At 41.5% G+C, this 57671-nt stretch carries 56 protein-coding genes (1 of these 56 running past the window's edge); 35 read left to right on the top strand and 21 right to left on the bottom strand.

Annotated features, from left to right (window positions below):
- The 4 genes from H9Y05_RS01995 to H9Y05_RS01980 all read right to left on the bottom strand — a co-directional run.
- Positions 1–381 carry the 5' portion of an RNA polymerase sigma factor gene (locus H9Y05_RS01995; RefSeq protein ID WP_163490431.1) on the bottom strand. Its footprint begins 120 nt before the window's first position, so only the first 381 of its 501 coding nucleotides appear in the window; its start codon is at positions 379–381; the stop codon falls past the left edge of the window.
- Between the two features lie 158 nt (positions 382–539).
- On the bottom strand, positions 540–1208 hold the full coding sequence (locus tag H9Y05_RS01990; protein ID WP_216713355.1) for a hypothetical protein: 669 nt from the start codon (positions 1206–1208) through the stop codon (positions 540–542).
- Between the two features lie 81 nt (positions 1209–1289).
- The gene (locus H9Y05_RS01985) at positions 1290–2264 is read right to left on the bottom strand and encodes a PorP/SprF family type IX secretion system membrane protein (RefSeq protein WP_216713354.1); all 975 of its coding nucleotides are present in this window, start codon (positions 2262–2264) and stop codon (positions 1290–1292) included.
- A 4-nt stretch (positions 2265–2268) separates the two neighbouring features.
- Positions 2269–3498 carry a gliding motility-associated C-terminal domain-containing protein gene (locus tag H9Y05_RS01980; protein WP_216713353.1) on the bottom strand — a complete coding sequence of 410 codons (1230 nt, stop codon included), beginning with the start codon at positions 3496–3498 and terminating at the stop codon, positions 2269–2271.
- A 227-nt stretch (positions 3499–3725) separates the two neighbouring features.
- Here H9Y05_RS01980 and H9Y05_RS01975 point away from each other — a divergent pair, with 227 nt between their 5' ends.
- The 9 genes from H9Y05_RS01975 (at position 3726) to H9Y05_RS01935 (ending at position 12280) form a co-directional block, all read left to right on the top strand.
- Positions 3726–5921, top strand: a complete 2196-nt coding sequence (locus H9Y05_RS01975) for an NADP-dependent isocitrate dehydrogenase (protein ID WP_216713352.1) — start codon at positions 3726–3728, stop codon at positions 5919–5921.
- A gap of 231 nt (positions 5922–6152) precedes the next feature.
- Positions 6153–6593, top strand: coding sequence for an RrF2 family transcriptional regulator (locus tag H9Y05_RS01970; protein WP_163490426.1), 441 nt, complete (start codon positions 6153–6155; stop codon positions 6591–6593).
- 69 nt (positions 6594–6662) lie between these two features.
- A complete protein-coding gene (locus H9Y05_RS01965) occupies positions 6663–6947 on the top strand; it encodes a hypothetical protein (RefSeq protein WP_163490425.1) in 285 nt (94 codons plus the stop codon).
- On the top strand, positions 6947–7327 hold the full coding sequence (locus H9Y05_RS01960; RefSeq protein WP_163490664.1) for a group III truncated hemoglobin: 381 nt from the start codon (positions 6947–6949) through the stop codon (positions 7325–7327). Before H9Y05_RS01965 ends, H9Y05_RS01960 begins: the two co-directional genes overlap by 1 nt.
- 3 nt (positions 7328–7330) lie before the next feature.
- Positions 7331–7750, top strand: coding sequence for a hypothetical protein (locus tag H9Y05_RS01955; RefSeq protein ID WP_163490424.1), 420 nt, complete (start codon positions 7331–7333; stop codon positions 7748–7750).
- Positions 7751–8334: 584 nt separating this feature from the next.
- Positions 8335–9789 (top strand): RNA polymerase factor sigma-54, encoded by a 1455-nt coding sequence (gene rpoN / locus H9Y05_RS01950; protein ID WP_163490423.1) that lies wholly within the window; start codon positions 8335–8337, stop codon positions 9787–9789.
- Position 9790: 1 nt separating this feature from the next.
- Positions 9791–10447, top strand: coding sequence for a hypothetical protein (locus H9Y05_RS01945; RefSeq protein ID WP_163490422.1), 657 nt, complete (start codon positions 9791–9793; stop codon positions 10445–10447).
- Positions 10448–10457: 10 nt separating this feature from the next.
- Positions 10458–11258 (top strand): M48 family metallopeptidase, encoded by an 801-nt coding sequence (locus tag H9Y05_RS01940; RefSeq protein WP_163490421.1) that lies wholly within the window; start codon positions 10458–10460, stop codon positions 11256–11258.
- A 29-nt stretch (positions 11259–11287) separates the two neighbouring features.
- Positions 11288–12280, top strand: coding sequence for a LacI family DNA-binding transcriptional regulator (locus H9Y05_RS01935; RefSeq protein WP_163490420.1), 993 nt, complete (start codon positions 11288–11290; stop codon positions 12278–12280).
- Here the strand turns inward: H9Y05_RS01935 and H9Y05_RS01930 are convergent.
- Entirely contained in the window at positions 12277–12894 is a 618-nt protein-coding gene (locus H9Y05_RS01930) for an HAD family hydrolase (protein WP_163490419.1), read from the bottom strand. The two genes, H9Y05_RS01935 and H9Y05_RS01930, sit on opposite strands and share 4 nt — an antisense overlap.
- Positions 12895–12954: 60 nt before the next feature.
- Positions 12955–13548: a YceI family protein gene (locus tag H9Y05_RS01925; RefSeq protein WP_163490418.1), complete on the bottom strand. Its 594-nt coding sequence runs from the start codon at positions 13546–13548 to the stop codon at positions 12955–12957.
- A gap of 208 nt (positions 13549–13756) precedes the next feature.
- Between H9Y05_RS01925 and H9Y05_RS01920 the strand changes: the two genes are divergently transcribed.
- Both H9Y05_RS01920 and H9Y05_RS01915 read left to right on the top strand, forming a co-directional pair.
- Positions 13757–15640, top strand: coding sequence for a DUF4836 family protein (locus H9Y05_RS01920; RefSeq protein ID WP_163490417.1), 1884 nt, complete (start codon positions 13757–13759; stop codon positions 15638–15640).
- Between the two features lie 9 nt (positions 15641–15649).
- Complete coding sequence (locus tag H9Y05_RS01915; RefSeq protein WP_216713351.1) at positions 15650–16990, top strand: hypothetical protein; 1341 nt, start codon at positions 15650–15652, stop codon at positions 16988–16990.
- Here H9Y05_RS01915 and H9Y05_RS01910 read toward each other — a convergent pair.
- From H9Y05_RS01910 to H9Y05_RS01900, 3 genes are all read right to left on the bottom strand, one after another.
- Positions 16987–17613, bottom strand: a complete 627-nt coding sequence (locus H9Y05_RS01910; RefSeq protein ID WP_216713475.1) for a formylglycine-generating enzyme family protein — start codon at positions 17611–17613, stop codon at positions 16987–16989. The genes H9Y05_RS01915 and H9Y05_RS01910 overlap by 4 nt on opposite strands.
- Complete coding sequence (locus H9Y05_RS01905; protein WP_216713350.1) at positions 17592–17903, bottom strand: hypothetical protein; 312 nt, start codon at positions 17901–17903, stop codon at positions 17592–17594. Before H9Y05_RS01905 ends, H9Y05_RS01910 begins: the two co-directional genes overlap by 22 nt.
- A 67-nt stretch (positions 17904–17970) precedes the next feature.
- On the bottom strand, positions 17971–18501 hold the full coding sequence (locus H9Y05_RS01900) for a hypothetical protein (protein ID WP_163490414.1): 531 nt from the start codon (positions 18499–18501) through the stop codon (positions 17971–17973).
- Between the two features lie 173 nt (positions 18502–18674).
- On the opposite strand from H9Y05_RS01900, the gene pheT reads away from it, so the two are divergent.
- From pheT to H9Y05_RS01880, 4 genes are all read left to right on the top strand, one after another.
- Positions 18675–21200, top strand: a complete 2526-nt coding sequence (pheT, locus tag H9Y05_RS01895) for a phenylalanine--tRNA ligase subunit beta (RefSeq protein ID WP_394366337.1) — start codon at positions 18675–18677, stop codon at positions 21198–21200.
- Between the two features lie 15 nt (positions 21201–21215).
- Entirely contained in the window at positions 21216–22352 is a 1137-nt protein-coding gene (locus H9Y05_RS01890; RefSeq protein WP_163490412.1) for an aminotransferase class I/II-fold pyridoxal phosphate-dependent enzyme, read from the top strand.
- A gap of 79 nt (positions 22353–22431) precedes the next feature.
- Positions 22432–24372: a KUP/HAK/KT family potassium transporter gene (locus tag H9Y05_RS01885; RefSeq protein ID WP_216713348.1), complete on the top strand. Its 1941-nt coding sequence runs from the start codon at positions 22432–22434 to the stop codon at positions 24370–24372.
- 61 nt (positions 24373–24433) lie between these two features.
- Complete coding sequence (locus tag H9Y05_RS01880; RefSeq protein WP_216713347.1) at positions 24434–25120, top strand: pseudouridine synthase; 687 nt, start codon at positions 24434–24436, stop codon at positions 25118–25120.
- Positions 25121–25292: 172 nt separating this feature from the next.
- On the opposite strand, the gene trmD is transcribed toward H9Y05_RS01880, so the two are convergent.
- Genes trmD through H9Y05_RS01855 form a run of 5 tightly spaced genes read right to left on the bottom strand, consistent with a single transcriptional unit; the run spans position 25293 to position 28504 of the window.
- Positions 25293–25970 (bottom strand): tRNA (guanosine(37)-N1)-methyltransferase TrmD, encoded by a 678-nt coding sequence (gene trmD, locus H9Y05_RS01875; protein WP_216713346.1) that lies wholly within the window; start codon positions 25968–25970, stop codon positions 25293–25295.
- A 30-nt stretch (positions 25971–26000) separates the two neighbouring features.
- Positions 26001–26852, bottom strand: coding sequence for a class I SAM-dependent methyltransferase (locus H9Y05_RS01870; RefSeq protein ID WP_216713345.1), 852 nt, complete (start codon positions 26850–26852; stop codon positions 26001–26003).
- 6 nt (positions 26853–26858) lie between these two features.
- A complete protein-coding gene (locus tag H9Y05_RS01865) occupies positions 26859–27437 on the bottom strand; it encodes a tetratricopeptide repeat protein (RefSeq protein WP_216713344.1) in 579 nt (192 codons plus the stop codon).
- A gap of 17 nt (positions 27438–27454) precedes the next feature.
- Entirely contained in the window at positions 27455–28066 is a 612-nt protein-coding gene (locus H9Y05_RS01860; RefSeq protein ID WP_216713343.1) for a hypothetical protein, read from the bottom strand.
- A 6-nt stretch (positions 28067–28072) separates the two neighbouring features.
- Entirely contained in the window at positions 28073–28504 is a 432-nt protein-coding gene (locus H9Y05_RS01855; protein WP_216713342.1) for a RidA family protein, read from the bottom strand.
- Between the two features lie 143 nt (positions 28505–28647).
- Here H9Y05_RS01855 and H9Y05_RS01850 point away from each other — a divergent pair, with 143 nt between their 5' ends.
- The 3 genes from H9Y05_RS01850 to H9Y05_RS01840 are packed head-to-tail and all read left to right on the top strand — an operon-like array spanning position 28648 to position 32243.
- Positions 28648–30885 (top strand): tetratricopeptide repeat-containing sensor histidine kinase, encoded by a 2238-nt coding sequence (locus H9Y05_RS01850; RefSeq protein WP_163490405.1) that lies wholly within the window; start codon positions 28648–28650, stop codon positions 30883–30885.
- Complete coding sequence (locus H9Y05_RS01845; RefSeq protein WP_163490404.1) at positions 30882–31625, top strand: LytR/AlgR family response regulator transcription factor; 744 nt, start codon at positions 30882–30884, stop codon at positions 31623–31625. The genes H9Y05_RS01850 and H9Y05_RS01845 overlap by 4 nt, the downstream gene beginning before the upstream one ends.
- Before the next feature lie 48 nt (positions 31626–31673).
- Positions 31674–32243, top strand: coding sequence for an RDD family protein (locus tag H9Y05_RS01840; protein ID WP_216713341.1), 570 nt, complete (start codon positions 31674–31676; stop codon positions 32241–32243).
- A gap of 82 nt (positions 32244–32325) precedes the next feature.
- Here the strand turns inward: H9Y05_RS01840 and H9Y05_RS01835 are convergent, their stop codons facing one another.
- The 3 genes from H9Y05_RS01835 to H9Y05_RS01825 all read right to left on the bottom strand — a co-directional run bounded on the left by H9Y05_RS01835 (position 32326) and on the right by H9Y05_RS01825 (position 35794).
- A complete protein-coding gene (locus H9Y05_RS01835) occupies positions 32326–33390 on the bottom strand; it encodes a hypothetical protein (protein WP_216713340.1) in 1065 nt (354 codons plus the stop codon).
- A 55-nt stretch (positions 33391–33445) separates the two neighbouring features.
- Complete coding sequence (locus tag H9Y05_RS01830; RefSeq protein WP_216713339.1) at positions 33446–34246, bottom strand: hypothetical protein; 801 nt, start codon at positions 34244–34246, stop codon at positions 33446–33448.
- Between the two features lie 357 nt (positions 34247–34603).
- Positions 34604–35794, bottom strand: a complete 1191-nt coding sequence (locus tag H9Y05_RS01825) for an aspartate aminotransferase family protein (protein WP_216713338.1) — start codon at positions 35792–35794, stop codon at positions 34604–34606.
- Between the two features lie 126 nt (positions 35795–35920).
- Here H9Y05_RS01825 and H9Y05_RS01820 point away from each other — a divergent pair, with 126 nt between their 5' ends.
- The 3 genes from H9Y05_RS01820 to H9Y05_RS01810 are packed head-to-tail and all read left to right on the top strand — an operon-like array spanning position 35921 to position 38519.
- Positions 35921–36751, top strand: coding sequence for a mechanosensitive ion channel family protein (locus H9Y05_RS01820; protein ID WP_163490400.1), 831 nt, complete (start codon positions 35921–35923; stop codon positions 36749–36751).
- Entirely contained in the window at positions 36744–37172 is a 429-nt protein-coding gene (locus tag H9Y05_RS01815; protein WP_163490399.1) for a PaaI family thioesterase, read from the top strand. The genes H9Y05_RS01820 and H9Y05_RS01815 overlap by 8 nt, the downstream gene beginning before the upstream one ends.
- A 3-nt stretch (positions 37173–37175) precedes the next feature.
- Positions 37176–38519, top strand: a complete 1344-nt coding sequence (locus tag H9Y05_RS01810; protein ID WP_216713337.1) for a methyltransferase RsmF C-terminal domain-like protein — start codon at positions 37176–37178, stop codon at positions 38517–38519.
- On the opposite strand, the gene lepA is transcribed toward H9Y05_RS01810, so the two are convergent.
- On the bottom strand, positions 38516–40312 hold the full coding sequence (gene lepA / locus H9Y05_RS01805; RefSeq protein ID WP_216713336.1) for a translation elongation factor 4: 1797 nt from the start codon (positions 40310–40312) through the stop codon (positions 38516–38518). The two genes, H9Y05_RS01810 and lepA, sit on opposite strands and share 4 nt — an antisense overlap.
- 135 nt (positions 40313–40447) lie before the next feature.
- Between lepA and H9Y05_RS01800 the strand changes: the two genes are divergently transcribed.
- A complete protein-coding gene (locus tag H9Y05_RS01800; RefSeq protein ID WP_216713335.1) occupies positions 40448–41935 on the top strand; it encodes a PKD domain-containing protein in 1488 nt (495 codons plus the stop codon).
- A gap of 163 nt (positions 41936–42098) precedes the next feature.
- Positions 42099–42470 (top strand): energy transducer TonB, encoded by a 372-nt coding sequence (locus H9Y05_RS01795; protein WP_216713334.1) that lies wholly within the window; start codon positions 42099–42101, stop codon positions 42468–42470.
- Positions 42471–42473: 3 nt separating this feature from the next.
- Here H9Y05_RS01795 and H9Y05_RS01790 read toward each other — a convergent pair whose 3' ends face one another.
- The gene (locus H9Y05_RS01790) at positions 42474–43763 is read right to left on the bottom strand and encodes a dicarboxylate/amino acid:cation symporter (protein ID WP_163490394.1); all 1290 of its coding nucleotides are present in this window, start codon (positions 43761–43763) and stop codon (positions 42474–42476) included.
- 110 nt (positions 43764–43873) lie between these two features.
- Positions 43874–45106, bottom strand: coding sequence for a cation:proton antiporter (locus H9Y05_RS01785; RefSeq protein WP_163490393.1), 1233 nt, complete (start codon positions 45104–45106; stop codon positions 43874–43876).
- A gap of 165 nt (positions 45107–45271) precedes the next feature.
- On the opposite strand from H9Y05_RS01785, the gene H9Y05_RS01780 reads away from it, so the two are divergent.
- A complete protein-coding gene (locus H9Y05_RS01780) occupies positions 45272–46192 on the top strand; it encodes an alpha/beta hydrolase (protein WP_163490392.1) in 921 nt (306 codons plus the stop codon).
- Here the strand turns inward: H9Y05_RS01780 and H9Y05_RS01775 are convergent.
- Positions 46182–47720, bottom strand: coding sequence for an NAD(P)H-hydrate dehydratase (locus H9Y05_RS01775; protein WP_216713333.1), 1539 nt, complete (start codon positions 47718–47720; stop codon positions 46182–46184). The two genes, H9Y05_RS01780 and H9Y05_RS01775, sit on opposite strands and share 11 nt — an antisense overlap.
- Before the next feature lie 80 nt (positions 47721–47800).
- Between H9Y05_RS01775 and H9Y05_RS01770 the strand changes: the two genes are divergently transcribed.
- The 11 genes from H9Y05_RS01770 to H9Y05_RS01725 all read left to right on the top strand — a co-directional run bounded on the left by H9Y05_RS01770 (position 47801) and on the right by H9Y05_RS01725 (position 57627).
- Positions 47801–48229: a PH domain-containing protein gene (locus tag H9Y05_RS01770; RefSeq protein WP_216713332.1), complete on the top strand. Its 429-nt coding sequence runs from the start codon at positions 47801–47803 to the stop codon at positions 48227–48229.
- 119 nt (positions 48230–48348) lie between these two features.
- The gene (uvrA, locus tag H9Y05_RS01765; RefSeq protein WP_216713331.1) at positions 48349–51138 is read left to right on the top strand and encodes an excinuclease ABC subunit UvrA; all 2790 of its coding nucleotides are present in this window, start codon (positions 48349–48351) and stop codon (positions 51136–51138) included.
- Positions 51139–51259: 121 nt separating this feature from the next.
- Positions 51260–52393 carry an extracellular catalytic domain type 1 short-chain-length polyhydroxyalkanoate depolymerase gene (locus H9Y05_RS01760; protein ID WP_216713330.1) on the top strand — a complete coding sequence of 378 codons (1134 nt, stop codon included), beginning with the start codon at positions 51260–51262 and terminating at the stop codon, positions 52391–52393.
- A gap of 183 nt (positions 52394–52576) precedes the next feature.
- Positions 52577–52912 carry a 30S ribosomal protein S6 gene (rpsF, locus tag H9Y05_RS01755; RefSeq protein ID WP_163490387.1) on the top strand — a complete coding sequence of 112 codons (336 nt, stop codon included), beginning with the start codon at positions 52577–52579 and terminating at the stop codon, positions 52910–52912.
- Between the two features lie 25 nt (positions 52913–52937).
- Positions 52938–53201, top strand: coding sequence for a 30S ribosomal protein S18 (rpsR, locus tag H9Y05_RS01750; RefSeq protein WP_163490386.1), 264 nt, complete (start codon positions 52938–52940; stop codon positions 53199–53201).
- A gap of 39 nt (positions 53202–53240) precedes the next feature.
- A complete protein-coding gene (gene rplI / locus H9Y05_RS01745; protein ID WP_163490385.1) occupies positions 53241–53687 on the top strand; it encodes a 50S ribosomal protein L9 in 447 nt (148 codons plus the stop codon).
- A 283-nt stretch (positions 53688–53970) separates the two neighbouring features.
- Positions 53971–54096 (top strand): hypothetical protein, encoded by a 126-nt coding sequence (locus H9Y05_RS16445; protein ID WP_262890157.1) that lies wholly within the window; start codon positions 53971–53973, stop codon positions 54094–54096.
- A gap of 179 nt (positions 54097–54275) precedes the next feature.
- A complete protein-coding gene (locus H9Y05_RS01740) occupies positions 54276–55331 on the top strand; it encodes an ABC transporter substrate-binding protein (protein ID WP_216713329.1) in 1056 nt (351 codons plus the stop codon).
- 317 nt (positions 55332–55648) lie between these two features.
- Positions 55649–56188: a CopD family protein gene (locus tag H9Y05_RS01735; RefSeq protein ID WP_163490383.1), complete on the top strand. Its 540-nt coding sequence runs from the start codon at positions 55649–55651 to the stop codon at positions 56186–56188.
- A gap of 34 nt (positions 56189–56222) precedes the next feature.
- Positions 56223–56618, top strand: coding sequence for a hypothetical protein (locus H9Y05_RS01730; RefSeq protein ID WP_163490382.1), 396 nt, complete (start codon positions 56223–56225; stop codon positions 56616–56618).
- Between the two features lies 1 nt (position 56619).
- On the top strand, positions 56620–57627 hold the full coding sequence (locus H9Y05_RS01725) for a BtrH N-terminal domain-containing protein (RefSeq protein ID WP_216713328.1): 1008 nt from the start codon (positions 56620–56622) through the stop codon (positions 57625–57627).
- Positions 57628–57671 lie beyond the last annotated feature (44 nt).

Genomic DNA, 57671 nt, shown 5'->3' with positions numbered 1-57671 from the left:
TCCCGAAATTTCAAAGAGAATCAATGCTTCCCGTTGCAGTTCAGGGAGCTTCCCCAATGCTTTGTACAAGTCTTCTATTTCCAGTTGTCGTTCTGCTTCCGAATAACCGTGTGAGCGATTCTCAAAACTATCAGACCATTTCTCTTCCCGGATCTTCTTAGTGGAATTGGACAATATCCGAATACTGATTCCAAATAGAAAGTGAAGAAAAGCATCTTTGTTGTTGATCCCCTCGAATTTTTCAAAGGCAACGACTACTGTTTCCTGCATTAAGTCTTTAAAATCCATTTCCCCGTATACGCGCGCTTTACAAAACCTTTCAAAACGAGCATGAATAGGTTTGTACAGGGACATGAATTCTTTTTTCTTCTTATTACTCATAAAAGTCTGCTCACAAAGGTAAGTGTATTGAAAAGAGGAAAAGTGACATGGAAATGCATATTTTTTTAAATAAAAATCAGTAGGAGTTGTTTTTGAGTGTGTTATAAATGAAAAAAGTCGCCCTTTTGAGGCGACCTAACAGTATAATGACTGATTCCTTACTGATCTTTACGTGTCCCTCCGATCCCGAATTTAAACCCGAATGCACCTGTAAAGAATACGCGCGAACGTGTATTCGAGTCCCAGAAATACTCATTCATTCCGGTATCCTGATTGTAAACGACATTTCCGTAATGACTGGTCAGACTTGTGTTACCAACTCCTACAGCAGTAAACACGTCCATGGAGAATTTATTTCCCAACCAGAATTGGAAACCGGTGTAGAACTTAAATGAGAGTTGTGTTGTAGCTCCAATCCGTTCCCCCAATCCATACATCTGATCGACATACTTGGTATTGTACAATCTATATTTTAATTCCGGACCAATGTACAATCCTCGCGGAGCTGTTGCCAATCCTGAAATCGGATAGTAACGGAATGCCAATGACCCGAAAAATCCAAGACCACTTTCCTTTCCCCACCCCATATAGGATCCAAACATGTTTTCAAAAATTACAGGAGTCAACCCAATTTCAGACACAGTAGGTCCCAGACCAATCTCAATACTTGACTGCCGGGCGATCCGCTGTTCATACGCAAAATGTAATTCCCCCATGATTAATTGCGTGGGAGAATATTTGATCGCAAATTTCGAATGATTATCTTTTTGGGCAATTCCCTGGAATGCAAGTAACGCACAAGTAAAAGAGAAGAATAGTCTACGCATAGTTTTATATTTTTGACTTACAACGAATAAAAATAGAAAAAATTATTTCATTCGATTAAAATTAAAGTGGTGATCAGCTACCTACCTTCTCTTGTTTAGCTTACGTGCTCTTTTTTTGTAATCGTTGGAGAAACTTTGCTTCTTGTTTGTGTACTGTCGTTTACCGAATCGATTGGTCTCATAATAGAACGGTAATCCCATTCCCAGGTAGACTTCGTGGGAAGTTGCCATGAATTGTGAATAACGACCAAGGTTGTAATTGAAATTGTATCCGATCCGCGCAACGTTGGAGATCATGATGTCAAACCCTGCGGCAAGCGCATTTTCAGACCGGTAACCGACTGTGAATGCCATTCTTCCGTGAAAGATATTGCGAAGCATCAAATCTCCTTGTAGCGGAGAGTTGGGAACGAATTTAACCTGGATACACGGATTGAAAATATAACTTCCGCTGCTGTTCGACAGGTAGAATCCGGTTGCCAGGTAATGATGCCACCTATTTACTTTGAATCCGTTATTTGGTCCTGTGTGAATATTGTTCATCAACGATGGAATCGAATAACCGATGTACATTTTCGGTCCGTTGTAATACACACCAAACCCGGCATTGAATCGCCATTGATTGAAACTCTGCATAAAAGCAGGATCGTTTTGATTGATCAGGAACAAACGGGAATAATCATTGTTGACATTCTGTACACCGACACTTGCGCCCAACGCGAAATATTGCTCGTCATTGATATAAATCCGATAGGCGTACCCGGCATTGATTCCTGTTGATTTGGCGATCCCCACACGGTCATTGATTGCTGAAATTCCCACAGCATGCGATGAATTAATTTCATAGGCACCGATAAACCCAACGGTGGAAGGGGCACCTTCCTGTCCGGTCCATTGCGTCCGGTAGATTAATTCCGCAGAAATTCGTGCTTCTACACCGATTGCTCCCGGGTTTAGCAATCCTTTTGCAACATTGAATTGAGAAAAGCGCGCATTGGTCTGACCAAACGCTACAGATCCGGAGATACAGATGATTGCGAGTAAAAATCGTCTCATTTTCTTATTGTTTTAGCGTAAGGTAGCCGTCAAATCGGTGTCCGTCTATTGTTAATGTATAAAAATAAGTTCCTTCCGGTAATGTATCGCCTCCCATGCACAAGCTGGTTCTGCACGTACCGTCCCAGTTGTTCAGGTACCTGTCCGATTCAAACACGACGTCACCCCATCGGTTCCAGACTTTCAGCTCCGCTGTGAATTCATATATTTCAGGTATTTCAAATACATCGTTAATACCGTCTCCGTTGGGAGAAAATCCCTGTGGAATGGTTAAGTCAATTAATTTGAAATGGGTGGTGTGTGTCATCGAACACCCCAATGTGTTGCTGGTAGCGACCAACGTAACATTGCCGGATGTAGTTCCCGTGTACCCGGTGCTTGATCCCGTTGTAGCGGTAATGTTTTCCGCAGGTGACCATAAATAAGTATCAAAATTTGCAGGTCCGTAGGCATATTCGGTTTGTCCCGGAAGTACAAAGATCGTATCGGGCATTGAAAATTCAGGTAGTTCTGCAATATCAATTGCCAGGGACAATGTTTGAAAGCATGCACCTTTATAGATCGTGACGGAATACGTGGAAGGTTGCTGTGGTGCAACGACAATTGCCTCAGAAAATTCACCTGTTGACCAGGCATACACATCACCGCCACCAGCTTCCAATAGCAAATAAGAACCGGAGCAAACGGTTGTGCCTCCAATGGCTTCCAGACTGAATTCAACAAAATTGATGGTTGCTTCGGCCGAGTCTTTACATCCGTTGGCATCTGTTACAACAACTTCATATGATCCGGATTCGGTGATGAATAAAGTAGGACTGGTTGATCCGTCATTCCATGTATAATTTGTGAACGACTGATTCAGACTCAATGTTGAACCGCTAATGGCAGGGCAGATGTTCAGACCTTCACTCGAAGAGATGACAGGATTCGGATCGGGATAGAGGGAAACAAGAATGGAATCCCTGGAAATGCAGCCAACATTGTCTTCTGCATCTATATACACCCATCCATTACCTGTTGCAGTTGCTGTATTTCCTGTTCCCGCAGCGACTCCGCTCCAGGTATAATTGACATATCCGACAGTGGCTGTCAATCCGTCCGGAGTTCCGGGACAAAGTGAAACGGAATTTCCTTGATTGATAACGACATCAATGGTGCAGGAAAACGAATCGAAGAGAAAAAGAAAGAGAGTGAATAATAGTAATATCCAGTGATTGATCTTTTTTAGAATCATAGATACAAGTTTAATGAACGGCAAAGGTAAAAGATTTAAATTTAACGGAGGAAATCGAATTGTTAAAACACAGGCGTTTTCAGTGTTATGGGAACGCATTTTTTTTCAAATTTTAGCACACTTTTGACTAAAAATACCTTGTATATCTGTTTTGTTCCATTAAATTTGTCGCGCGTACAATTTTATAGATACTGCAAAATCACAGTTTTACTAAAACACATTCAAAAATGAGCAAATCGACGATTTTTTACACAAAGACAGATGAAGCACCGTTATTGGCAACCTATTCATTCTTACCAATAGTGCAGGCATTTGCAAATAAAGCAAATATTGATGTTGAATTGAGAGATATCTCGTTGGCAGGAAGAATTCTATCAAGTTTTACAGACTATCCCGATGCCCTGTCAGAATTAGGAAAACTGACGCTGAGTCCTGAAGCAAACATTATCAAATTACCAAATATTTCTGCATCTGTCCCACAGTTGAAAGGTGCAATTGCTGAATTGCAAAAAGCAGGTTACGCTATTCCCAACTATCCGGATGAGGCAACAACAGATGAAGAAAAAGCAATCAAAGCGACATATGCCAAAATACTCGGTTCGGCTGTGAATCCTGTGTTGCGCGAAGGAAATTCAGACCGCCGTGCTCCGAAAGCAGTTAAGAATTATGCAAAAGCGAACCCGCATTCAATGGGAGCGTGGTCGGCAGATTCCAAAACGAAAGTGGCGCACATGACAAACGGTGATTTTTATGGAACGGAGCAGTCACTAACGGTTGACCATGATACACAGTTCAAAATTGAATTTGTAGGAAAAGACGGAGCAGTAAAAGAATTAAAGGGATTGTCTCCATTGAAAGCAGGAGAAGTAATTGATTCTTCTGTGATGAATATCAATGCATTGAAAGCATTTGTTGCTCAGACAATTGAAGAGGCGAAGGTAGCAGGTGTTTTACTTTCAGCCCACCTGAAGGCAACAATGATGAAAGTTTCCGACCCGATTATTTTCGGAGCGATTGTAGAAGTATATTTCAAGGACGTATTTACCAAATATGCCGACCTGTTCAAAGAGTTGGGAATTAACAAAAACAATGGATTAGGAGAGGTGTATGCTAAAATTGCAGGGAATGCAAAAGAAGCAGAAGTAAAAGCGGCGATCGATGCTGCAATTGCCAACGGACCTGCGCTGGCAATGGTGAATTCAGATAAAGGTATCACCAACCTGCACGTCCCTTCGGATGTGATTGTAGACGCTTCTATGCCTGCAATGATCCGTACTTCCGGACAGATGTGGGATGCAGCAGGAAAGCAGCAGGATACATTTGCGATTATCCCGGATCGTTCTTACGCCGGTGTGTACGTTGCAACAATTGAAGACTGTAAAAAACACGGGGCATTGGATCCAAAAACAATCGGTTCAGTTCCGAATGTCGGATTAATGGCGCAAAAAGCAGAAGAGTACGGATCACACGACAAAACATTCCAGGCAGAAGCAGATGGAACAATCCGTGTGGTGGATGCTGCAGGAAATGTATTCTTTAACCAGGCTGTAGAATCCGGGGATATTTTCAGAATGTGCCAGACAAAAGACGCACCGATCCAGGATTGGGTAAAGTTGGCTGTTAACAGAGCGCGTTTATCTGCTACTCCGGCTGTATTCTGGTTGGATGAAAACAGAGCACACGATAGAGAAATCATTAAAAAAGTCAATAAATACTTACCGAATTTTGATACAACAGGACTGGATATCCGTATCATGAATCCGGTAGATGCAACGAAATTCTCATTGGAACGCATCCGAAAAGGAGAGGACACGATTTCCGTGACCGGAAATGTATTGCGTGATTACCTGACGGATCTGTTTCCGATTCTGGAGTTGGGAACATCTGCCAAAATGTTGTCCATCGTTCCGTTGATGAACGGAGGAGGGCTGTTTGAAACAGGAGCGGGAGGTTCTGCACCGAAGCACGTAGAGCAATTTTTGGAAGAAGGATACCTGCGTTGGGATTCGCTGGGTGAATTCCTTGCTCTGGGAGCTTCTTTTGAGCATTTGTCGCAAACACAAAACAACCCGAAAGCATTGGTGCTGGCGGAAACATTGGATGAAGCAACGGAGAAATTCCTGGCGAATGATAAATCTCCTGCACGTAAAGTGGGACAAATCGATAACCGTGGATCCCATTTTTACCTGGCACTGTACTGGGCACAGGCATTGGCAAACCAGACGAAAGATGCGGAACTGGCAAACCAGTTTGCTGTTTTGGCAAAAACACTGACGGACAATGAAGCAACAATCAATGACGAACTGATCAGCGCGCAAGGGAAGGCAGAAAACATCGGCGGGTATTATTTCCCAAATGATGAGTTGGCTGCAAAAGCAATGCGACCAAGTGCGACTCTGAACGCAGCGATTGCAGGATTGTAATCTCACAATAAAATAACAGGAGAAAGGATGGCGAAAGCTGTCCTTTTTTCGTTTAAATCCTTTGACGGTAGTGTGTGTGCTTTTTTTTCCCGGTGCAATGTCTCTTTCAGGTGACACAGTCGGTATAAAAGCGATTACACACATTTTTGAGGCAATACCGGTTTTTATTTAAGATGTTTTTGTCTTAAATAAAAAATATGTTTATTTTTGTTTCATAAAACAGAAAGTAGGATGTTCTCAAAAGCATGTGAGTATGGGATTAAAGCGATTATCTATATTGCGACCCAATCATTGAATGACAACCGTGTAAAAATCGGAGATATTGCAAAAAACACAGATTCTCCGGTAGCATTTACAGCTAAAGTCTTGGGAGCGTTGGTAAAACGGAACATCGTACAGTCTCAGACAGGCCCAAATGGTGGATTCTATATAGAAAAGCACCGGATGGACGCAATTCGCGTAAGCGATATTGTTACAGCGATTGACGGGGACGAATTGTTTGAGGGGTGTGCACTTGGCTTAAAGTCATGCAGTCACCTGGAACCTTGCCCGTTGCATGATAAGTTTGTCGAGATTCGGTCGAATCTGAAAAAAGTACTGCAGGAAACAAGTGTTTATGATCTTACAGTTGGTTTGCAGGAAGGAGTTACGCGATTGATCAGACAGGCATAAAATGAAAGAAATGAGAAATTACTAAGTGATATACTTATTTACGACTTTTTTATCTTAAATTCAATAAATATGGAAAATGTAAGTTGGTTTGAACGGCAGGCAAGTTGGTTTGAAGTGTCTCGTTTTGGTGCAATGACATTGATGATGACATTTTTAAGTTGCTTTGGTTCCATTGGGGCAATGTATTCGATAGAGAACCATTTTTACCTGGGGTTGGTTGTATGCGCAATTGTTACAATGGCTTCTAATGCGGCGTTTATCGCCCAGATTCCTGCAAAACTGTGCCTGATCTTTTTTTATGTTGGCCTGGTTTTAAACGCTGCAGTAATTGTAGCCAATATTTTCATGGAATGATGAAACAGGATATTGAAAAAATAGAAGACATCCGGCTATTGGTTGATGAATTTTACGGAAATGTGCGGAGAGATGGTCTTTTAAGTCCCGTTTTTGAAGGGATTATTCAAGACCGGTGGGAAGAACACCTGGAAAAAATGTATCGGTTCTGGCAAACGATCTTGTTGGATGAGCATACCTATTATGGGGCTCCGTTTCCTCCACATGCTCAGATGCCTGTTGATACAACACACTTTTCCAGATGGATCGGGATTTTTCATCGTACAGTAGACTCGCTGTTTGAGGGGGAGCGTGCAGAGAAGGCGAAAAAACAGGGAGAACGGATGGCTTCTATCTTTCAATCTAAAATTGCTTACCTGAAAGCACATCAATTAATTTAAAGTATGGTATCCGGGTCATTAATTGTTGCTTTACTGACAGGTATCTGGTTGGGGTTTGTCGGTGCAATCAGTTTCATGGAATCGTGGTTGAAATTTAAGGCGCCCGGGATCAACCGATCATTGGGAGTGGGAATCGGACGGTTGGTGTTCAAAGCATTAAACCGGGTGGAATGGTGTTGCTTTCTGTTGATAACGCTACTTTTTATTGTCAATGTCAATTTGCTTGAACAACAGGGGATGACCGCAATGACGGGGTTATTGATTGTGCTGGTTGTACAGACTTTTTGGATGCTTCCTGCAATGGACAGGCGTGCGGCCATGTTGCTCAATAATATTCCGATAGAGCCGTCCCGTTACCATATTGGTTACGTGTTGCTGGAGTTGCTGAAAGTAGGTTTACTTGTTCTGCTGTTTCTCGCATAATCATCAACGGAAGTCCGGATTTAAACACCAATCAAAAGAATTGTTCCCCGGAAAATAATTCAACAATAACTTATTGATAATTAGATTTTTGATTTTTTTTAATGGATATTACTAAACGGATGGGTCTCATGATTAACAGAAAATCATTATTTTTGCATAATTAAATAAAGGAGTTAAACAATAAACATAAATTTGTTTCGTTTCTTTCAATAGGAACCAAAATAAATGAACGCCTATGTTAAATAGTTTACCCTCAATTGCTCCTGTAAAAAAGGAGAAAAAAAACGGACCAAGTCAATCAGTTTTGAATACCATTTTTAACTACAGTAAATCACTGGATGTAAAAACGGTCAAAAAACAGAAAATATTAATTCACCTGAATTAATTTCTTACCAAAGGAAAACATAAAAGCCATCTGAGCACACAGATGGCTTTTTTTGCGCCGTGTTTTTTGTATTCGAAACCATAGAAACAAGAGACTTGCGAAAATTAAATCCCGTTTTCCCAGCTAACTTGTCCAACAAAACATGAAAATAAAAGTTTTGCCGTATCTTTGAACAAAGATTTATCTACTTTTAAAAAGCATGGCATTAAAACAACATCTGTCACAAAAGCTGGAGCAACGGTTGTCTCCGCAGCAAATTCAGCTAATGAAGTTGCTACAGGTACCCACTATGGAGTTAGACCAGCGCATTAAACAGGAAATTGAAGAAAATCCGGCATTGGAAGAAGGGAATGATGAATCAGAGGATGATTTTGATGCACAGGACGATTTCGAAGGAGAGGACGAATTTGGCAACGATGATGTTGACTTTGATATTTCGGACTATTTTGATGACGATACACCGGATTATAAAACACAGGTTAACAACCATTCCAGGGATGACGAGGAGCGGGTGATACCGTTGTCCGGAGAACAATCGTTCCAGGAACGGATGATGGATCAGCTGACATTGGTCGATTTGGACGATACACAGTTCCTGATCGCAGATGTACTGATCGGAAACCTGGATGATTCGGGGTACCTGAACCGGGAAGTGGAAGCCATTGTGGATGACCTGGCGTTTTCCATGAATGTGATGGTGACGGAAGAAGAAGTAGAAGCAGTGTTGAAAGTAATCCAGGAGTTGGATCCGGCCGGAGTCGGTGCTCGTGATTTACAGGAGTGCCTGATCCTTCAGATCAACCGGAAGCAGGATGGTGATATTACTAAATTTACCGCCAAAAAAATCCTGGAAGACCACTTCGAAGAATTTACAAAAAAACACTATACACAGATTCAGAAAAAACTGGAGATTGAAGAAGAAGACCTCAAAGAAGCAATTGACGAGATCATTAAACTCAATCCAAAACCGGGCGGATCAATGAAAGAAGCTGCTAAAAATATGCAGCAGATCATCCCCGATTTTATGGTGACAGAATTTGAAGGGAAGCTGGAACTGACAATTAACGGGCGAAATGCTCCAGAACTGCGGTTGAGCAAAGGATATGAGAATATGCTCAGAAGCTACTCGGAAGGTGCAAAAACGAGTAAATCCGATAAAGAGGCATTGCAGTTTGTAAAACAAAAACTGGAAGGAGCCAAGTGGTTTATTGATGCAATCAAGCAGCGGCAAAATACACTTTTACTCACAATGACTGCCATCATGGAGTACCAGCGCGAATTTTTCCTGACGGGAGATGAAACGCAATTGCGCCCCATGATTCTAAAAGATATTGCCGATACGGTAGGATTGGATATTTCAACGATTTCACGTGTTGCCAACAGTAAATACGTACAAACCAATTATGGAATTTTCCCGCTCAAGTATTTCTTTTCAGAATCATTGTCAACAGATTCGGGAGAGGAAGTGTCGACCCGGGAAGTAAAGAAAATCCTGTCGGATGCGATCGAAGGAGAAGAAAAAAGAAAACCGCTTACAGATGAGAAACTGGCGGATTTGCTGAATGAAAAAGGGTACAATATTGCCCGTAGAACAATCGCAAAATACCGGGAACAACTCAATATACCTGTAGCCCGATTGAGAAAAGAACTGTAAAATGGAAAAATTCTTCCGTGTTATTTCATGGATTTTTATGCCGTTGTCAATGCCGTTGGTTGCATTGACAATTGTTCTGTACACACCTACCGAACTTGATTTTTATACACAGGTCAACGCACTTTACTACCTGGATCCATCGGTTAAGCGATTTTTCTTTAATTCATTTGCATTGTTCGGATGGATGTTTCCCGTTGTTTCTATTTTGATTTTACGACTTACCAAACAAATTGATTCAATTGAACTGGACAACCAGAAACAGCGATTTACACCCTTGTTGTTGTCGGGTGTTTATGCAGCAATGCTCCTGACCTTACTGTTCAAATTCAACAGCCAGGTAACATTATCCGTACATCTTTTTTCATTGGCATTTTCAGGTGTCTTTATCGCTGTTATCTTTTTGATTATCAATTTGAAATTCAAGATTAGTTTGCATGCTGCCGGGGTCGGAATTTTGCTGGGATTCTTATTTTCGTATTACTTGGAACAATCTTTGATAGGAATTTGGCAGGTATGTAGTGCGTGTGTTTTGGGGGGATTTGTAATCGCTTCAAGAATCGCATTGAAGAAACATACAAATAGTGAATTAATAATTGGATTTATTTCAGGTTTTTTTATTACATTCATTACGGATTTTATGATTACTCTTTATTTCTAAATTAAAACGTATGAAAAGTAGTGTCGTTTTTGCTGGTGTGCTTACTGCATCAATGCTGGCAGGCTGCGGTTCCGGTAGTAAAGGAACAGGGAAAGGAATTAACTTATTCACCGTTAGCCAGGACAAAGAACTTGGAGCTCAGGTAGCAGCTGAAATAGCTGCAGATCCGAAAACATACCCGATTCTCGATTCAACAAAATACCCGTCTGTTTACCAGTACATCTATAAAGTAAGAGATAAGATATTAAATTCAGGGAATGTGAGCCTGAAAAATGACTTCTCCTGGAAAATTCAAGTGATTCATGATGATGCAACACTGAATGCATTCTGTACCCCGGGCGGATACATTTATGTCTACACGGGAATTTTAAAATTCCTGGAGTCTGAAGACCAGCTCGCCGGAGTTCTCGGACACGAAATTGCCCATGCGGATATGCGTCACTCAACCCGGCAGATGACAACGATGTATGGAATTCAAACCTTGCTGGATGTCATTGCGGGCAACAGAGAATCTATTAAAACAATTACTTCGGGACTGATCGGATTGAAATTCTCCAGAAACCATGAAACAGAAGCCGATGAACGTTCTGTACACTATTTGTGCGGAACGGACTACAATGCAGACGGAGGTGCGGGATTTTTTCAGAAAATTCAGGCTTCCGGAGGTTCTAAAACACCTGAGTTTTTGAGTACGCATCCGAACCCGGATAACAGAATAGAAAATTATCACAATCAAAAAACGATAAAAGGTTGTACAGGAAATAAATCCTATACAGCAGAATACAAAGCAATGCTTAGTAAACTCCCTTAGATTTTTTACCTAATTATACTTCACACTCAATGAAGACAAAACGAACCTCACTGGAAGATATCGCAAAAGCAGTCGGAGTTTCGAAAGCAACCGTTTCATTTGTTTTAAATGGAAAGGGGGATGAATTCAACATCAGCAAGGAAAAACAAAAACTGATTCAGGACACGGCTAAAGAAATGCTGTATGTCCCCAATTTCTTCGCCAAAAGCCTGCGGCAGGGGGAAACAAAAACCGTCGGACTCGTTGTTTCGGATATTTCCAACCCTTTTTATGCAGAATTGTGTAAAACCATCCAGGAAGAACTGCACAAGAAGGGATACAATGTCTTTATCGTAAATACGGATGAAGACAAAGAACTGGAAAAAATACTCATGCGGGAATTGTTTCAGCGTTCAGTCGACGGAATGATCATCTCTCCGAGCAACCGGATTGATTCGTTGATTCCTATTTTGCATGAAACACATATCCCCGTTGTATTTGCAGACAGACAAGGTGATGAAAATGCTGACTTTGTAGGTGTGGACAACTTTAAAGAAGCAAAGAAACTGGTCTATAGTTTTTCCAAACAACCCAATAAACTGGCCGTTGTACTGAAAAGCAACAGTATGGTAATTACCCTGGAAGAACGCATTCAGGGAGCGGAAGCAGCATGTAAAGAACTGGGAATTCCAATGGAGCTGGTGCAACTTCCGACAGACCCGAAACAAGTGGATAAAAAAATCAAATCGCTGACTGAAAAAGGATTTGATTCCTTTTTGGTGTTGAATAATGTCGTTGTATTGAAAATCCTTGCAGGATTAAAAAACAATGGAATTGAGTTGGGAACCCAGGCACGAATGATCTGTTTTGATGACGATGAAGCATTCGCATTTGTTGACCCGCCGATTACTGCGCTTCGCCAACCGATTGTGGAAATCGGAATCCATGCGGTTGATCGTTTATTCGACCGATTGAAAGAAAGTCATAAACCCGGGAAACACGACCTGCGTAAGTGTGAACTGGTGATCCGAAAGTCACATTAGTGAAAAGCAGCGTTCTGAGGGAATAAATAAGTTGCCAGCCCTGCTTTTTTTGCCCCTTCAATGTGCTGAATACTGTCGTCGATGAATAAAACACCTTCCGGGCGTACAGACATCTTTTCACAGACACTTAAAAATGTCTCCGGATGTGGTTTCCGCAACTGGAGATGATGCGACAGAAACGTGTGATGAAAATAATCTTCAAGTGGTCGCTCCGTTACCTTTTTCAAGCTTCTTCTGACACGGTCTTCGTGTAAATCATTGGTGTTGCTTAGTAAGGCAATCGTATGAGTGGTCTTTAATTGTTCCAGGAACGCTAATTTTTCAGGTTGAAACGCTTTGATCATCGCATTCCATGCCGCTACAACCTGGTTGGGGGAACAATCGCGCGGCAGAAACTCTTTTAATTTGTTGATAAAGTGAAGACTGGATATAGCCCCTGTTTCATAACGGTCAAACAGATCTGTCTGCAATGCCTGAGAATATAATTCTTCGAATTGTTCAGATCCTAACTCCTGAAATGCTCTGGTTGTAGCTGTATATTCCAGGTCAATCACCACTCCCCCCAAATCGAAGATGACTACATCATATGTGTTGATCAATTTAATTAATTCCATGGTACAAAAATAAAAAAGGCCGGCAAAAACCGACCTTCCGTGTAAACTATTGAAAGAAAATTATTTTTTCAATTCCAGGTGCAATTTGTAATCGATCTGAGGGACGATTCTTGTTCCTCCCTGATCAGCAAATCCTTGCGATTTGATTCCTTCAAAATCAAATGTAAATGTACCGTCAACGATCAATTTATCTCCTTCCACTTTCGTAGAAACCGGAACGTCTTGTGTAAATTCAACACCTGTAACTTTGATTGTAGTTGGTAATTTACCGTCTTTCAACTCTCCAACAGTTACTTCTGCAGTCGGGAATTGAGCTGCATCAAAGAAAAAACCACCTTTCAAGTGCGCATTCAATGTGTCTCCCATCGGAGCAGGCAACTGATCTGTTGTTTTGATAGAGTTCATATCTACTGTCAATGCACCTGAAGTGATTACATCGTCAGTTGTTTCAACAGAACCTTTTGAAAAACTGATCACACCACCGTGTTCACCTGTTTCGTTCCCTTTTTTGTATCCTTTCCACTCCAATGTAGACGCTGCTGCATCAAGTGTATAATTAGCTACTACCGGTTCAGTTGCTGCTTCCTCAGAACCACCACATGCCGTAAGCAAAGCGGCTCCGGCTGCGAATAAAAATAAATTTAGGTTTTTCATAATTTTGAATTTTAACTGGGGCAAATATACAATTAAACAATATACCATGGTAAATAATTTTATTGAAAATTTTCAAATTTATTCTTTTTAACCATTTTTCACATATTCTAAAGAATACAACCTCAATAAATAACAGTATTTTTCGTGTAAGTGAAAAAACGCTCGTATTGTTATTTTTAATTAGCTTTGCAGCATAATTTATCTTTCTATGAAGCAATTGGCTTTACTTGGCATCACGCTGATTTTTAATTCTGCTTTCGGACAACAGTCACAGGATCTGATTCCTAAAGATGCAGTAACGGTATTGAGCATTAATAATATGTCTGTTTTTCAGAAGGTTTCGCTGGATGAACTGATTCAGTATGATTTTATGATTGACATTCAACAAGAATTATTTGATGGTTCTACAGCTGGAAAGTCGATCAAGGAAGCCGGAATTGATTTCAATCAGAAATTAAACGTGTTTTACGGAAAGACATACGATTATGAAATCTCCGGGTTTACATTCGGGATTTCTGACAAAGAGAAATTATTCACTGTTTTTGACGACTTCGAGCAGGAGCAATCCGGTTATCCCTCTGTGGAGCGGTACAGTTCTTATTTCAACCAGTTGATCATCAAAGGGAACAGTGGTTTGCTGATTCGCGTGGAGCCATTACACGATCGTATTTCAGATGTGGCGGATTCCATCTGGTATGCCCGTGGAAATGACTACTACTGGGGAGCTTATGACGATGAGTTCATGATTGATAATGTGGAAGAAAACATCCTGGATGTCGAAACAGAGGAGATCATTAACGAAGAAATCGTATTTGAAGATACCATCACGGAGCCCGGAGAATATGTGTTTGAAGAAGTCAAAGACATTGTGTCTGGTAAAACATATTGGGAATTGCGGGACAGTGTCTCTTTTTCATTGCAGATTACCTATTTGAAAGAACTCACAGACGGGTTGTTTCTCAGAAATGAATCCCTCATTAACGCGGATGTTCGTTTTGCAAACCAGTTAAAAAGTACATCAGACGGTGTGTTCTATCTTGACAACTCCAGGAACCTGGAAAAGAATCAAAGTTTCTGGTACATGAAAACGATGTTTCCCGGACTGTATGCCGAATTGAAAGACTTGTATACCGGGAATGTCATTGTGGGCGATATCTTCCTGAATGAAAAAAACATTCAGTTTAAAGTGGTTTCGAATTACGGAGAAAAATTGGGATCGGTATATCAAAAACTCAACGACTCCAAGTTTGACAAGAACATTTTGAAGTACATTCAAAAAGACAATTCTGCATTTTTCACCTACAACATCAATTTGAGGGAAGCGTATGAGCAAGCATACGATGTGATTGTTCCCATCCTGGAAAAAGAAAAAAGTATGCAGGTAACAATGAACCTGCTGGTGCTTGAATTATTGGATGAATACATCAATAAAGATGCGTTGTTCGGAAGTTACAAAGGAAGTATGTTCGGAACCTTCAACGGTATTAAGAAAGTGAAGACCAAAAAAATCATTTTCGATTACGATGAAGAAACCTGGGAATATACCGAACAAGAGGTCGAGGCGGAAGAGGACATGCCGATTTTTACGCTCGGATTTTCAACAGACAGACCTGACATTGCAGAGAAGATACTGAAACGATTGAGTCGCGCAACTTCCCAGATTGAGCAGGTAAATGATCACTGGGTGTTTTACGATGCTGTAATGGAATCAGCTCCGCTTTATTTCGTTAATAAAAACGGATTGTTTATCATTACGAATGACGAAGATCTGGCAGTTAATCATTCGAATGGATATGGTGCGAATGCCATTACCGGGAAGAAAGCAAAAGAAATTAAGTCCAATGGGTTCATGTATGCTGAAGTTGATTGGGGGAAAACCATCGACCGCCTTCCGAGAGACATGTTCACCGGAGAACAAAACGAAATTGTAGACGCGATGCGTGGAAAAGGAGGAATGATTAAACTGACCTCCAGCAAAACGACAAAGCAACACACCAAATTTGATTTGATCTATTCGTTTGAAGGTTCTTTTGAAAATTCCAGTAAGTATATTTTAGACTTTGTAAACAGTATTTACCTTATTTCAAAATAGGCTGTTCCGATGATGCGCAAACTGACGTTCATTTTTGTACTTGCAATATTGTTCGGTGCATTTTTAGTTGTGAATCCGTACCTGAGCAGGCCGGAGGAACCACCGTCGTTGGAAGACCGGCTTCCGGATGCCGATTTTATGGCAACAGCTGATTGCATCCGGCTGGCAAAAGAAGTGAGCGGAATGCTCTATTATTACAAAGTACCTTACCGCGACTTCTTGTCTCCTGAATTTATCCTCTCCCAGGCCAAAGCGTACGGAATATACATCCAGAATCCCATGTACTTCTTTGCAAATAAAGACGGAGAATTCGGTATTCTTGCAGAACTGAATGATAGTACAAAGTTGAACCAGGGAGTTGAGAAACTGAAGCACTTTTTTGATGTGAAGGAAATGCATGTCGCCAAACAAAAGGTATACAAGATTCAGGATTTTGATTCGTATGTTTTCTATGGAAATGACTACATCTGCTTTTATAAGGGAGATTCGCTGAAACAACACATTCGCAGAATTACTGAAGCAAAAACCAATCAGGTATCACCCACCTGGATTGAGCTGATCAATCAGCAACGTTACCTCAATAAAAGCATGGTTTTGTATTCCCGGCTGGACGACTTTCAACAGATCAGCATTGATCAGGCAATTGCGTATCCGGTTCTCGACTCTACGCATGTCTATTTCTACGCCTACCTGGCAAGTAAAGACACATTGCCGTTTAAATTAAAAAATGAAGGCAGTGGATTTGTCCAGGGAGAATTTACAAAAAGTAATATTTCCATTCACCTGGACCCGACATACCTTCAGCAACATCCGGAGCATCCATTATACACATATCTCATCCGGCAGAGCGCCCGGATTCGCTTTCCGTTCAAGGAATTTATGAAGTATTGGAACGGAGACCTATCATTTCAACAGGGAGGATGGATCAACATCGATGAAAAATTTATTGAATCGGAACTGGATGAGGATTTCAATGTCACAGAAGTCGTGAAAACACGCCAGGTAAAAGTTCCCGGATTTGCTCTGAACTATTCATTGAAAGAAAAATCCCTGAATTTTCTCGAAGTAATTAAATCAAAGGGGTTTTTAACGGAACAGGAAGGAAAATATCACTTATTGTTATCGCCCCCGTTGAATTTCATGGAGAACAAAGATTTTTCCCACACATTTTACGCCGCGAAGGCTCCCCCGAAGATGGTAGAATCAAAAAAATCATACGTAACCTGGACCCACAGAGGAACTCAATACACGGTAATGGTCGACAGTTTGAAAACGTTCGAATTCTACGGAAACTTAAGTTTTAGTATGGAGCATATCTTTTCCCGGAAAAACTTAACCGATAATTTCTAATTTTTTTGTTTGAACCAGGTCAATTCAGATGGATTGACTGTAGCGACAACACGAAAACCGACAGTTGTTGAAGAACCGGTATAGGCCTTTGTACTTTGATTACGGATATCATAGGGAGCATCATACCAGGATCCTCCGATTACTTCGTTTTGATCCTTGAGTAGCTCTGCTACATTACCGTTCATGTTATAAATCCCGAATCCGTTTTGCCAGTATGATTTTGCAGGAGCAATGATATCTGCCAGATCTTCCGGATCATTGATGTCCGGATAGACAGGTTCGACTACAAATTCACCCTTTTCATTTCTGGCAATTGATGTTTCACCGATACGAACAAAATTTGCAAGAAACTGCCCCTGGGAATTTCTGACATAAGGTTTGCCCCAGGTATAAGATGCATTCAAATTATCACCGCATGCTGCACGAATCCACTCTGTTTTTAAAGGAAGTCGGAATGTGATTCGCTGATCTGAAGGCAGAAGCGCATTGTATTTTTCAGTCAACCATTCACAGTAGAGTTGTGCTCCTTCTCTGGAAATATTTACAACAGCATAGTCTTCGTATGCTGGGTGATTGTGGTAATAATGTGCATATTTTTCGTTTAATGCTTTCCCTTTAGCCAGTTGAAGGAATCAATTTTTGCAACCGCGTATTTTTCATGCTCACCAGTTGCAATCAAATCTTTCAAAAACAAACGATAGTCGAGATTGGTTACTTCCGTTTTGGAAACTAAAAAGGATTGTACAGAAACAGTGTCAGCATCCAGCTTCACTAAACCGGAGGGTACAAAGCCGAATTGTTCGTTGACCTGTTTGTTAACCTTTGATAGCGCTGGTAACTTGCTTGTTTGTGTGAGGGATACGATTCCCGATCCGATCAGAATAACAGCGGAAGAAAATAAATATGTTTTCATAGAAATAAAGAGTTGAATTCTATGAACTATAACCCCCAAAAGTGAGAAATGTTACACAATCAATTGATTATCCATCGATTTGTTGATCGGCATCTTTGATAAACAATGCAATTTCCGAAATGATTTGTGCTTTTCGTTCTTCTTTCGGAGCAGGATCTTCCAGGTATTCTTTCAAGTGCCATTGTGCCTCCAGAATATGACGCTCTTCGATTTCACCGTTCAGGTTTTCTAAAATCGTCAGACAGTCCAATGCCTCCAGGAAATCACCTTCACAAGCAATCAATACAAAATCTGCAAGGTAGTTGGTGTAGTCAAGAGATGTATTCCAGATCGTTGAAAGCAATAGCTGGCGTACAGGTAAGAAATGCTCGTCACGGATTACTTCAATCATCGTATCTACCGTAGAGGTGTCTTTTAAACTCGAAAAAATTTCCAGAATTTCTTTTTGATGGTTTCCTGTCTCCCGGTCTTTCAATAATAATTCTGCCAGCGGCACAATGACCGTTGCATCTCCATCCGATTTTAATCCGCTTAATGCTTTTTTTACCTGCTTTTCATCCGAAGAAGCTAACAATTCGATAATCTGTTTTACGTTCACGCGACCATTTTTTTAAGGTGACAAAGGTACGATACAGTTAACACATGACAAAATCGGTAAATCATCTTTTCATCAGAAAGATCAGTTATTCAGTTTACACCTCCTGAAGTTTAGCTTTCTACATTTGATAATTGAAGCATTGATAATTGACCAGTCAACATTCATAATTCAACATTCATAATTCAACATTCATAATTCAACATTCTTCAAATAATCGTAACTTCGCAGTTTTAGAAATACAAGTAGTAAAACGGCAATTATCAAAGACAATGAAAGTTTCGTACAATTGGTTGAAGCAATACACAACAATTACAGCAACTCCGGAAGAACTGGACAAAATTCTTACGGATACAGGCCTGGAGGTGGAAGGAGTTGAAAAAATGGAAGCCATCAAAGGAGGGCTCTCAGGAGTTGTCGTTGGCGAAGTACTGGAATGTGAGCAACATCCGGATGCCGATAAACTGAAAGTAACAACAGTAAACATCGGTGCCGGTGAACTGTTGCAAATTGTTTGTGGTGCACCCAATGTTGCGAAAGGACAAAAAGTAGTTGTTGCAACAGTTGGTACAACGTTGTACCCGACACCCGAAGAAGCATTTAAAATCAAAGTATCGAAAATTCGCGGCGTTGAGTCCTTTGGAATGCTATGCGCAGAAGATGAACTGGGACTGGGAAAAGGACATGACGGTATTTTGGTACTGGATGACTCCCTGGAACCGGGAACACCTGCCGCTACTGTATTTGAGTTGGAAGACGATTATACCATTGAAATTGGTTTAACACCCAATCGCGCAGATGCGATGGGACATATCGGCGTTGTTCGTGATTACATTGCATACGAGAATGTTCACAACGGAAAAAAACTGACCTTGACTTTTCCGGCATTAAAAAATCTGGAAGCAAAAAGCCAATCAGCAGTTGTGTCGATTGAAGTGCAAAACAGCGAATTGTGCCCGAAATATGCTGGGATAACCATTTCAGGAGTCGAAGTAAAACCTTCTCCCGCGTGGCTGCAAAAACGATTGAGAGCAGTCGGGTTATCCCCGATTAATAATATTGTGGACGTGACTAACTTTGTGATGAGAGAATTGGGAACACCACTGCACGCATTTGATGCTGCCGAATTGAACGGGAAAATCGTTGTGAAAACAGCGACATCCGGAGAAAAATTCGTCACGCTGGACGGAGTTGAACGCACCTTGTCAGAAACGAACCTGATGATCACCAACGGAGATAAAAACCTCTGTATTGCCGGAGTTTACGGAGGATTGGATTCAGGAGTAAAAGATACCACGACAACCGTATTTATTGAATCAGCGTATTTCAATCCTGTTTCTGTCCGCAAAACAGCCAAAGAGCACGGACTAAATACCGATGCATCTTTCCGGTTTGAACGAGGGGTTGACCCTGCGTTGACAGAATATGCATTGAGACGCTGTGCTTCATTGATCCTGGAAGTTGCCGGTGGAGAAGTAGCAATGAGTGAAACAATTGTCGGTTCCACCGTAACGGATCGGGAAGTTCCGTTCAATTACACACGTTGCAATCAATTGATTGGTGCCGTACTTCCAAGAGAAACGGTAGATGCTATTTTAAATAACCTGGATATTACAATCCGTTCAGTAAATGGAGCCGATGCGATCCTGATTGTACCTGCGTACCGCGTAGATGTGACGCGCGAAGCGGATGTAATTGAAGAAGTATTGCGAATTTACGGATTCAATAACATTCCGCTTCCCGAAAAAATGAATATGTCAGTAAGTGTGTTCCCGAAACCGGATCTTGAAAACGTACAAGCAACAATCAGTGAGTTCCTGGTCGGGAAAGGATTTCACGAAACGATGAACAATTCCCTGACAAAATCAGTTTATGTTGAGAAATTAGGAGGGGAAGTTCTGAAGCCGGAGTACAATGTTCCGATTCTGAATCCGCTTTCCAATGATTTGGATGTGATGCGTCAGTCATTGATCTTCAATGCGCTGGAAATGGTGGAACACAACCAGAACCGTCAAAATTCCGACTTGCGGTTGTTTGAATTTGGAAAAGTATACCATAAATACGCGCAATACACAGAAAATAAGCGTTTACTCATTGCTGTTACAGGGAAAAAATATGCTGAAAACTGGAATGACGCATCCGATATACATAGTTTTTACAGCCTGAAAGGAATCGTTGTTGCTCTGTTAAAGCGATTAGGATTAGAGAAATTTCTCAAAGAGAAAGCAATCGAAAAGGGAGAATTGCTGGATGGAGTTCAACTGTACCTTTTGAAAACAAAAATCGGGGAAATCGGATTGATTTCCGGGAAGTTAAAAAAGGCATTCGGAGTGAAGAACGATGTGTTTATCGCTGACCTGGATTGGGATGCAATTCTTTCGTCGTTGAAAATGAACAAGATTATATACAAGGAATTGCCGAAAACATTTGCTGTGAAGAGAGATTTCTCATTGCTGCTGGATACGGCCGTTACCTATTCAAGTATTGAGGAAATTGCCCGCAATGCGGATAAAAACCTGTTGAAAGAAGTCGGGTTGTTTGACGTCTATGAAGGTAAGAACCTTCCGGAAGGTAAAAAATCCTACGCTGTCTCATTTGTGTTCCAGGATGCTGAAAAAACATTACAGGATGTACAGATTGATACCGTGATGAATAAGATTCGCAAAGGACTGGAAGAGCAGCTGGGAGCGGAGCTGAGATAAGAAAATAACTTGCTGTTGAAACGAACAGAGCAACCAGTGAATCACCAGATGGATTTACATACCCGGATACGATCAAAATTGGAACAGCGGAAGGCAAACGAAACCTTTCGTTCTCTGCTGTGTGATCAGTCAGGAGTGGATTTTTGGTCCAATGATTACCTGGGATATGCACGAACTACATCCGGTGCTATTGCTGAAACAGGCGGAAGTACTGGTTCGCGGCTGATTTCGGGAAACAGCGATTATACAGAACAAACCGAGTGCGGGTTAGCAGTTTTTTTTAAAGGCGAGGCGGCATTATTGTTCAATTCCGGCTACGACGCTAACCTTGGAGTGCTATCCTGCCTGCCTCAAAAAAATGATATTGTTATCTACGATGAGCACATCCACGCCAGTATGCGGGATGGAATCCGCCTGTCATTTGCAAAAAGCTATGGATTTCAACACAATTCACTTACCGATTTAGAAAAGAAACTTCAGATAAACCCGGGGGAGAACGGGGTCAGGTTTGTATGTATTGAGTCACTTTATTCCATGGGAGGGGATATGTCTCCACTGGTTCGTATTATTGAACTGTGCGAACAATACAACGCCTATCTCTTATTGGATGAAGCGCATTCGGGAGGTGTATATGGTGAGTCGGGAGAAGGAATTGCCGTAGCCCTGGAATGTGAACACCGCATTTTTGCCCGTATTGTGACCTTTGGTAAAGCATTTGGTTGTCACGGGGCAGTCGTTATAGGCTCCGGTGAGTTACGGGAATACCTGGTCAATTACAGTCGCTCATTTATTTATACAACAGCACTTCCTCAAAGTGCTGTTACTCACATTCGCCGGTCGATCCGAAGAAACGACTTCCATGAATCCCGGAAACAACTGTTCCGAAACATTCGGTATTTTCGCGACTTGTGTGAACAGCAAAACATAGTGACCGGTTCAGAAGTAAATTCCCCGATTCAGATGATTCGCATCGGAGATGCAGCAGCAACACGTGAACTGGCAGATCGTTTGCAAACCAACGGGTTTTTGGTAAAAGCGATTGTTGCTCCGACTGTAAAACAAGGAGAAGAAGCCATTCGGGTGTGCATTCATGCGTTCAATACGGAAAAGGAGATCAAGGGGTTGATTTCTAAAATCTTGATTGATTGTTAAATTTGAGAAAATAGATGCCGCTTTTCGATTTTTAAGTTATATTTCATTCTACATTTGCGGCGTTTTTTAAACTTTTGAAGTGAAACACGGAATAAATAAAGTTACAGCTGGATCATTGTTAGTTGCCCTTGGTATTATCTATGGAGATATCGGAACAAGCCCGTTGTACACATTCAAGGCAATTATCGGGGGAAAACCCGTCAGTGAAACCATTGTTCTGGGAGGAATTTCGTGTATATTCTGGACGCTGGTATTGCAAACAACCGTGAAGTATGTCTGGTTGACACTAAAAGCAGACAACCAGGGAGAAGGAGGAATCTTTTCATTGTATTCCCTGGTGAAGCGGTATGGAAAACACATGATTGTTCCTACAATGATTGGTGCTGCTGCACTATTGGCCGACGGGATGATCACACCCGCTGTCTCCGTTACTTCAGCTATCGAAGGATTGACCAAAATTAAAGGGCTGGAGCACATTTCAGTGGTTCCCATTGTCATTGCGATTATTTCCGTTATTTTCTTTTTACAGCGCTTTGGTTCCCAGAAGGTAGGAAATGCGTTCGGCCCCATTATGACCGTCTGGTTTTCGTTATTGCTGATTCTGGGAATCAGTCAGATTGCAGTAAACCCGTCTGTGGTAAAAGCCTTGAATCCCTATTATGCTTATGAATTACTGGCAAATTACCCGAACGGATTCTGGTTGCTCGGAGCGGTATTTTTATGTACTACCGGAGCAGAAGCACTTTATTCAGACCTGGGGCATTGCGGAAAAGAAAACATTCGCCTCACATGGGGGTTCGTAAAAACATGCCTTGTCGCCAATTACCTGGGACAGGGAGCCTGGATGCTGCAACACAACGGGTCGATGTTGCATGGAAAAAATCCGTTTTTTGAAATTGTTCCCGACTGGTTCCTGCTTCCGGGTATTATTATTGCCACATTAGCAGCATTGGTTGCATCGCAGGCATTAATCAGCGGATCATTTACATTGATCAACGAAGCAATCAACCTGAATTTCTGGCAACGTGTGGCGGTAAAACAACCCACTGAAACCAAAGGACAGATTTATATCCCGAGCATCAACGCTATTTTGTGGGTCGGATGTATCATCGTCATTCTGTATTTCCAGGATTCCTCGCGAATGGAAGCTGCATACGGTCTTGCAATTACCCTTGCCATGTTAATGACAACCTATTTGCTTTCGTTTTTCCTGATGTACAAATTGAAATGGAACAAATTTATTGTGTATGGATTGTTACTTGTGTTCGGAGTAATAGAACTTTCCTTTTTCGTGGCAAACGCGTTGAAATTTAAAGAAGGCGGTTACATCACGGTGTTCATTGGAGGACTCTTCTTTGTGGTCATGTACGCCAGCTACTTCGCGCGAAAGATCAACATTCGCTATACAAAATACGTTGACTTAAAAGAACATTCCGAAAAATTAGTGGAGTTGAGCAATGACAAAGAAATTCCAAAAATTGCAACGCACCTGGTGTATCTTTCAAAAGCTGAAAGCCGGAATAATATTGAAGAACGGATTATTCATTCCATCTTTGACAGGAAACCAAAACGGGCGGATGTGTACTGGTTTTTGCACATTAACCGGACCAATGAACCTTATACGCTAAATTACGAAGTGTTTGAATTAATGGATGATAAAGTCATCAAAATTGTCCTCAACATCGGTTTCCGGATTCAACCGAAGACGGAACTGTACTTTCAGCAGATCATTGATGACCTGATTGCCAATCAGGAACTAAATATGCACTTGCGTAACAATGTATCTTCCAAATACAATTCATCCATTGATTTTAAATTTATTATCATGGAGAAATACCTTTCCGTTGACAATGAATTCCGGCTGAAAGAATCGCTGATTCTCAAAATCTATTTCCTGTTGAAGCGTTTGTCGCAAAGAGAAGAGAAAGCATTCGGGCTGGATCGCTCCGATGTGTCCATTGAATCTGTTCCGTTAGTTTATCAACCTACATCATTGGAGGAACTGACGCGTAAGCAGTAAAGAATAGCAGTTAATCTCTTTAATTTTACGATGCCGGCGATCAAACAATTCAGATAAAATAATGACACATTTAGAAATTGTATACCAGGATGAGCACATTGTTGCCATTAACAAGCCACATGGATTATTGGTTCACCAATCTCCGATTGCAAGAGATGCGGAAGAATTTGCATTGCAATTATTGCGCGATCAATTGGGAAGAACCGTGTATCCTGCGCATCGACTGGATCGAAAAACAGCAGGAATATTGCTCTTCAGTCTAGATAAAGAAACGGACCGGATCATGCAACAGAAATTTCAGAACAGAGAGATAGATAAGAAATATTTAGCATTGTTACGCGGATATGCTCCTGCTGAACAAACGATTGATTATCCGTTGAAAAAAGAAGACGGCACGATCCAGGATGCGGTAACCCATTTCAAAACGTTGGAATACTTTGAATTGCCTATTCCTTTCGGGAAGCATCCTTCTTCCAGGTATTCACTGGTGGAAGCAGCTCCTGAAACGGGACGAATGCATCAATTGAGACGCCATTTTGCACATATCTTTCATCCGATTATCGGCGATCGTCCGCATGGTTGTAATAAACAAAACAAATTTTGGCTGGAACATTTTCAGATGAACACCATGTTATTACATGCATCCGAATTGACGTTCAATCACCCACATACATACCAGAAAATAGAATTAAAAGCACCCGTTTCCAGTGAGTTTGAACGGGTATTGGTGACGTTGTCGAAGAAGTGAGGCACATGTCCTCCCCCTTCATCCCCCTCCAAAGGAGGGAATATACGTTCTTCGTAAAGTAATTTTCGATAGTAACTTCTGAAAATCAATGTGGAAATTTGTTTTTTGAGGAAAATCTGTTTCCCCCTTTGGAGGGGGATGAAGGGGGAGGAAAAGGCCTCTCGATCACTCGTTATTCCTCTAGCAAATCAGGTCGTCTTTGCTTGGTGCGCTCGAAGGCTTGTTCTTCCCGCCATTTTTCAATCTTGCTTGGATCTCCTGACAAGAGAATATCAGGAACCTTCCATCCGTTGAACTCCGGTGGACGTGTATAGACCGGCGGTGCAAGTAATCCATCCTGAAAACTATCCGTTAATGCAGATGTTTCATCGTTCAAAACCCCCGGAATCAATCGTACAATCGCATCAATCAATACAGATGCAGCAACTTCACCACCGGATAAAACAAATGAACCGATGGAAATTTCTTTTGTAATGTAATGTTCGCGAACCCGTTCATCCACCCCTTTGTAATGACCACAAAGAATCATTAGATTATTCTTAAGTGAAAGTTGGTTACACAAGCCTTGCTCCAATACCTCTCCGTCCGGGGTCATGTAGATGATTTCATCGTAGGTTCGTTCTGATTTTAACTGATCAATAACTCGGGCAATAGGTTCAATTGACATGACCATTCCCGCTCCGCCTCCGTATTGATAGTCATCCACATTTTTATGCTTGTTGGTCGAATAATCACGGATATTGTGGAAGTGAATTTCAACGTGGCCTTTATCTTGTGCACGTTGCATGATGGAAGCCGAAAAAGGGCTTTTCATCAATTCGGGTAAGATGGTAAGAATATCAATACGCATGAGACAAATTTAATGAAAACATCGGTGTAATTACTGAAAAATAACCCGCATTACGTTTCCGAAATAAAGCTCTTTTCCGGATGTGGTTTTCATCCACAATTCATTTACTTGAGTCGCGTGTTCTGAAAAATACAAGTTAGCCAATTCATTCAGTTGTTCCAGTGAAAGCTGAGGCGAATAGGTGTTGACAATCAGGAAACCTCCCGGTTGAATTAATGAAGCGGTGCTTGAAAGCAATTCATCCATTTTTTCTTCCAGTTTCCATTTCTCTCCTTTCGCACCAATTCCCCATGCCGGAGGATCCATGATGATTCCTGTGTACCGGTTACCGCGTTTTTCTTCCCGCTTTGCAAATTTCAACGCATCTTCAGCAACCCACTTGATGTTGAGCAGACGCGATAAATCCATGTTGTCCTTTGCCCACGAAATAAGTTGTCTGACCGAATCAACATGAACCGTTTCTGCCCCATTGTAGCGTGCCACAAGCGATGCAGCACCGGTATAGGCAAATAAATTCAGGAACCGGTCATCCTGTCCGATGTGTTTGTCTATGAAATCCCAGTTGGTGCGCTGTTCCGGGAATAACCCAAGGTGTTTGAACTTGGTCAGAGAAAGCTTGAACTTCAATCGCTCGTAGCCAATTTCCCAGCTTTCAGGTGCTTTCGGTTTCAGTGCTTTCCACTTTCCTGCACTACCTTTCTGGACAAATTCCCAATGTGCCATTTCATTCCATTTATCAAATGGAATTTCACTCTTAAAATACGCCTGAACTTCTGGACGAATGGTAATAATCTTTCCCCAACGTTCCAGTTTCTTTCCACCTCCGGCATCAATTAATTCGTAATCGGCCCATCCCTGGGTGAACAATTTTTTCTGACTCATCGATTGTTACCTGCGCGGCATTTTTTTGCGGCCACCCATCATTTGAGCCATGCGCATCTGGTTAGCGGAAGGAGCCATTTTTAACTGGTTTTGCAACATCACGATCTGATCTTTTAACATCCCCGAGTCGTCAATTTTCTTTGCCTCCGCCAGCAATTGTAATGCTTCCTGCTTTCTTCCTGTTTGTGCACAAACTCCTGCCAGGTGCATCCGTGCAATGGCATTGTCATGTTTTGTTCTCAAGCCGATTGCCAACGCTTTTCGAAGTGATTGCTCCGTTTTAGAAAAGCCGTTTTCCTGCGCACCAAGAACCGCTTGCATATATATGACATACGCACGTTGCTTCTTCGGTAAGAACTGAGGGGCTGTAATCTTATCAAAATGGTGTTTTGCTTTTTCCTGGTTTCCTAAACGCATCTGGTAAAACGCCAGGATAATCCGCTCGTGACGAAAGAAAAAGATACCGATAAAAGCCGTTACTAAAATCATAACAATTCCCCATCCCCAGTATCCGTTCATGAATAAACTAACTGTCGCCCAAAGAGAACCTAGTGCCAATGCACATTTAATAAAAAATCCAATCATTTTGTGTGTAATTTATGCTATTTTTTCTTTTTTCCGGTCATTGCTTCTACAAGCTTTTCCTTATCTCCTTCTTCCCAATGATCCTGCAAATCGAGGTTGACTTTGATCACTTTAATTGAACAATTGGTATTCACTTTTGCTAAGTCTTCCCAGACCTTTACGTGATCTTTATTTAGTTTGCCCGACCATGTTGTCCAGTAAATCAGCACATAAAAATCAGACGGTTCCACTGCTTTTAATACATTCCCGTTGAGATCTCGGTATTTGGTCCATATTTCACTGAGGGAAATACTATCAGGTTGATTATAAGTCGTATTTAACTTCAAATCCGGGATGAACTGAAATAAACCTGCATTGCATGATGTGTCAGTCGCACGGTATTCGATGTAGTTTCCGTTGCGGTCATAAATCAACGCATCCGGAATTCCCGCTCGTTTTAGCTCGTGTACAAAATCCCGGCTGTGTACGGAAACAATATTCGTTGTATCCATACCGAATGCATGCGCCTTTTCACGAATGGTTTGTGCATTCTCCAACTGCGGCTTTGTCATGCCGTTCATTTTCATTGCAATGGACTTGCAACCGATCAATCCAAGGACAGCAATCCCGATTACGATAATTTTTCCCATGAATTCTTAGTCAATTGTTGCGATGCATTTTAGCTCAATCGCGATTGGTGTCGGTAATGAGTTGATTTCTACAGTTGTCCGGCATGGCTGATTGTCTTTGAAATAGTCGGCGTATAACCGGTTGTAAGTATGGAAGTCACGTTTCATGTTCGTAAGAAAAACAGTTACATCAACCAGGTTGTCCCAGGAAGACCCGGATTCTTCCAGAATAACGCGAACATTGTCAAACACACTGCGGCATTGTGCTTCAAAATCAAAGGCTAAAAAATTTCCGTTTTTATCCAGTTGTAATCCCGGAACACCTGAATCGGAAGCATCTGATCCGGCAGTTCTCGGTCCTACTCCGGAAAGAAACAACAAGTTGCCGACTCTTCTTGCATGTGGGTATGAACCAACAGGTTTGGGCGCTTTGTTTGTAGAAATTTTAGAATGATCCATGTCAAAATTTTGCACAAAGATAGCCTTTTTGAGATTGATTTTATGCTGAAAATGATGACAAATTAAATCCACTGCAATTTTTGCTGTATTTTCTTTGCTTTCAACTTCGTTAAAATATTGTACTTTTAGCTACTTCAATATGAATGATGGGCATGACTCGGATGTACGTTCTCTTTCTTTTTATCTGTGTGAATACATTGGTAGCAGCACAATCTGTTCAAAAAAAAGAAGCGCAGATAAAAGAAGCGTATTCGAAAGAAAAGAACCTCTCCAAAAAATTCAATTACCAGTTGGATTTGGGAAAGTACTATCAGAATACCAATATCCGGAAAGCAGACTCAATCAAAGATGAGTTGATCAATTCGAGTATTGTATTGAACGATTCCATTCGTTTGGCAGCATTGATTTTTAAAGCTGAAATAGAATCAATGACAGGAGACCGGAACGCGTATTTTGCAACGGTATTAGGGTGCCAGCCCTTTTTGAACAGGGTCAGCGATGAGGCAATACAGTTGGAAATTTACAAGCATCTGGGGAATTACCACTTGTTGAATAAAGAACCCGAAACAGCCGATTTTTACCTCAAAAGAATGTTGAAAGCCGCAAAAGTCCTGCATTCGAAGCAAGATTTTGCACGAGCACACTTGTTGTTGAGCAGAAATTTTATGATGAGTAACCTCAAGGATTCGGCATTGAACCACATCGATGTTGCATTGCAGTACGCCAGGAGAACCTCCAATAAAGCAATCTTAGCAGAATGTTTTCATCAACAGGCGTCCACTTATAAAACATTCGGACAGTTGGAGTTGGGAGTAGCGAAAGACATCCTCGCATTGCAAATTGCCAATGAAATCAGGAATTACCATCAGATTGCCGTTTTTTCAATTGAAATCGGAAAATCCCAGTTTTCGATTCATAACCTGCAGGAAGCGGAATATTATTTCAAACAAGCCCTCGAAAATGCCAACAGGGTTAGTGACGATCGCCAGCGGGGATTGGCTATGGTTGAACTTGCAACCATCTACTTTTCCAGGAAAAATTACAACGATGCCATCCAAAACTGTCAAAAAGCAATTGATATTTTTGAAGAATTGAACACACAGGAAGGACTTGGAAATGCGTTCAATATCCTGGGGATTATTTACCGGGAGCAAAAAGAATTTAATAAAGCGGGAACGCAGTTCAACCAGGCGTTGATTTACTATGAATCCATTGGTGACCTGAAGCAGATTGCGACGGTGTATCACAATGTAGCAACCGTTTTTTATGCACAGAAAAAATATGAAAATGCGTTGAATTACCTGAACCGGTCATTGGAAATAAGTAAGGTGTATGGCCCTTCTTTGCAAATTTACAATACCTACCGCGTCATGTCGGACGTATACAAAGATTTGGGGTATACAGGCAAAGCATTGGAATACATGACGATTTATACCAATTACATGGACAGCAGTGCAACGGAACAGGCGACGGGTAAAATTGCCGAATTGAATGAGCTGTACCGGGCTGAACAACGCGACCGGTTGATTTTATCACAGGCGGATTCGATTGAACGCCAGCGCCAGGAAAAAGCATTGACGTCGACACAGTTGGAAAACGTTCAGTTGAGAAGCAATTTTCAGAAGTACGTCATCCTGGGGTTTGTACTGATCATTATTTTGTCGGGAGTGATCATTTACAACCGTTGGAACCAGACAAAGATTAAACAGCAGCAGCGGGAGGCCGAAATGTCGCAAACATTGCTGCGTGCGCAGATGAACCCGCATTTTGTTTTCAATGCCATGTCTGTTATTCAGAGTTATATTTATGAAAACGACACCCAAAATTCATCCAGGTTCCTGGTCAATTTTTCCCGGTTGATGCGATTGATTCTTGAGAATTCACCGAAAGAAGAGATTCCGATCGCATTGGAAGAAGAAATTTTGCTCAAATACCTTGAAACACAAAAACTGCGCTTTGAAGATCGGTTTGAATTTACTATATTTATATCGGACGAATTGCGATTTGAAGGAGCGATGATTCCTCCGATGATCACGCAGCCATTTATAGAAAACTCGATTGAGCATGGACAGTTGCATACCATTCCGGAAGGCGGGTTTATTAATGTCTATTTTCAAAAAAACAACCAGATGCTGGAAGTAATTATTGAAGACAATGGTGTTGGAAGAAAAGGCGCCGAAAAAAATAAAAAAAGCCGTGAACATAAAAGCATGGCAATGAACATCACTTCTGAGCGAATCAATAACCTGAATAAAAAATACCGCACAGAGGGGTATCTGAAAATAGAAGATTACGATAAAGTATTGCAGAGAGGAACAAAAGTATTAATTTCGCTTCCGTACCGAACAGAAAGCCAATCCGTTAATTTAACAGGAAAATGAGAAAAGCATTAATTATAGATGATGAGAACCGTACCAGGGATTTGATTGCCAAAATGATCAACTCATTTGGACTGGATATCGAAGCAATTCCTGCAGGGGAAAATGTTCAGTCGGGAATCCGTGCAATCGAAGAACACCGTCCGGATATTGTTTTTCTCGATATTCAAATGCCTGACGGGACAGGCTTCGACTTGCTGAAAGCGATTCCGGATAAGAATTTTGAAGTGATCTTTATCACGGCACACGAAGAGTTTGCCATCAAAGCAATTAAGTTCAGTGCACTGGATTATATCCTGAAACCGGTTGATCCGGAAGAATTAAAGGCTGCCGTAGAACGTGCATTGGCAGCGATGAATGACAAGCGCGATGAACGCCAGTTTGAAGCCTTGCAAAATAATATCTCGGCACAGCAAAAACGCCGATTGGTATTGAAAACACAGGAAAGTGTACACGTGGTAGATCTGGATCAGATCATCCGCTGTGAATCCGACCGGAATTACACCTCTTTTTACCTTACGGAAGGGCGAAAGATTTTAGTTTCTAAAACATTGAAAGAGTTCGAAACCCTGCTCATTGGTTACAATTTTATTCGCGTCCAGCAGTCTCACCTGATCAATCTGGATTACGTGGATCGCTACAACAAAGGAAATGGTGGTTCCGTGGTAATGCGGGACGGTTCCGAAGTACCGCTGTCTCCAGCAAAAAGAGAGATTTTCTTTAAAATCCTGGAGAATTTGTAATCTGATCACGTATCAAAAAACACATAAACGAAAAAATTACTCACTGATATGAAAACCATTGAAGAACTGAAAGTTGAAAAAACATTTTACCGTAGAGAATACGATAGTTCCGGAAAGCTTGTACGTGCCCCTTACCAAAAAATGGGGAGGAGGGAGCCTGTTCTCGTAACGCCCGGCGTGCGGTTTGGTTATTTTTTACTGGATCTCGTTTTTTATTACATCCTCACATTCATCATAATAACACTTGCCGTTGTTATTTCATTGTCAGCGAATCCGGAAGATTACACGGTAGTTGCGTTTATAACAGAATATGAACGACTCATAAACATGACCTTGTTTTTCCTCTTTTATTTTTCTACGGAATACTTCTTCGGAGGAACGTTTGGAAAATTAATCTGTGGCTATACGGTCATTGATCAGCATGCGGAGAAAATGAACATGGGAACATCACTTTTACGAACCATTTGCCGTTATGTTCCGTTCGAAGCCTTTTCGTCCTTCGGTGAACGGAGCTGGCATGACAAATGGAGCAAGACCTATGTTGTAAAACGAAAAGAACGCGACGAATTGAAGAAACTCCTCAATACCCTTCACGACGACAAAGACCTTCTCGATTAATTCTGCTGCGAAACTAAGATACTGCATTAAACACTTCTTCAAATAGAGTGACATCAGACGATTGTAAGCATGTTTATCATTCTCATTTATAATGCGAAGTTTTGTAAATTATTATGTAGTCAAGTTGTTTTGATAAATTGATAAGTGCTTTGTTTTTGGAGAGGTTGGCCCGATAAATATCGTTATCTAATAATTGTTCTTCAATGTATATTCTTTCCATCTCATCCATTAATGTTTTTAAATCTACTGGTTTTGAGATATTCGCATATTTAAGTTTGTGATTAAGTGCAAGTATTCCTACTCTCCATGTTTTTTCTTTAAAATCTTTATCCATTAATTCATAAAATGATTGATAGCTAATTGTATCCATTTTATATTTCGTTGTAAATAAAGAACTGGCATTTGAGAAATCATGTTTGCTCACAATGTGATCTAATCCTAAGGATATAAAGTGAAGAGGGACTGTAGAATCATATGATTTCATAAAGTTAGAAAGCATAAAAAGATCTCTATCAACACAGATTGTACAGTCAATCATTAACGATTTTTTGAGTGTCCTTAAAATGGCAAGTTCGATTTCTTCATGTGGTATTTCCAGTAGTTTATCAATGTGATTATTTAATATGTTCCTTGTTAAACGATCATTACTTATAAAATCTAAATTTAGAAGACTATCAATCGTTGTGCCTACTTTGCTGTCAAATTGAGAAAGGATAAAAGCTGTTCTACGAAACTCTAATTCAGTATCAATGCCCATTAATTCAAGCTCAATTTCTTTTTTATCGGCGTACTCAATTAATGCTAAAATCATGTCCCTGTAATCTATCCAAAAGTATGAAGGAGGTTCATTTTTTGATTGATATAAATGATGAAACCATTCATAAAAAACAGTTGTGTCTCCTTGTTCCTTTATTTTGTGAAAGGCAAAATTTAAGGTATATGGTAATTCAAAATAGAATGATGCTTTTTCTCCTTTTTTTAGCTGCTTTAGCTGGTCAAAAGTAAATGCTTTAATTTCATCATACTTCTCTTTAATGAAGTGGTTTTCACCGATTAAGAAAATATTCTTATTTGTTTCTGAATCAATTGATTGTGCAAGACATTTTGAACTTAAAAAGAGCACAAAAATTACTATTTTATTAAGCATGGACAGAATTTTAAAATAGAGGAGTAATCATGATTACTCCTCTATAAAATTTAGACTAAAAACCAGTCAGAACGTGAACGACAGCAGATACAAGACCTGCAATTGCATACACATCTTTACCATCTTGTGCTGGAGAATCCGGGGAGTTTAGTGCCCAATATTCAGCACAGGCATCCGCAAATGCAGAAATGGGCCCCATCGCATTTGGCTGAGGATTTTCATTTTCCCAATAATGAGAACTATACCTATAAATTGCAAACGTTCTCAAAACTCTGTTTTTTTGTTCAGAATTCAGATCGGAGCTCTGTATCGTATATTTTTCAACAGCTTTAATAAAGTTGATTTTATCATTAAACTTCATATCATTTGTATATAGAAATGTAGTGCTGACAATCTGAAATTCGTTTTCCTGAATTTTATTTTCTTCCAATAAAGTGCGCAAGACATTTGATTGAAAATTGCCTTCATTATCAAACGATTCAGCGACACCAATTTCACATAAACGAAATAATTTGTCACAATCATTCGAAACATTCACTTTAAAAGCTCTGTTGACTTCTGGTATCTTCGTGCAAATTATTGTTCTATTTATGTCTGGAGACATAATAAATCTTAAAACTTCATTGTGCATATAACCAACATTGTCTAACGGATTGTCCCTGTTTTCAATGCTTACTTCATCACTCTTTACATGATAATTTTCATCTTTTGAATGTGTGTTAAATATCTTTTGAATGTCACTTCTTATTTGGGATGAATCATTATCTTGTTTATTTTGAATACCTTCCTTCTTACACCCAAGAATTCCTAAACCGATTGACCCTAAGAATAGAGTTCCTAAAATTACCTTTTTCATAAGACGTTAATTTTTAAAACATGCCTTTCGACGTTAATTATTTATCATTAAATCATCTTCAAACTTCTGTTTTGCGCTAAAAGGTTCTTTTCTCATTGTAGTTTTCAATAGCTGATCGTGCTTAACCTTTACGACGGTTCGTCCATTTGTGTCTGAAAATCAAATATATGAAAACCATTTAAGAATTAAAAATATAAAAACAGATCACTACGATGAGTGAGATGGGTTAGAAAAAATGGGGTGAAGGCGATCAAGCCTGATGATATCGGGAGTTCAATTTTGGTTACTTCTTATTGAATTTGGTCTTTTATTGCATCATCACCTTTGTCATCATGACAGCTCTCAACTTTCCACTCTTCAATCCTTAGTAGTCTGAATCGCATTTAAAATAATCGCACCGGCTTTTCGAATTTCCTCCTCTGTGATATTCAATGGCGGAGAAAGACGAAAACTGTATGGATGTGATAAGAACCAGAAACTGATCAATCCGTCTTCCAGGCATTTTTTAACGACTTTTTCAACCCGTTCAAACGATTCCATGTCGAAAGCAAACATCATCCCGATCCGGCGCGATTCCCTGATTTCGTCTGATTGACAAACGATGGATTGAAGCAATGCACCCAACCGTTCCACTTCATTGAAATCTACTTCCTGTTCCATCACCTCCAGTCCGGCAAGTGCAGCTGTGGAAATCACCGGGTTTCCTCCGAATGTGGTGATGTGTCCCAACATCGGATTGTAGGTGAATTCCCACAAATGTTCCCGTGATGAAACCAACGCACCAATCGGCATTCCACCTCCCAATGCTTTTCCGAGTGTCAATACATCCGGAACAACTCCGAAATGTTCAAATGCGAATTGCTTGCCGGTACGTCCCATTCCGCATTGAATTTCATCAAAAATGAGCAAAGCACCTACTTCTGTACAGCGATTTCTCAATGCTTGCAGAAATGCGATGGTAGGAATTCGCACTCCCGCATCTCCCTGGATGGTTTCAATAATTACTCCCGCTGTTTTGTTAGTAATCTGTTCCAGCATATCCAGATCATTGTGTTGCAAAAACCGTACATCGGGAAGTAAAGGTCTGAATGCTTCCTTTTTTACTTCATTTCCGGAAACACTCATCGAACCATGCGTACTCCCGTGATAAGACCCTCTGAATGAAATCAGCTCCGTTCTGCCCGTAACGCGTTTCACCAGCTTCAAAGCCGCTTCATTTGCCTCTGTCCCCGAATTGACCGTGTACACACAATTCAGTTGGTCCGGGAGCATCGCAACCAGTTTTTTACACAAGTTGAGGTGCGGATCCTGGATGTATTCCCCATACACCATGACGTGCATGTATTTTTCGGCTTGTTCTTGTACTGCTGTTACAACATGCGGGTGGCTGTGTCCGATATTGTTGACCGAAACACCGGAAATCATATCCATGTATGTCTTACCGCTTTTGTCGATGATGTATATTCCTGTTGCACGCTCAACATCAATTAAATACGGAAATTGATTGGTTTGCCCGGTATAGTGTATAAAATCTGTTGCGTTACTCATTTTTTTAAATCAGAATAAAGATTGCTGTTTGATCAACTCAAAATTAGCTTTTTTAGATAATTTTGCACGTCACAATGTGTTTTTAAGTAAGTAAATTTAGTATCATCTTTATTATACATCCGTCTTATGTTTAGTCAGGATAAAATATTTGGATACAGTCTCGATGAGATTTTCCAGATTACGATTCAGTATGGAACACGGTTCCTGTCGGCGATAGCGCTGTTGATTATTGGTTTCTGGTTGTCGAATATGCTCTCAAGAACCTTGCGGAAAGTATTGACCAAACGCCAGGTAGATGCCGGGCTTGTCAGTTTTTTATCGTCACTTGTTTCCGCGTTGATCAAAACATTGGTGATTGTTACTTCAATTACCCAACTGGGGGTGGAAATGACTTCATTTGTTGCTATCCTTGCTTCGGCGGGACTGGCAGTCGGGATGGCATTTTCAGGAACGCTTTCCAATTTTGCAGGGGGTGTGATGATTTTACTGTTCAAGCCATTTAAGGCCGGGGATTACATCCTGGTAATGACCCAAGAGGGAACGGTGAAAGAAATTACAATTTTTAATACAATTTTAACGACATCCGACAACAAAGTAGTAATTTTACCGAACGGTCCTGTATCCAACGGAACAATTGTCAATTTTTCCAGAGGAACCAACAGGCGTGTTGAATGGAAAATACCATTGGATGATGCCAACGATTTCCACCAGGTGAAAACAATCGTAACTTCTATTTTGGAAAATGAAGACGGCGTATTGAAGACACCTGCTTTTTTCATCGGGTTGGGAGATCTCTCATCATCGTCGTATGTTGCGGTGATTCAGGCATGGACAAAAAATGGAAACCATAGCAAGTTGTTTTATTCGTTGAATGAAGTTATTTTTAACGAACTGACAAAAGCGGGAATCCGATTCCCGGTTTCATCCATGGAAGTAAAAGTAGTGAAGAATGATTGATCAGGATATTGTTGAATTATACAAACACAGCAATCAGTTTGGAAAAGAAATTGATTTGCAGTACGACATTCTGCCGGATGGTGAAGTGATCAACCGCATTACCATCGGTCAAAAACACCTGGCAACACCTGTGGCTGCACATGGTGGAGTAATGGCTGCATTGGCAGATTCAACCCTGGGAGTGGCTGCCCTCGCAGTTTCTCAAAAAAACGGGAACCTGGTTTCAACAGTTGAGTTTAAGATCAATTATCTCAAACCGGCATTGTTGGGAGATACCATCAGGGGAATATCACGTGTGCGCCAGGTTGGAAAAAAATTGATTTTCGTCGAAGCCGACTTTGTCAATCAAAAAGACGAACTGGTAGCGACTGCCAGCGGAACGTTCAATCAATATCCGTTTACAAAAGTCTTTAACTTTTAGCAGATGAATCAACCGTTTCCACCGGATTTTGTCAGTTATGTAGAGCAGGATGCTCACTTAGGAACAAATCTACTGGAAGCGCTCAATACAACTTCTCCGGTTTCAATCCGTAAAAACCCCGTTAAACATATTCCTGTTCTACAGGGAGAAGTACCTGTTCAATGGTGTGAAAATGCGTTCTTCCTGGACGAACGACCTGTTTTTACACTGAATCCTTTGTTTCACGCAGGGACATTTTATCCGCAGGAAGCAGGATCTATGCTATTGGATTACGTATTTCGAACGATTGAACTTCCTCAACAACCGGTTGTGCTGGATTTGTGTGCGGCACCCGGAGGGAAAAGCACACTCATCGCTTCATTCCTGAACGGAAACGGATTGCTGGTGGCCAATGAAGTGATCAACCAACGGGCAAAGGTTTTAAAAGAGAATATTTCTAAATGGGGGTATGCCAATACCATTGTTACCAATAACGATCCTTCCGACTTCACACGCGTAACGGCATTGTTTGATGTGATTGTTGTCGATGCCCCCTGTTCGGGAGAAGGAATGTTTCGCAAGGATGAACAGGCACGTGGAGAATGGTCACCGGAAAATGTGAATTTATGCGCCGGTCGTCAAAAACGGATTGTAGCAGATGTGTGGGATTCCCTGCGCGAAGGTGGTTACCTGATTTATTCTACCTGTACGTTTAATCCACACGAAAACGAAGAAAACATCCGTTGGATGGAAGAAAACCTGGGCGCGGAATACGTTCACATTCCTGCTCCGTTTGATTTTGTTCAGGGGAGAAATGAAACAGGGATTTACGGCATTCCCGGACGTACGCAGACAGAAGGTTTTTTTATTGCTGTATTGCGAAAAACCGGTGAGCGGGAGAAGACGGTCACATTGAGTAAAAATGCCAATAAAGGATTGATCAAATTAAAAGACACGTCTTTTCTGAAATCATGGCTGAGAATGGAGCAAACTCAATGTTTCGCTTGGAATGAGACCATCTTGGCAATTCCTGCCGAATGGGAACACGAATACCGCATCATTCAGGACAATTTACACATTATCAAATGGGGGATTGTCGTAGGAGAAAATGCCCGAAAAGGATTGATACCCGATCATGATTTATTGATGTGTCACACATTGAGAGTCAATTATCCGGAAATTGAATTGGAAGAACAACACGCATTGCATTACCTGCATGGAGATACATTTCAACTGACAGAAACAGCCCCAAATGGATTTGTACAAGTGAAATTCCAAAACGAACCACTGGGATGGATCAAAAACATCGGTAACCGATTCAATAACTTATACCCAAAGGAATACCGCATTCGCATGCGGGTGGATTAATCGTTCAGCTTCAATACCGCTAAGAATGCTTCCTGGGGAACCTCTACACGTCCGACCTGACGCATGCGTTTCTTCCCTTCTTTCTGTTTTTCGAGCAATTTACGCTTGCGGGTAATGTCCCCTCCGTAACATTTGGCAGTCACGTCTTTTCGTAATGCTTTAATCGTTTCACGCGCAATGACCTTTGCACCGATAGCCGCCTGAATCGGAATTTCAAACTGCTGTCTCGGAATCAGTTCCTTTAACTTCAAGCAGATTTTTTTACCCAGATCAAATGCATTGCTTCGATGCACCAGTGCAGAAAGTGCATCTACCTGTTCAGCATTCAATAACAAATCCAGTTTGATCAGATCGGAAGGTTTGTATCCGATCGGGTGGTAGTCAAATGAAGCGTAACCACGGGAAACGGTTTTCAAACGATCGTAGAAGTCGAATACGATTTCTGCCAACGGCATTTCAAAAGTCAGTTCAACACGGTCTTGTGTAAGGTATACCTGATTTTTCAGCTCTCCGCGTTTTTCAATACACAACGTCATAATGGAACCGACATATTCCGCTTTCGTGATGACCTGCGCATTGATATACGGTTCTTCAATTCTATCCATTCCCGCAGGATCCGGCAATTCGGAAGGATTGTTTACAATTAGTAAGTCATCCGGATCTTTCTTCATAAATGCATGGTAAGATACGTTCGGAACAGTCGTAATAACGGTCATGTTGAATTCTCGTTCCAAACGCTCCTGGATGATCTCCATGTGCAGCATTCCTAAGAATCCGCATCGGAATCCAAATCCCAATGCCTGTGAAGATTCCGGTTCAAATACCAACGATGAGTCATTCAACTGGAGTTTTTCCATTGAATACCTCAATTCTTCGTAATCTTCGGTATCTACCGGGTAAATTCCGGCGAAGACCATCGGTTTCACATCCTCAAATCCTTTGATCGCTTCCGTACACGGATTTTCTTTTGATGTAATGGTATCTCCGACTTTTACCTCGTTTGCCTGCTTGATCCCAGAAATAATGTAACCGACGTCTCCTGCGCGGACTTCATTTTTCGGGAAAAGGTCCATTTTCAGAATCCCGATCTCATCCGCATTGTATTCTTTTCCGGTATTGAAGAATTTTACTTTTTGTCCTTTTCGGATTACCCCGTTCTTTACACGGAAATAAGCAATAATACCCCGGAAAGAGTTGAACACTGAGTCGAAAATCATAGCCTGCAAAGGAGCATTTTCGTCTCCTTTGGGAGGTGGTATGCGATTGACAACCGCTTCCAGGATGCGATCAACTCCCAGTCCCGTTTTACCGGATGCAGGAATGATATCATCCAGACGACAACCGATCAAGTCAACGATCTGATCGGAAACTTCTTCCGGCATTGCTCCGGGCAAGTCCATTTTGTTCAGAATCGGAATGATTTCCAGGTCGTGTTCCAATGCAAGGTACAGGTTGGAGATGGTTTGCGCCTCAATTCCCTGTGATGCATCAACAATCAGCAATGCTCCTTCGCATGCAGCAATCGAACGGGATACCTCATACGAGAAATCCACGTGTCCCGGAGTGTCAATGAGGTTTAGAATGTATTCTTGTCCTTCATACTTGTAGTTCATTTGAATCGCATGCGATTTAATTGTAATACCGCGTTCCCGTTCCAGATCCATATCGTCCAATGCTTGTGCTTGCATATCGCGGTCAGAAATGGTACCGGTAGTTTGTAACAAACGATCTGCCAGGGTACTTTTACCATGGTCGATGTGGGCAATAATACAGAAATTTCGAATGTGCTTCATAAACGATTAAAAACGCGTGCTTTCGTGCAACGGATTGCAAAAGTACGTCAAAAATTTTATTCTTGAATTGATATTATTCTCATTTGTTGAAAATCATTAACTTCGCCTGAAAATTAACTACAAATCAATTATTAAATGAAAAAAGTATTACTACCATTATTCTTAGTAGCTGCTACGATTTCTAACGCTCAGGAGACGATTGAATTAAGCGCAACGACTGTTCCGTCCGGAGCAGCAACTACTAACCAGTCAACTGTTTCACAGAGTCCTTATCAGTCAACAACTACCGAAAATCAGTCGGGAGACAGGGCTGTATCCTGTGAAGATGAGGTGAAGTATGTTGAAAACAACCACAACGGGCAACAAAAAATATCCATCTTTTTAGGTGGCCCCAGAGGTTTTAACAACATTGCTCAATCTTTCCCTTCGTTTACCGGGCAGGTATCAAAAGTGAAATTTCAGGCTAATATTATGGAAGGAGCTCCTACCGGGGGATCCGGACAAGCACAGGTTTCCATTCATGCGATCAATGCCTCTAATGAACCTGTCGGAAGCCCGATTGGAAGCGCATTTGTAACTGTGAATGCGAATAATGATTATGTGGCAACATTCTCAACTCCGGTGAATGTGACTAACGGATTCAGTGTGGTTTTCTGGCCAAGAACAGCGGAAGATTCATTAGCCATTATGGGTAATGGACAAGGATCCGGACAAAATACATCTTATTCAAGTGTTCAATATCCTAGTGGACAAACATATACGATGGTTGAATTAGGATTTGATATCGATGTGTGGGCATTGCCTACGATTCGTTTCTCCCTTCCGGACCCGACGTTGGTAGTTAATCCGACTTCAGCATGTATGAATACACAAGTAGCCGGTACAGTCACTTCAACTACATTGCCTCATTTCAACCATGAAGTATACAAAGACAATAATTTTAAATACAAAGTGAATTTCGGAGACGGGTCAGCTGACCAGAACGTGGCAAATGGATCACGTACATATACCAATTCCGGTACATACACTGTGACAGGAAGTACAATTTATTCCGGATGGGTAAATGAGTGTGCAAGTACACCGGCAACTCAAAATGTAACAATAATGCCAGCCGTTACGTCGTTCTTTTCATACGCTGCAACAGGACTTTCAGTTCAGTTTACAAGTTTGGCGCAGGGAGCAACAACATATAGCTGGAATTTTGGAGACGGAGGAACAGCAGGATCACCAAATCCGGTTAGAAACTATGCGGCTGCAGGGACATACACAGTAGAATTTACTGCTACAGGTACTTGCGGAACAGATTTATATTACAAAAATATCACAATTGCCGAAGGGGAAAATAACTCTGACCTGGGTGTTGAGGAACAATCAGGCATTCACCTGACAATTTATCCGAATCCGATCAGCAATGTATTCAGCGTAGCTTACGAAACAGAGCAAGTGGGAGATATCCATGCTGAATTGTTGACGCTGGACGGAAAAAAACTTGAAACAAAGCATGCATTAAATACAATGAATGGTGAATTGACATTTGATGTTTCAACCTTGAGTTCAGGAATTTATGTGTTGAATATGACTGTTTCCGGTAAAATGATCTCTAAGAAGATTGTGAAGGAATAAGCAGTATACAACGAAAATCAGAAAGGCTTTCTCTACAACGGGAAAGCCTTTTTTGTCTTTTGATGTGCCGTTTACTCAACGATTGTTACGCTTCGTTCGTTTAGTAAGAAAAGACCTGTTTCAGTGGTGTATATTTGTTAAGGATGAATAAAAACAAACTAAAATGAGAATGGTACCTTTTCTTTTGATGGTTCTTTCAGGAGCGTATTCTTTTGCACAAACGGCAAATTCAATTACGGAAGCGACTTATCCGGGAGGAGTTGCTGAAATGACAAAATTTATTCAATCTCATCTTGAAATTCCAGCTGATTTCTCGGGTTCAGGGGCTGTCAACCTGCGCTTTGTGGTGGATGAAAAAGGGGAGGTCAGCAACGTTGTGGTAAGAAGAGGAATTGACGGATGTGAACCGTGTAGCAATGCGGCAATTGCGGTGATGCAAAAAATGCCGAAATGGAAGCCGGCTTATTCCAATCCGGAAAAGAAACATGTGGAATCCATCCACGTGTTGTCAATAAAATTTGAACAGAAAAAATAAACCTTATCCGAGCGTCTTTTTCAATTGTTCTTTATCCAGGTGTTTTTCCCAGTTGGAAATCACAACGCATGCCACTCCGTTTCCGATAACGTTTGTCAACGCACGGCACTCGGACATAAACTTGTCAATTCCCAGGATCAATGTCATCCCTGCGATTGGAATATCCGGCACAACAGCCAGTGTTGCCGCCAATGTGATAAATCCTGCTCCGGTGACTCCGGCTGCTCCTTTTGACGATAAAATAGCCACCAGTAACAAGACCATCAGCTGATCAAACTTCAGGTCGATGTTGCAGGCCTGTGCAATAAACAGTGCCGCCAGTGTCATGTAAATATTGGTGCCGTCCAGGTTGAATGAATAACCTGTAGGAACAACCAATCCGACAACTCCCTTATCACATCCTGCTTCGTTTAGTTTTTTCATCAACCCGGGCATGGCAGGTTCAGAAGAACTTGTTCCCAATACCAGGAAGATTTCTTCCTTGATATAGCGCAGAAATTTAAAGATGTTAAATCCGTTTAAACGGGCGACAACTCCCAGAATAATGACTACGAAAGCAAACGATGTCAGGTAAAAGGTTCCGACTAATTTCCCCAGGTACATTAGTGAATCAATTCCATACGCACCGATGGTAAAGGCCATTGCGCCAAAGGCTCCTACAGGTGCCAGTTTCATGAGAATTTCCACGATTTTGAAAACCGGAATGGTCAGTGTTTCAAGGAAATCAATCACCGGTTGACTTCTGTCGGCTGTGAGCGCAAGTGCGACACCGAATAAAATCGCTACAAGCAATACCTGCAGAATAATGTCTCCTGTCATCGGGCTGAATAGCGTTTCCGGAATGATATTGAAAATAAAATTCACCATCGAATTTTCCTCAGCAGCTTCTACGTATTTACTGATCTTAGATGCGTCCAGTGTGGAAGGGTCAATGTTTAATCCTGCTCCGGGTTGTACAAAATGACTAACAACTAACCCCAGTACCAGCGCGAGTGTTGAAAAGAAGATGAAGTAAGCGAATGCTTTTGCAGCAACTCTTCCTACTTTCTTGAGGTCATTCATTCCTGCAATTCCCGTCGAAACAGTAAGAAAGATCACCGGTGCGATAATCATTTTTACCAGTTTGATAAACCCATCTCCGAGTGGCTGCATGGCTTTTCCTTTTTCCGGCCAGAAATACCCCAGCGTAACCCCGATGACGATCGCAAAAATAACCTGAATGTAAAGGTGTTGGTAGAATTTCTTCTTTTTCTTTGGAGTTGGTGTGTCCACTGTTTCAAAGTTAGTTTGCATAGATAACCTGTTAAATTATTTTACAAAGAAATTAATTAATTCCGATACACCGGGTGAATTTATGTAATTCAACGCGAAAAAGGATGATTTACCATTTGATAAATAAGAGATTACTGTTTGTCCTTTCCATAGATGATCCGGTAAAACGGAAGTGTGATTCCCGTTCTGACCAAAAAAAAGAACAATACACAATACAAGGTGCTGAATAAGATGACAGCAAAACAAACAGACTGAATGAGTAATCCGTCCGGGTGTCCCTGCTGCAGAGGAAGTGTGGCAATTACAGCGGCTCCGAGTCCTTTGGGAACCATAAACGACATAACGGATTTGTCCAGTAGTGGTGCTTCCCGGGCGATCACAAATTTGACAACGAAAATCCGGGTAACATAAACAAAACCGGTAACCAATGCTCCCCACATCAACCAATCTACCCGGTTGATCTGAATGCTGATCCCGATGAAAACAAAAAAGAAAGTGCGGAGTAAAAAAACAATCTCTCCGAAGAAAATACGCTCCTTTCGTGGTAGTACAATGTTCTGATTCGGGATGATTTTCTCCAGTACCCGGGGTTCGATGTATTTTAAATTTCCAATGGCAATACCAAAAGAAAGTGCTGTCAGCGGACCGCTCAGATTCATGTATTCAGACGCTCCGTACAGGAGAAATAAAAATGCAGGGGTTGAAAATTTCGTTGCTTTTAAATTGGAAAACTTATTGAGGATATACGACCAGAGAAAGGCTCCGAATACACCAATCACAATTGCGAACAACAGCGAGGCAACAAATTGTATAATAACCGTTTTTGCCGAAATGTTGCCGGTGAGCATCAATCCCAGGATACTTAAAGGTACCGCCAGAGTAAACACATCCGTTTCGGCTGATTCCATGATCAGGGTGGTCGATGTTTTGGGAGTCACATTTACCTTTCTCACCAACCCGACCACTACAGCGGAAGAGGTTCCTCCCAATGCTGATCCGATAAACAGACTGGATAAAAAGGACAGGTTAAAGATATACATGCACGAGATTGTGATTGTGATACAGGTTACAATAAAGCCAACCGTTGTAATGAGTGCAGAATCTTTGAAGGAGGATTTTACTTCCGCCAGTTTGAGGTCCGTTCCGCTTTCAAATAAAATGAAAATCAACACCAAATTGCTAAATAAGGAGCCGAATTGCCCGAAAGATTCAGGATCGACCAGGTGAAACACAGGGCCGATCAGCATACCGATGAACATCAGTCCCAATACATCGGGAATATTTCGGCGCTCAAAAACCTGGTTGAGGTAATTCCCCCAAAAAATGAATAACCCGATAATAATAATGACAATCGATGTTTCCATAAGCGTTCAATTTAGTTGTTTTAAGGAAAATCTGAACTGATTGAAAACTAATATATCAATTATTCCGGTTGATCTTTTGCAGGAGTGTCACAATTTTTCTAAAAATATACTTACCGGCAGGGGGAGCTGAATTTTTCAATATTTTTATCAGACAATTTTACAACAATGAATTCGCAATCGTATCATTACCGCCATGCAGCATCGGAAAGCCTGGTTTCAAAGATTATAAAACGCTACCTGATTTCAACAGACAGAAAAAACTCACTGTTAAAAATTTTCGAAACAAAGAAATTCAATCGTACTCCTGCACCGATTCATCAATCCTTGAAAAAACGATGTGTTGTCGAGGAGGTGTTTATTCAGAACCGCCCGGTCTGGACATTGACTCCCGGAAAGAACCGATCGGAGAAAGTGATTTTCTTTTCCCACGGAGGCGGGCACATGAACAATATCACCCCTTTTCATTGGAGAATGGTGGAGTACCTGGTAAAAAAGACAGGAGCGACATTCATCGTTCCGGACTACCCGCTATTGCCTGAGTCAAATTACCGGCAAACGTTTGAAATGATGGAAGAAGTGTTTCGGAAAACGGTAAAAGAGGTGGATGCAGATAATCTTATTTTTCTCGGAGATTCAGCAGGAGGAGCTATTTCGCTGGCATTGGCGCAATTACTTCGCGATCAAAGAGCACCTGTTCAACCCACACAACTCATCCTGATTTCACCCGAACTGGATTTATCCAAACTGCACGAAGATGTCCCGCAATATGAACCGTACGATGTGATGCTGACAGGTGAAATTTTTAATGTCGTTATTCCGCACTATGTGGATGATTGCCCAAGGGATCATTTCCTGGTAAGTCCTGCTTTGGGGAATTTGGAACAATTGGGGAAAATTTCCATGTTTTCAGGAACACACGATATTTTGTTCCCGTACGCATTGGATTTTAAACAGCGACTGGAAAGGGAAGGTCGTTCCTTAAACTTTTATGAATACCCCAAAATGATGCATGTATGGGCTGCGGTTACATGGATGAAAGAAGCGCGTTCAGCGCTGAATCAAATGGCGGAATTAATTAACTCCTGAAGAATTTATTGGTTGACTCCAGTTGCTTAAACGCGCATGGAAGCTGCCGGATAACATCGGTAATCAGGATGCTTTCCTGGCTCATCATTTCAGCGCACAGATCGGCAGTATATCCGTGGATAAAGGTTCCTGTTAATGCAGCTTGGGGTGGTGGATATCCCCTGGTCAATAACCCAAGGATAATTCCTGTCAGGCAGTCGCCGCTACCTCCTTTTGCCAGTCCCGCATTTCCGGTAGAATTAAAAACGACACTTCCGTCCGGCATACAGATGTGGGTATAGGTATCTTTCAGAATTAAGATACAAGCGTACCGGGTAGCAAAAGCACGGGCTTTCTGCAACCGGTCAAAATGAGTGTCGGATGGGCCTGCCAATCGTTCAAATTCCTTTGGATGAGGTGTCAGGATGGTGTCTTTGGGCAAAAATTCCAGCCAGGTTTTGTTTTCGGCCAATATATTCAATCCGTCGGCATCAATGATCAATCTCCCCTGGAATCGTTGGATAACAGATTTCAGCAATTGTTGAGTTTCTGATGCCCTGCCAACTCCCGGTCCGAATCCGATGGCGCGATAAGAAGAAAGATCGTCACAGAATGTAATGAACGAATCATGTTCATCGGTTTGTGTCATTGCTTCAGGAAGCCGGTAGGAGAGTGCATCAACTGTTTGTTTTGTGGAATGTACGGTTAACAGTCCCGCTCCGCTTCTCAGGCATGCTTCTGCCGCAATAACTGCTGCTCCGGATGTTCCGCTGCTTCCTGCCAGTAAAAGCGCATGTCCGTATGTTCCTTTGTGAGAAAACTTATTTCTCGGGACCAGTAATGCCGCGATGTCTTGCCGTTCAGCAAAATAATACGGTGATGGTTGTTCAAGTAATGCCTGTTGGTCCAATCCGATATCCACGCACTCAAAATGTGGAACGATGCGTTTATTTTCCGGGAAAAGATACGCTAATTTGGGTAGTTGAAGGCTCAAAACCAGATCTGCCTGAACGCATGCATCCGGGAGTTCTCCGGAAGAATGGTCAATCATCAATCCGCTCGGAACATCAATACTGATAACGGTGCAGGGAGCGCTATTGATTTTATGGATTACAGTTTCCAGGATCCCGGTCACCGGTTTGTTGATCCCCGTTCCCAGCATCGCGTCGATCACACATGTATTTTCCTTGATGTGAAGTTGACCGGCATCATTTTCTGAACGGACCGTAATCAAGGTTGCTTGTAATGATTTAGGTAACCGGTCAAAATTCACTTGTGCATCTGCTGAAAAATGCTCAGTATGCCGAACTACAATAACCTGAACCATTCTGTTTTGCTCGGATAATAACCGGGCGATTGCCAATCCGTCACCACCATTGTTTCCCATGCCACAGAACACCACAACGGGAAGGTCTGCTGTATACTGTGAACAGATGCGCTCTGCACAAATCTTTGCCACACGTTCCATCAGATCAATTGAAGAAATGTGTTGCCGTTCGATGGTAAGCGCATCGACAATTTTCAGTTGTGTAGCTGACAGAATTTTCATACAGTATTGTTTCTTACAAAGGTCGCGAACAATTCAGGAAGAAGAAAGTCTTTTCCCGTTTTTCTTTTTATCTTTGATTGATGAGTACTCCGCATACATATCCATCTAAAATAGGACTTGGTTTGTCGTTGTTTATTGCCATTGCGCTTATTGGGACAAGCATCCCGATGTTGCTTGAGCATCCCGTTTTTTGGATGGGCATTGCGATCAATGCCACTGTTGCGTTGTTTATCACATATACATTCACGAACCTTCGCTATAGTATTGAGCAGGAAACGTTGCTCATTCGTTGTGGATTTCTGTACAAAAAAAGCATCCCGATTCATGCAATTAAGCGTATCGAAGAATCGAGGAGTCCATTGAGCTCTCCCGCAGCTTCCATGGATCGTTTAGAGATCATTTACAATAAATTCGACAGCATTCTCATTTCTCCGAAAGAGAAGCAAGCATTCATTGAAGAACTGGTAAAGAATAACCCGGAAATTGTCGTTCTCTATCGAAAAAAATAACAATCTTCCTGCCGATAGCCCGGCTGTTGTTCAATCCTTATTTGTATTTTTGCAAGGCAATTTATAGGGCAACCACTGCCTGCAATTGGCAAGCTTAATCTGCAATTTGAAATTCATCCATGGAAGAAATCGAAATATACGGCGCGCGCGAACACAACCTGAAAAACATTGACCTGAAAATCCCGAGAAATCAATTGGTGGTCTTTACAGGATTGAGCGGCAGCGGAAAATCATCCCTTGCATTCGATACGATCTTTGCGGAGGGGCAACGTCGTTACCTGGAAACATTTTCAGCCTATGCCCGCCAGTTTTTAGGAGGCTTGGAGCGGCCGGATGTCGATAAAATTGACGGGTTGAGTCCGGTGATTGCCATTGAGCAAAAAACGGTTTCCCGAAGTCCGCGATCCACTGTCGGAACGATTACCGAACTGTATGACTTTCTTCGTTTGCTGTATGCACGTGTCGGAACGGCTTATTCCTATGTTTCCGGGGAAAAAATGGTGAAATACTCGGATGAACAGGTGGTAGATTTGATCCTGGAATATTACAACGGTAAAAAAGTGGTTTTGCTGGCGCCGATTGTGAAAGGACGAAAAGGGCATTACCGCGAATTGTTTGAGCAGGTGCTGAAAATGGGATTTACCAAAGTACGGGTAGATGGAGTTGTTCAGGATATTGAGCGGGGAATGAAACTGGACCGCTATAAAATTCATGACATTGACCTTGTTATTGATCGTCTGGCAATTGATAAAAAAGACAGAAAACGCATTTACGACGCAGTGATTTTGTCCATGAAGCATGGGAATAAAGAAATGATGGTGATGGATTTTGAAACGGAAGACGTACGCCATTTTTCCCGGTTGCTGATGTGTCCCGTTTCCGGAATCAGTTACCCGGAACCGGAACCGAACTTGTTTTCGTTCAATACACCTTATGGAGCCTGTCCGCATTGCAACGGATTGGGTGTGGTTTCAGAAGCTTCACTGGATAAAATCATTCCGAATCCTGAAAAAAATATCCGTCAGGGAGGCCTCGCTCCGCTCGGAGAATACAAAAGCAGCTGGATTTTTGATAAAATTGACAGTTACCTGCAATCAGAAGGATTTTCGATCAAAACACCGTTGAAAGACATTCCGGAAGAAGTGATGAATGTGATTCTATATGGGAATTCCGATATGGAGATTACGGGTAAAAACGCCATCCGGTTTGACGGAATTGTGAATGTAATTGGTCGCCATTCGGAGGAAAGCTCCGCAGCGATTCAACGATGGGCACAAAGTTTTATGAACCAGGTGGTTTGTTCTACCTGTGAAGGAACACGCCTGAAAAAAGAAGCACTGTATTTCCGCATCGCCGGGAAAAACATCGGAGAGCTGGCGTCCATGGATCTTTCCGAACTGGATGTTTATTTTCAAACGATTGAACAACACCTGTCAGAGGACCAGCAGACGATTGCAGTAGAGATTCTGAAAGAAATCCGTGCCCGGTTAGGGTTTATCCTGGAAGTCGGATTGGAATACCTTACTTTACACCGCTCCGCTAAAACGCTTTCCGGAGGAGAAGCACAGCGTATTCGCCTGGCAACACAGATCGGTTCGGAACTGATGAATGTACTGTATGTATTGGATGAACCTTCCATCGGATTACACCAACGTGATAACACACGTCTGATCAACTCACTCAAACGCCTGCGTGACACGGGAAATTCCGTGATTGTTGTGGAGCACGACAAGGAAATGATCGAGGCTGCCGACTTTGTGGTAGATATCGGTCCGGGAGCAGGAAAACACGGTGGCCAGATCATCAATGCAACAACCGTTGACAAGATGCTGGCGACTGAATCACTGACAACGCAATACCTTAAAGGGATTAAAAAAATTGAACTTCCGAAGGAGCGCAGAAAAGGAAACGGGAAGACACTGGAAGTTCTGGGAGCAACAGGGCACAACTTGCAAAAAGTGAACCTGAAAATCCCGTTGGGGACATTTACTTGTGTAACGGGAGTTTCGGGAAGCGGGAAGTCATCGTTGATCAACCAGACCTTGTACCCGATTCTGCTGGCTGAAATCTATAACGGAGTGAAAAAACCATTGCCGTACAAGGCAGTTAAAGGATTGGAGCACCTGGATAAAGTCATTGAAATTGATCAGACACCGATCGGGAGGACACCACGTTCAAACCCTGCAACCTATACAAAAGTATTTGATGAAATCAGAACTTTGTTTAGTGCATTGCCGGAAGCACAAATTCGGGGATACAAACCGGGACGGTTCTCATTCAATGTCGCAGGAGGTCGTTGCGAAACCTGTAAAGGAGGAGGGATGAAACTGGTGGAAATGAACTTTCTGCCGGATGTGTATGTGGCGTGTGAAACCTGTAACGGAAAACGGTACAATCGAGAAACACTGGAAGTACGTTACAAAGGGAAGTCTATCAGTGATGTGCTGGAGATGACCATCGAAGAAGCGGTGAAATTCTTTGAGCCGGTTCCGAAAATTCACCGTGTGTTGGAAACACTGCATTCGGTCGGATTGGGATATGTTGCCATCGGACAATCATCCACAACCCTTTCAGGAGGAGAAGCACAACGTATCAAGCTGGCATCTGAATTATCCAAAAAAGGAACGGGAAAAACCATTTATATCCTGGATGAACCATCAACGGGACTTCATTTTGAAGACATTCAAAACTTACTGGATGTCTTACAGCGTCTCGTAAACGAAGGAAATACGGTATTGGTGATTGAACATAACCTGGATATCATCAAAGTGGCGGATCACATCATTGATATAGGGCCTGAAGGAGGAAAAGGCGGAGGGCAGATCATCGGAGAAGGAACCCCGGAAGCATTTGTGAAAAAGTACAAAAAAGTGTCACATACGGCGAAGTATCTGGAAATGGAATTGTAAATCAGATTCGACGGTTAGAATTTGAACACAATAAAAGCAACCGATCGTTTTAAAAGACAGAATGTATGTTGTAGATTTGACCATTCGCAATCCGGCTCTGCCCGGAAGAAATTGTTCATTTATGAAAAACTACGTACTTCTCTTTATTTTCGCTTTACTTGTTAACTACGCGGAATCACAGACCACGGTAAATGGTTCGTTTGTGCACGGCGGAATCAATCGTACCTATTCGTTTTATGTTCCAGCATCTTATACTCCAGGCAATCCTGTCCCAATGGTTATCGGGTTGCACGGTACGAGTTCCAGTGGTTCTGATTTTGCCCAATACCGTGATTTCAGACCCATTGCAGATACTGCCAATTTCATTGTGGTTAATCCGGATGGTTCAACGATGTTGGGAATCCGATTTTGGAATTATGGAAACATCCTCGGATCAACAGTGGATGACGTTGGTTTTTTAGAAGCATTGATCGACACCATATCCGCTCAGTATGCGATCAATCACCAACGAATCTATTGTGCCGGCATGTCGAACGGAAGTTTTATGAGCTACTACATGGCGTGTCAGAGTGATCGCTTTGCAGCAATAGCAGGTGTTACAGGTTCAATGTCTGTCAATATGTACAACACATGCACTCCCCAACAACCGCTACCGGTTATTCATATCCATGGAACAGGCGACTCAACCAATCCGTATACCGGAACTTCCAGCATGAAAGCAATTGAGGATGTGATTCAGTTTTGGGTGAGTCAGAATAACTGCACTGCAACACCCGATATGTTTCCGATTCCGGACACCGATCCGAATGACAATGCGACAGCGGAGCGGTTTCTTTATTCAGGAGGAACCAACGGACGTACAGTAGAGTTGTTCAAAATTACAGGGGGAGGACATAGCTGGCCGGGTTCTCCCATGCCGGGATCTTCTGAAGTAACTTGCATGGATGTGGATGCCAGTAAAGAAATCTGGCGTTTTTTTAGCCGGTATGAAAAAGACGGACTTGTATCCGTTGAACAAAAAGAACGTGTAACGATCTCCATGTGGCCGAATCCTGCTTCAGATTGGATAGAGATCAGTTCGGACCAATTGATTACAGGTGTTGTTATAACGGATGTGCAAGGACGCGTTGTCCATCATTTAACCGGGGATGACATCCAGCAGATTCCTGTAAGCCAACTGTGTGAGGGAAATTATATCATTTATATTTCCGATGCAGATCATTCCATGTACAGGCGATTCAGCATTGTTCGATAGGATGATGTTGACAGCATTTTTTCGCATAGACTTTTTTGTAACTTTTGGGGTGATGCCAAAAAAGTTAGAATCTAATGATAAAAAAGAGGAGTTTATCCTAATTCATCATACACTTTTATTTGCATAGTTAATTGAAATCATTATCTTTGCACCCTTGAAATTTTAATTAAATAATTATTTATTATGAGTTTTTACGAAACTGTTTTCATTTTAACTCCCGTTTTGTCTGATGATCAGGCAAAGGAAGCAGTGCAAAAAATCGAGAATGACATCAAGTCGTTTGGTGGTACTGTTAAGCACTTGGAGAATTGGGGATTGCGCAAATTGGCGTATCCTATCCAAAAGAAATCTACAGGATTTTACTTCCTGGTAGAATTCGAAGCAGAAGGTTCAGTTGTTGCTGAATACGAATTACAAATGAAGCGCGATGAGCGTGTAATTCGCTTCTTGACTGTTAAAATGGATAAGGACCACGTTACTTATTCTGAAAGAAGAAGAGCAAAATTGGCGAAAGCTTAATCATTAATCATTAAATCGAGAAAAAATGGCTCAAAATGACATTCGTTATCTGACACCGATCAACATCGAAATCAGAAAAGACAAATACTGTAGATTCAAAAAAAGCGGAATCAAATTCATTGATTACAAAGACGCTGACTTTTTGTTGAAATTGGTAAACGAGCAAGGTAAAATTTTACCTCGTCGTATTACAGGAACTTCTGCAAAATACCAAAAAAGAGTAAACAAGGCAATCAAAAGAGCACGTCACATCGCGCTTCTTCCTTACGTAGGAGATTTATTGAAATAATAGCCTTGCAATTGAATTTGCATATAAAACATTAAGAAAATGGAAATAATTTTAAAGAAAAACGTAGATAAATTGGGTTACGCTAACGAAATCGTTACAGTAAAACCAGGGTACGGACGTAACTTCTTGATTCCTCAAGGATACGCTGTTTTAGCAACTGCATCTGCGAAAAAAGCGCACGAAGAAGTAATGCGTCAAAAAGCACACAAGGAAACGAAAGTGTTAGCTGAAGCACAAGAATTGGCTGCTAAATTGGAAACAGTTTCTGTTTCTATCACAACGAAAGCAGGTGAGAACGGAAAAATCTTCGGTTCTATCAATACTGTTCAGTTGGCTGAAGCATTGAAAAAAGAAGGATTCGATATCGATCGCAAGTCGTTGACAATTAAAAACGAACCAATCAAAGAAGTGGGTACGTTTGAAGCAACTGCAAACTTGCACAAAGGAGTAACTCCTACATTCAAATTCGAAGTAGTTGCTGAATAATTTCAGTACATGATACCATTGAAAATCCCGGCTGAAAAGTCGGGATTTTTTGTTATTGAAGATTACGCAATGGTTTTGCTTACCTTCCAGTATCCGGATTACATAATCTCTTGCCCACTGCTGTTCTTCTTCTGAAAAATCAGGAGGGGAGGAAAATTCTTCCATCCGGCGAGTATTCAAAGGAGTTGATAAAAATTCAACTCCGACCTCTCTGATCGGATTGGTATACATGAATGGCAGCAAATTTTGAAAACTGATTATCATCGACCCGCTTGGGAAAAAATTGTATGAGGTATTCATATACGACAATGGACCGGATTACATCGAAGATGGATTATTTCGGATTGTGGAGAACGGGAAAATAGGTTATGCCAATGGAGAAACAGGAGAAATTGTCATTAAACCATAATACATCTGTGCTTTTCCTTTTGAAAACGGTTAGGCGAAAGTGAGTGTGAAGTGTTCAGAAGAACACGTGGGTGAATATTCAGAATGGATAAGTGACCAGTGGGTGTTGATCAATAAAACAGGGAAAGTGATTGATAAATAAGTGGTGAAAAAATCGTATTTTCACACCCAAAAATACCAATGCGCTTCTCTCTTTTTGCTTTTATTCTTTTTCTTACAGCTTGTACGTCAAAACCAGAACCAATAGCAGATTCGGATAAGGCTAAAAAAGAGTCTGTTAACCATGCGAAACACTTCCGGTTTGTAGAAAAGGGAAATCAAACAGTCATTGAAATTTTAAACCCGGATTCAAAAGCAGTTGTTGCGACATTGACACCCCTGAAAGAAAATAAGCAGGTGATTGCCCTGTCGGGAACATTTATCGGGATGTTGGATAAACTCCAATTGGCAGAGTACATTTCAGGTGTTTCTGAAATAAAATATGTGGACAATGCGATTGTCAAAAAGAATTTTTCCAAAAAGAAAGTACTGGAAGCCGGATATGATACACAATTGGCATTGGAACCCATTGTTGCAAATAAACCTGCTTTGGTTCTTCACAGCGGTTATAACACCGATTTCCCCCATCAGAAACAGTTGGAGAATGTGGGGATTTCATGTGTTCCGATTTACGACTGGAGAGAGGAAACACCATTGGGAAAAGCAGAATGGATCAAAGTGTATGGTTTTCTCTACGGAAAATCCGCTCAAGCAAGTGAGTTGTTTGCATCCATCGAAAAAGCATACCTTGCATTGAAAGAAGAAGCGAAAATGCTGCAACCATCCAAATTGTTGATCAGTGGGAATGTTATTGGAAGCGAATGGTATACGCCGGCAGGAGAAAGCTTTTTTGCACAATTGCTCAAAGATGCCAATATCACCTACAATTACTTCAATAAACCAGGGACAGGGAGTATTGCACTGACCCAGGAAGAAGTCTTGAAAGATAACCGACACGCTTCGTATTGGATCAACCCGGGAGCGGTTTCTTTGCATGATTTGAAAATCATGAATCCCAAAGCAGTCTTGTTTGATGCATTTACGAATCAACAGATCTATTGCCATACATACAACGAAAATTTCTATTGGGAAGTTTCCTCTATCGAACCGGACAAACTGCTCGCAGACCTGATTCAGATTGCTCATCCGGAGCACACCGCAAAACAAGACCTTTACTTCTACAGCCGGTTGAAGTGATCGGATGCCGAATTCTTTTCAATCATTCAGTTGTCCGGATGAATCAACACGCCCGAAGTTTGACGAGACGGGTATCTTTTGTGTAATTGTTTTGTTCTCTTTTGCAGCATTCAGGTAACCAGGTTGCAGAACTACATGATTAAAAAGAGTCCGGCTGGTGAAGGAACTGACAGCAGATAAGACGAGACGGTAGCAGGATGTATCTGTAAAGCCGGAATAGACAGAATCCGACGAATACAACTTCAGTTTCTGAAACTTTCAGAACAGGATGACGATTAGCTGACAAATCATTTCAAAAGTCTCTTTACCTTTGTGCCATGAGTTTTGAAACAATAAAAGCATTGCACATCATTTTCATGGTCAGCTGGTTCGCAGGGTTGTTCTACATTGTGCGCCTGTTCATTTATCATACGGAAGCGCAAACACGACCTGAAGTAGAGCGTGATATTCTTTCAAAACAATTCGTAGAGATGGAGAAAAAATTGTGGTGGATCATCACAACGCCAGCCATGATTCTGACAGTTGTTTTTGGTGTGACGATGTTTGTATACCCCGGACACGGTTACCTGATCTATCAACCCTGGATGCATGTGAAATTAACCTTCGTTGTATTGTTGCTCGTGTATCACTTTACATGTCAGAAGATCTTATTCAACCTGAAAAATAACCGATTCAAATGGACATCCGGCGGATTGCGGATCTGGAACGAAGTAGCGACACTGGCGTTAGTAGCAATTGTCTTTATTGTCATTACGAAAGGAGCCATGAATTGGTGGAAAGGGACCATCGGATTCTTTGGCGTAGCCATCGGGTTGATGTTGTTGATTAAGTTGTACAAACGATTACGGAAAACGTAGTATTCCTATTTCCATTTTTCCTATCTTTGCGCCTATGAAAAAGAGCGAGATTCCTCAGGATGAAGGTCCTCTGAAAGGATGGACCAGAGAGGTTTGTTATGCAAAAAATGAAGATGGGAAGTACGAGCGGGGACTCAGCGCGGGTTGGAGTGTCAAGAATGATGCGTTGGATAGTGCCTGGGAGGAAGTCAATAAAAGTGTGGAAGAAGCGCTGAAACAGGTTCGTGCGGGAAAAATGAGCCCGATTTTCTATTTCATGGAATTAAAACTGATGGATGTTGCTGTATTGGCGCATTATACCGGATTCTGGAAGTGGACGGTAAAACGACATTTCAATCCGTTCAGGTTTAAAAAATTGTCAGACAAGGTGTTGCAGAAGTATGCAGATGTGTTTGAAGTAAGTGTTGAACAATTGAAAAATTTTAAATAAATTGCAGGAATTCAAACATTATCAGGCTGCACACTGTGAGAATGGTGTTACAGTGGGCTTGCTTAAGCAGGCTGGTTTGGAACAAATTACAGAGCCGCTGGCATTCGGAATCGGATCCGGACTGTTTTACATCGAAATTCCGTTCCTGAAGTTACAAAGCGGACCTGCAATTTCATTCAGAACATTTCCCGGAAATATTTTCAAACGAACGTGCAAAGCATTTGACGTAAAGCTCGAGACAAAAAAATACCGGGATGAAGAAAAGGCAATGTATGAACTGGATGCTTTGTTGGAACAAGGTATTTCAGTCGGATGCCAGGTAGGTGTTTTTCACTTGTCGTATTATCCCAAACAATACCGCTTCCATTTCAATGCGCACAACCTGATTGTGTTCGGACGGGAAGGAAATGATTACCTCGTTTCCGATCCGATCATGGAAGAAACAACCACATTATCCAGACAGGCAATGCGTAAGGTGCGTTTTGCAAAAGGTGTATTGGCACCCAAAGGACACATTTATTACCCGACCTCAATCGGAGAAGTAACCGATGATAAGTTAGTTGCCGCTATCCGTACAGGAATTAAACGTAACTGTAGAGATATGCTACGTATTCCGGGAGGTGTAGCCGGAGCAAAAGGAATCAACTATACGGCAAAAAACATTCGCAAGTGGCGGGATAAATTAGGTGAACGAAAAGCAGCACTTTATCTGGGGCAGATTGTCCGGATGCAGGAAGAAATCGGTACGGGAGGAGGAGGTTTCCGTTATTTATATGGAGCTTTTCTGGAAGAAGCTGCAGCAATTACCGGTAAAGAGGAACTGCTGATTGTCTCTGAAAAAATTACCAAAGCAGGTGATATGTGGCGAGATAGCGCCGTGCAAATGGCAGGGATTTACAAAGGACGCCTTTCCGCACAGGCGGATTACAACCATTGTGCGGATATTTTGAACCAAATCAGTGCGGTAGAAAAAGAAGCATTCCTTCAGTTGGATAAGATTAAGATTTAAATCTACTTGATCATCCAATTTATTCCCTCGCCAAGCCGCGGAGT

It is taken from the genome of Taishania pollutisoli (genome assembly GCF_014518315.1).
GTDB classification, from domain to species: Bacteria; Bacteroidota; Bacteroidia; order Flavobacteriales_D; family Crocinitomicaceae; genus Taishania; species Taishania pollutisoli.
Note: the sequence above shows the minus strand (reverse complement) of the source record. Positions and strands in the feature narration are given on the sequence as shown.

Excerpts from the sequence above, each read along its gene's own strand:
- H9Y05_RS01990 (WP_216713355.1), bottom strand. The coding sequence starts at position 1,208 with ATGCGTAGACTATTCTTCTCTTTTACTTGTGCGTTACTTGCATTCCAG.
- H9Y05_RS01985 (WP_216713354.1), bottom strand. The coding sequence starts at position 2,264 with ATGAGACGATTTTTACTCGCAATCATCTGTATCTCCGGATCTGTAGCG.
- H9Y05_RS01980 (WP_216713353.1), bottom strand. The coding sequence starts at position 3,498 with ATGATTCTAAAAAAGATCAATCACTGGATATTACTATTATTCACTCTC.
- H9Y05_RS01975 (WP_216713352.1), top strand. The coding sequence starts at position 3,726 with ATGAGCAAATCGACGATTTTTTACACAAAGACAGATGAAGCACCGTTA.
- H9Y05_RS01970 (WP_163490426.1), top strand. The coding sequence starts at position 6,153 with ATGTTCTCAAAAGCATGTGAGTATGGGATTAAAGCGATTATCTATATT.
- H9Y05_RS01965 (WP_163490425.1), top strand. The coding sequence starts at position 6,663 with ATGGAAAATGTAAGTTGGTTTGAACGGCAGGCAAGTTGGTTTGAAGTG.
- H9Y05_RS01960 (WP_163490664.1), top strand. The coding sequence starts at position 6,947 with ATGAAACAGGATATTGAAAAAATAGAAGACATCCGGCTATTGGTTGAT.
- H9Y05_RS01955 (WP_163490424.1), top strand. The coding sequence starts at position 7,331 with ATGGTATCCGGGTCATTAATTGTTGCTTTACTGACAGGTATCTGGTTG.
- rpoN (WP_163490423.1), top strand. The coding sequence starts at position 8,335 with ATGGCATTAAAACAACATCTGTCACAAAAGCTGGAGCAACGGTTGTCT.
- H9Y05_RS01945 (WP_163490422.1), top strand. The coding sequence starts at position 9,791 with ATGGAAAAATTCTTCCGTGTTATTTCATGGATTTTTATGCCGTTGTCA.
- H9Y05_RS01940 (WP_163490421.1), top strand. The coding sequence starts at position 10,458 with ATGAAAAGTAGTGTCGTTTTTGCTGGTGTGCTTACTGCATCAATGCTG.
- H9Y05_RS01935 (WP_163490420.1), top strand. The coding sequence starts at position 11,288 with ATGAAGACAAAACGAACCTCACTGGAAGATATCGCAAAAGCAGTCGGA.
- H9Y05_RS01930 (WP_163490419.1), bottom strand. The coding sequence starts at position 12,894 with ATGGAATTAATTAAATTGATCAACACATATGATGTAGTCATCTTCGAT.
- H9Y05_RS01925 (WP_163490418.1), bottom strand. The coding sequence starts at position 13,548 with ATGAAAAACCTAAATTTATTTTTATTCGCAGCCGGAGCCGCTTTGCTT.
- H9Y05_RS01920 (WP_163490417.1), top strand. The coding sequence starts at position 13,757 with ATGAAGCAATTGGCTTTACTTGGCATCACGCTGATTTTTAATTCTGCT.
- H9Y05_RS01915 (WP_216713351.1), top strand. The coding sequence starts at position 15,650 with ATGATGCGCAAACTGACGTTCATTTTTGTACTTGCAATATTGTTCGGT.
- H9Y05_RS01905 (WP_216713350.1), bottom strand. The coding sequence starts at position 17,903 with ATGAAAACATATTTATTTTCTTCCGCTGTTATTCTGATCGGATCGGGA.
- H9Y05_RS01880 (WP_216713347.1), top strand. The coding sequence starts at position 24,434 with ATGACACATTTAGAAATTGTATACCAGGATGAGCACATTGTTGCCATT.
- trmD (WP_216713346.1), bottom strand. The coding sequence starts at position 25,970 with ATGCGTATTGATATTCTTACCATCTTACCCGAATTGATGAAAAGCCCT.
- H9Y05_RS01870 (WP_216713345.1), bottom strand. The coding sequence starts at position 26,852 with ATGAGTCAGAAAAAATTGTTCACCCAGGGATGGGCCGATTACGAATTA.
- H9Y05_RS01865 (WP_216713344.1), bottom strand. The coding sequence starts at position 27,437 with ATGATTGGATTTTTTATTAAATGTGCATTGGCACTAGGTTCTCTTTGG.
- H9Y05_RS01860 (WP_216713343.1), bottom strand. The coding sequence starts at position 28,066 with ATGGGAAAAATTATCGTAATCGGGATTGCTGTCCTTGGATTGATCGGT.
- H9Y05_RS01855 (WP_216713342.1), bottom strand. The coding sequence starts at position 28,504 with ATGGATCATTCTAAAATTTCTACAAACAAAGCGCCCAAACCTGTTGGT.
- H9Y05_RS01850 (WP_163490405.1), top strand. The coding sequence starts at position 28,648 with ATGATGGGCATGACTCGGATGTACGTTCTCTTTCTTTTTATCTGTGTG.
- H9Y05_RS01845 (WP_163490404.1), top strand. The coding sequence starts at position 30,882 with ATGAGAAAAGCATTAATTATAGATGATGAGAACCGTACCAGGGATTTG.
- H9Y05_RS01840 (WP_216713341.1), top strand. The coding sequence starts at position 31,674 with ATGAAAACCATTGAAGAACTGAAAGTTGAAAAAACATTTTACCGTAGA.
- H9Y05_RS01835 (WP_216713340.1), bottom strand. The coding sequence starts at position 33,390 with ATGCTTAATAAAATAGTAATTTTTGTGCTCTTTTTAAGTTCAAAATGT.
- H9Y05_RS01830 (WP_216713339.1), bottom strand. The coding sequence starts at position 34,246 with ATGAAAAAGGTAATTTTAGGAACTCTATTCTTAGGGTCAATCGGTTTA.
- H9Y05_RS01825 (WP_216713338.1), bottom strand. The coding sequence starts at position 35,794 with ATGAGTAACGCAACAGATTTTATACACTATACCGGGCAAACCAATCAA.
- H9Y05_RS01820 (WP_163490400.1), top strand. The coding sequence starts at position 35,921 with ATGTTTAGTCAGGATAAAATATTTGGATACAGTCTCGATGAGATTTTC.
- H9Y05_RS01815 (WP_163490399.1), top strand. The coding sequence starts at position 36,744 with ATGATTGATCAGGATATTGTTGAATTATACAAACACAGCAATCAGTTT.
- H9Y05_RS01810 (WP_216713337.1), top strand. The coding sequence starts at position 37,176 with ATGAATCAACCGTTTCCACCGGATTTTGTCAGTTATGTAGAGCAGGAT.
- lepA (WP_216713336.1), bottom strand. The coding sequence starts at position 40,312 with ATGAAGCACATTCGAAATTTCTGTATTATTGCCCACATCGACCATGGT.
- H9Y05_RS01800 (WP_216713335.1), top strand. The coding sequence starts at position 40,448 with ATGAAAAAAGTATTACTACCATTATTCTTAGTAGCTGCTACGATTTCT.
- H9Y05_RS01795 (WP_216713334.1), top strand. The coding sequence starts at position 42,099 with ATGAGAATGGTACCTTTTCTTTTGATGGTTCTTTCAGGAGCGTATTCT.
- H9Y05_RS01790 (WP_163490394.1), bottom strand. The coding sequence starts at position 43,763 with ATGCAAACTAACTTTGAAACAGTGGACACACCAACTCCAAAGAAAAAG.
- H9Y05_RS01785 (WP_163490393.1), bottom strand. The coding sequence starts at position 45,106 with ATGGAAACATCGATTGTCATTATTATTATCGGGTTATTCATTTTTTGG.
- H9Y05_RS01780 (WP_163490392.1), top strand. The coding sequence starts at position 45,272 with ATGAATTCGCAATCGTATCATTACCGCCATGCAGCATCGGAAAGCCTG.
- H9Y05_RS01775 (WP_216713333.1), bottom strand. The coding sequence starts at position 47,720 with ATGAAAATTCTGTCAGCTACACAACTGAAAATTGTCGATGCGCTTACC.
- H9Y05_RS01770 (WP_216713332.1), top strand. The coding sequence starts at position 47,801 with ATGAGTACTCCGCATACATATCCATCTAAAATAGGACTTGGTTTGTCG.
- uvrA (WP_216713331.1), top strand. The coding sequence starts at position 48,349 with ATGGAAGAAATCGAAATATACGGCGCGCGCGAACACAACCTGAAAAAC.
- H9Y05_RS01760 (WP_216713330.1), top strand. The coding sequence starts at position 51,260 with ATGAAAAACTACGTACTTCTCTTTATTTTCGCTTTACTTGTTAACTAC.
- rpsF (WP_163490387.1), top strand. The coding sequence starts at position 52,577 with ATGAGTTTTTACGAAACTGTTTTCATTTTAACTCCCGTTTTGTCTGAT.
- rpsR (WP_163490386.1), top strand. The coding sequence starts at position 52,938 with ATGGCTCAAAATGACATTCGTTATCTGACACCGATCAACATCGAAATC.
- rplI (WP_163490385.1), top strand. The coding sequence starts at position 53,241 with ATGGAAATAATTTTAAAGAAAAACGTAGATAAATTGGGTTACGCTAAC.
- H9Y05_RS01740 (WP_216713329.1), top strand. The coding sequence starts at position 54,276 with ATGCGCTTCTCTCTTTTTGCTTTTATTCTTTTTCTTACAGCTTGTACG.
- H9Y05_RS01735 (WP_163490383.1), top strand. The coding sequence starts at position 55,649 with ATGAGTTTTGAAACAATAAAAGCATTGCACATCATTTTCATGGTCAGC.
- H9Y05_RS01730 (WP_163490382.1), top strand. The coding sequence starts at position 56,223 with ATGAAAAAGAGCGAGATTCCTCAGGATGAAGGTCCTCTGAAAGGATGG.